This window comes from Haemophilus sp. SZY H68, assembly GCF_018829685.1.
GTDB lineage: Bacteria > Pseudomonadota > Gammaproteobacteria > Enterobacterales > Pasteurellaceae > Haemophilus > Haemophilus haemolyticus_K.
Window position 1 is genome coordinate 1 of the sequence record NZ_JAHKKB010000005.1, and the last position, 57,671, is coordinate 57,671.

52 protein-coding genes and 1 rRNA gene (1 of these 53 running past the window's edge) are annotated in these 57,671 nt (G+C 38.8%); 40 read left to right on the forward strand and 13 right to left on the reverse strand.

Features of this window, described 5'->3' with window-relative positions:
• Positions 1 to 10 precede the first annotated feature (10 nt).
• From rrf to rseB, 11 genes are all read left to right on the forward strand, one after another.
• Positions 11 to 126 (forward strand): 5S ribosomal RNA (gene rrf, locus KP712_RS07955).
• A gap of 221 nt (positions 127 to 347) precedes the next feature.
• Positions 348 to 857 carry a peptide deformylase gene (gene def / locus KP712_RS07960; RefSeq protein ID WP_111407923.1) on the forward strand — a complete coding sequence of 170 codons (510 nt, stop codon included), beginning with the start codon at positions 348 to 350 and terminating at the stop codon, positions 855 to 857.
• Positions 858 to 932: 75 nt separating this feature from the next.
• Positions 933 to 1,889, forward strand: coding sequence for a methionyl-tRNA formyltransferase (gene fmt, locus KP712_RS07965; protein ID WP_111407922.1), 957 nt, complete (start codon positions 933 to 935; stop codon positions 1,887 to 1,889).
• Positions 1,889 to 3,241 carry a 16S rRNA (cytosine(967)-C(5))-methyltransferase RsmB gene (rsmB, locus tag KP712_RS07970; RefSeq protein ID WP_048952875.1) on the forward strand — a complete coding sequence of 451 codons (1,353 nt, stop codon included), beginning with the start codon at positions 1,889 to 1,891 and terminating at the stop codon, positions 3,239 to 3,241. Before fmt ends, rsmB begins: the two co-directional genes overlap by 1 nt.
• An 8-nt stretch (positions 3,242 to 3,249) precedes the next feature.
• Entirely contained in the window at positions 3,250 to 4,053 is an 804-nt protein-coding gene (locus tag KP712_RS07975) for a glycosyltransferase family A protein (RefSeq protein WP_048952909.1), read from the forward strand.
• A 3-nt stretch (positions 4,054 to 4,056) separates the two neighbouring features.
• Positions 4,057 to 5,433 carry a Trk system potassium transporter TrkA gene (gene trkA / locus KP712_RS07980; RefSeq protein ID WP_140450255.1) on the forward strand — a complete coding sequence of 459 codons (1,377 nt, stop codon included), beginning with the start codon at positions 4,057 to 4,059 and terminating at the stop codon, positions 5,431 to 5,433.
• Positions 5,434 to 5,506: 73 nt separating this feature from the next.
• Complete coding sequence (gene mscL / locus KP712_RS07985) at positions 5,507 to 5,893, forward strand: large-conductance mechanosensitive channel protein MscL (RefSeq protein ID WP_005630888.1); 387 nt, start codon at positions 5,507 to 5,509, stop codon at positions 5,891 to 5,893.
• Between the two features lie 94 nt (positions 5,894 to 5,987).
• Complete coding sequence (locus KP712_RS07990; protein WP_005643996.1) at positions 5,988 to 6,245, forward strand: succinate dehydrogenase assembly factor 2; 258 nt, start codon at positions 5,988 to 5,990, stop codon at positions 6,243 to 6,245.
• Positions 6,246 to 6,353: 108 nt separating this feature from the next.
• Positions 6,354 to 6,932: an RNA polymerase sigma factor RpoE gene (gene rpoE / locus KP712_RS07995; protein WP_005627595.1), complete on the forward strand. Its 579-nt coding sequence runs from the start codon at positions 6,354 to 6,356 to the stop codon at positions 6,930 to 6,932.
• Between the two features lie 17 nt (positions 6,933 to 6,949).
• The gene (locus KP712_RS08000) at positions 6,950 to 7,537 is read left to right on the forward strand and encodes a sigma-E factor negative regulatory protein (protein WP_009500401.1); all 588 of its coding nucleotides are present in this window, start codon (positions 6,950 to 6,952) and stop codon (positions 7,535 to 7,537) included.
• An 87-nt stretch (positions 7,538 to 7,624) separates the two neighbouring features.
• A complete protein-coding gene (rseB, locus tag KP712_RS08005) occupies positions 7,625 to 8,572 on the forward strand; it encodes a sigma-E factor regulatory protein RseB (protein WP_032803392.1) in 948 nt (315 codons plus the stop codon).
• A gap of 40 nt (positions 8,573 to 8,612) precedes the next feature.
• On the opposite strand, the gene KP712_RS08010 is transcribed toward rseB, so the two are convergent.
• The 4 genes from KP712_RS08010 to rsmA all read right to left on the reverse strand — a co-directional run bounded on the left by KP712_RS08010 (position 8,613) and on the right by rsmA (position 12,386).
• Positions 8,613 to 9,947, reverse strand: coding sequence for an NAD(P)/FAD-dependent oxidoreductase (locus tag KP712_RS08010; RefSeq protein ID WP_111407920.1), 1,335 nt, complete (start codon positions 9,945 to 9,947; stop codon positions 8,613 to 8,615).
• A gap of 100 nt (positions 9,948 to 10,047) precedes the next feature.
• Positions 10,048 to 10,671 (reverse strand): glucose-6-phosphate 1-dehydrogenase family protein, encoded by a 624-nt coding sequence (locus tag KP712_RS08015; RefSeq protein ID WP_111407919.1) that lies wholly within the window; start codon positions 10,669 to 10,671, stop codon positions 10,048 to 10,050.
• Positions 10,672 to 10,680: 9 nt separating this feature from the next.
• Positions 10,681 to 11,508, reverse strand: coding sequence for a bis(5'-nucleosyl)-tetraphosphatase (symmetrical) ApaH (gene apaH, locus KP712_RS08020; protein ID WP_111407918.1), 828 nt, complete (start codon positions 11,506 to 11,508; stop codon positions 10,681 to 10,683).
• 14 nt (positions 11,509 to 11,522) lie between these two features.
• Positions 11,523 to 12,386 (reverse strand): 16S rRNA (adenine(1518)-N(6)/adenine(1519)-N(6))-dimethyltransferase RsmA, encoded by an 864-nt coding sequence (gene rsmA, locus KP712_RS08025; RefSeq protein WP_111407917.1) that lies wholly within the window; start codon positions 12,384 to 12,386, stop codon positions 11,523 to 11,525.
• A gap of 205 nt (positions 12,387 to 12,591) precedes the next feature.
• Here rsmA and infA point away from each other — a divergent pair, with 205 nt between their 5' ends.
• The 5 genes from infA to rplI all read left to right on the forward strand — a co-directional run bounded on the left by infA (position 12,592) and on the right by rplI (position 14,405).
• On the forward strand, positions 12,592 to 12,810 hold the full coding sequence (gene infA, locus KP712_RS08030; RefSeq protein ID WP_005627617.1) for a translation initiation factor IF-1: 219 nt from the start codon (positions 12,592 to 12,594) through the stop codon (positions 12,808 to 12,810).
• A gap of 198 nt (positions 12,811 to 13,008) precedes the next feature.
• Complete coding sequence (rpsF, locus tag KP712_RS08035; protein ID WP_005627620.1) at positions 13,009 to 13,386, forward strand: 30S ribosomal protein S6; 378 nt, start codon at positions 13,009 to 13,011, stop codon at positions 13,384 to 13,386.
• Positions 13,373 to 13,699: a primosomal replication protein N gene (gene priB / locus KP712_RS08040; protein ID WP_065264930.1), complete on the forward strand. Its 327-nt coding sequence runs from the start codon at positions 13,373 to 13,375 to the stop codon at positions 13,697 to 13,699. The genes rpsF and priB overlap by 14 nt, the downstream gene beginning before the upstream one ends.
• A 12-nt stretch (positions 13,700 to 13,711) precedes the next feature.
• Entirely contained in the window at positions 13,712 to 13,939 is a 228-nt protein-coding gene (gene rpsR / locus KP712_RS08045; RefSeq protein WP_005598105.1) for a 30S ribosomal protein S18, read from the forward strand.
• Positions 13,940 to 13,955: 16 nt separating this feature from the next.
• Positions 13,956 to 14,405, forward strand: coding sequence for a 50S ribosomal protein L9 (gene rplI, locus KP712_RS08050; protein ID WP_005627626.1), 450 nt, complete (start codon positions 13,956 to 13,958; stop codon positions 14,403 to 14,405).
• Positions 14,406 to 14,506: 101 nt separating this feature from the next.
• On the opposite strand, the gene rpoD is transcribed toward rplI, so the two are convergent.
• From rpoD to rpsU, 3 genes are all read right to left on the reverse strand, one after another.
• A complete protein-coding gene (gene rpoD / locus KP712_RS08055) occupies positions 14,507 to 16,390 on the reverse strand; it encodes an RNA polymerase sigma factor RpoD (protein WP_048952884.1) in 1,884 nt (627 codons plus the stop codon).
• Between the two features lie 71 nt (positions 16,391 to 16,461).
• On the reverse strand, positions 16,462 to 18,243 hold the full coding sequence (dnaG, locus tag KP712_RS08060; RefSeq protein ID WP_065264929.1) for a DNA primase: 1,782 nt from the start codon (positions 18,241 to 18,243) through the stop codon (positions 16,462 to 16,464).
• A gap of 133 nt (positions 18,244 to 18,376) precedes the next feature.
• Positions 18,377 to 18,592 carry a 30S ribosomal protein S21 gene (gene rpsU, locus KP712_RS08065; RefSeq protein ID WP_005627632.1) on the reverse strand — a complete coding sequence of 72 codons (216 nt, stop codon included), beginning with the start codon at positions 18,590 to 18,592 and terminating at the stop codon, positions 18,377 to 18,379.
• A gap of 231 nt (positions 18,593 to 18,823) precedes the next feature.
• Between rpsU and tsaD the strand changes: the two genes are divergently transcribed.
• The 3 genes from tsaD to KP712_RS08080 are packed head-to-tail and all read left to right on the forward strand — an operon-like array spanning position 18,824 to position 21,699.
• On the forward strand, positions 18,824 to 19,852 hold the full coding sequence (gene tsaD, locus KP712_RS08070; protein ID WP_048952886.1) for a tRNA (adenosine(37)-N6)-threonylcarbamoyltransferase complex transferase subunit TsaD: 1,029 nt from the start codon (positions 18,824 to 18,826) through the stop codon (positions 19,850 to 19,852).
• Between the two features lie 8 nt (positions 19,853 to 19,860).
• Entirely contained in the window at positions 19,861 to 20,442 is a 582-nt protein-coding gene (locus tag KP712_RS08075) for a thymidine kinase (RefSeq protein ID WP_046942645.1), read from the forward strand.
• 36 nt (positions 20,443 to 20,478) lie between these two features.
• Entirely contained in the window at positions 20,479 to 21,699 is a 1,221-nt protein-coding gene (locus KP712_RS08080) for an aromatic amino acid transport family protein (protein WP_065264928.1), read from the forward strand.
• Positions 21,700 to 21,841: 142 nt separating this feature from the next.
• Here KP712_RS08080 and KP712_RS08085 read toward each other — a convergent pair whose 3' ends face one another.
• Positions 21,842 to 22,102 (reverse strand): YfhL family 4Fe-4S dicluster ferredoxin, encoded by a 261-nt coding sequence (locus KP712_RS08085; protein WP_005627640.1) that lies wholly within the window; start codon positions 22,100 to 22,102, stop codon positions 21,842 to 21,844.
• Positions 22,103 to 22,179: 77 nt separating this feature from the next.
• On the opposite strand from KP712_RS08085, the gene KP712_RS08090 reads away from it, so the two are divergent.
• The 4 genes from KP712_RS08090 (at position 22,180) to KP712_RS08105 (ending at position 26,526) form a co-directional block, all read left to right on the forward strand.
• Positions 22,180 to 22,962 (forward strand): ribonuclease HI, encoded by a 783-nt coding sequence (locus KP712_RS08090; protein WP_111407916.1) that lies wholly within the window; start codon positions 22,180 to 22,182, stop codon positions 22,960 to 22,962.
• A gap of 95 nt (positions 22,963 to 23,057) precedes the next feature.
• Positions 23,058 to 24,218, forward strand: coding sequence for a phosphoglycerate kinase (gene pgk, locus KP712_RS08095; RefSeq protein ID WP_065264926.1), 1,161 nt, complete (start codon positions 23,058 to 23,060; stop codon positions 24,216 to 24,218).
• Positions 24,219 to 24,338: 120 nt separating this feature from the next.
• Positions 24,339 to 25,418 (forward strand): class II fructose-bisphosphate aldolase, encoded by a 1,080-nt coding sequence (gene fbaA / locus KP712_RS08100; RefSeq protein ID WP_005639380.1) that lies wholly within the window; start codon positions 24,339 to 24,341, stop codon positions 25,416 to 25,418.
• A gap of 67 nt (positions 25,419 to 25,485) precedes the next feature.
• A complete protein-coding gene (locus tag KP712_RS08105; RefSeq protein ID WP_048952890.1) occupies positions 25,486 to 26,526 on the forward strand; it encodes a glycosyltransferase family 9 protein in 1,041 nt (346 codons plus the stop codon).
• Here KP712_RS08105 and KP712_RS08110 read toward each other — a convergent pair.
• Positions 26,470 to 27,138, reverse strand: coding sequence for a YitT family protein (locus KP712_RS08110; RefSeq protein WP_048952891.1), 669 nt, complete (start codon positions 27,136 to 27,138; stop codon positions 26,470 to 26,472). The genes KP712_RS08105 and KP712_RS08110 overlap by 57 nt on opposite strands.
• Before the next feature lie 209 nt (positions 27,139 to 27,347).
• On the opposite strand from KP712_RS08110, the gene KP712_RS08115 reads away from it, so the two are divergent.
• From KP712_RS08115 to rpoC, 8 genes are all read left to right on the forward strand, one after another.
• A complete protein-coding gene (locus KP712_RS08115) occupies positions 27,348 to 28,892 on the forward strand; it encodes a YjjI family glycine radical enzyme (protein ID WP_048952892.1) in 1,545 nt (514 codons plus the stop codon).
• 8 nt (positions 28,893 to 28,900) lie between these two features.
• A complete protein-coding gene (locus tag KP712_RS08120; RefSeq protein ID WP_111407914.1) occupies positions 28,901 to 29,689 on the forward strand; it encodes a 4Fe-4S cluster-binding domain-containing protein in 789 nt (262 codons plus the stop codon).
• 101 nt (positions 29,690 to 29,790) lie between these two features.
• Positions 29,791 to 31,044: a NupC/NupG family nucleoside CNT transporter gene (locus KP712_RS08125; protein WP_005633049.1), complete on the forward strand. Its 1,254-nt coding sequence runs from the start codon at positions 29,791 to 29,793 to the stop codon at positions 31,042 to 31,044.
• Positions 31,045 to 31,113: 69 nt separating this feature from the next.
• A complete protein-coding gene (gene deoD, locus KP712_RS08130) occupies positions 31,114 to 31,830 on the forward strand; it encodes a purine-nucleoside phosphorylase (protein WP_111407913.1) in 717 nt (238 codons plus the stop codon).
• Between the two features lie 172 nt (positions 31,831 to 32,002).
• Entirely contained in the window at positions 32,003 to 32,431 is a 429-nt protein-coding gene (rplK, locus tag KP712_RS08135; protein WP_005630840.1) for a 50S ribosomal protein L11, read from the forward strand.
• Between the two features lie 4 nt (positions 32,432 to 32,435).
• Complete coding sequence (gene rplA / locus KP712_RS08140; RefSeq protein WP_009500432.1) at positions 32,436 to 33,125, forward strand: 50S ribosomal protein L1; 690 nt, start codon at positions 32,436 to 32,438, stop codon at positions 33,123 to 33,125.
• Between the two features lie 382 nt (positions 33,126 to 33,507).
• On the forward strand, positions 33,508 to 37,536 hold the full coding sequence (gene rpoB, locus KP712_RS08145) for a DNA-directed RNA polymerase subunit beta (protein ID WP_215770809.1): 4,029 nt from the start codon (positions 33,508 to 33,510) through the stop codon (positions 37,534 to 37,536).
• Positions 37,537 to 37,661: 125 nt separating this feature from the next.
• Positions 37,662 to 41,930 (forward strand): DNA-directed RNA polymerase subunit beta', encoded by a 4,269-nt coding sequence (gene rpoC / locus KP712_RS08150; RefSeq protein ID WP_111407910.1) that lies wholly within the window; start codon positions 37,662 to 37,664, stop codon positions 41,928 to 41,930.
• 198 nt (positions 41,931 to 42,128) lie between these two features.
• Here the strand turns inward: rpoC and KP712_RS08155 are convergent, their stop codons facing one another.
• Positions 42,129 to 43,451, reverse strand: coding sequence for an anaerobic C4-dicarboxylate transporter (locus KP712_RS08155; RefSeq protein WP_111407909.1), 1,323 nt, complete (start codon positions 43,449 to 43,451; stop codon positions 42,129 to 42,131).
• A gap of 158 nt (positions 43,452 to 43,609) precedes the next feature.
• Positions 43,610 to 44,659 carry an L-asparaginase 2 gene (gene ansB / locus KP712_RS08160; RefSeq protein ID WP_111407908.1) on the reverse strand — a complete coding sequence of 350 codons (1,050 nt, stop codon included), beginning with the start codon at positions 44,657 to 44,659 and terminating at the stop codon, positions 43,610 to 43,612.
• Positions 44,660 to 44,879: 220 nt separating this feature from the next.
• Between ansB and KP712_RS08165 the strand changes: the two genes are divergently transcribed.
• Together KP712_RS08165 and secB are read left to right on the forward strand one after the other, a co-directional pair.
• A complete protein-coding gene (locus KP712_RS08165; protein WP_111407907.1) occupies positions 44,880 to 45,326 on the forward strand; it encodes a rhodanese-like domain-containing protein in 447 nt (148 codons plus the stop codon).
• A 13-nt stretch (positions 45,327 to 45,339) separates the two neighbouring features.
• Entirely contained in the window at positions 45,340 to 45,849 is a 510-nt protein-coding gene (gene secB, locus KP712_RS08170) for a protein-export chaperone SecB (RefSeq protein ID WP_111407906.1), read from the forward strand.
• Positions 45,850 to 45,917: 68 nt separating this feature from the next.
• Here the strand turns inward: secB and aphA are convergent, their stop codons facing one another.
• Positions 45,918 to 46,625, reverse strand: a complete 708-nt coding sequence (aphA, locus tag KP712_RS08175; RefSeq protein WP_048952901.1) for an acid phosphatase AphA — start codon at positions 46,623 to 46,625, stop codon at positions 45,918 to 45,920.
• A gap of 215 nt (positions 46,626 to 46,840) precedes the next feature.
• On the opposite strand from aphA, the gene hslV reads away from it, so the two are divergent.
• Both hslV and hslU read left to right on the forward strand, forming a co-directional pair.
• Positions 46,841 to 47,362 (forward strand): ATP-dependent protease subunit HslV, encoded by a 522-nt coding sequence (hslV, locus tag KP712_RS08180; protein WP_111407905.1) that lies wholly within the window; start codon positions 46,841 to 46,843, stop codon positions 47,360 to 47,362.
• A 107-nt stretch (positions 47,363 to 47,469) separates the two neighbouring features.
• The gene (hslU, locus tag KP712_RS08185; RefSeq protein WP_106013867.1) at positions 47,470 to 48,798 is read left to right on the forward strand and encodes an HslU--HslV peptidase ATPase subunit; all 1,329 of its coding nucleotides are present in this window, start codon (positions 47,470 to 47,472) and stop codon (positions 48,796 to 48,798) included.
• Between the two features lie 70 nt (positions 48,799 to 48,868).
• Here the strand turns inward: hslU and KP712_RS08190 are convergent, their stop codons facing one another.
• On the reverse strand, positions 48,869 to 49,921 hold the full coding sequence (locus KP712_RS08190; protein ID WP_046942905.1) for an extracellular solute-binding protein: 1,053 nt from the start codon (positions 49,919 to 49,921) through the stop codon (positions 48,869 to 48,871).
• Positions 49,922 to 50,062: 141 nt separating this feature from the next.
• Here KP712_RS08190 and KP712_RS08195 point away from each other — a divergent pair, with 141 nt between their 5' ends.
• The 5 genes from KP712_RS08195 to KP712_RS08215 all read left to right on the forward strand — a co-directional run.
• Positions 50,063 to 51,358, forward strand: a complete 1,296-nt coding sequence (locus tag KP712_RS08195) for an FAD-binding oxidoreductase (protein ID WP_048952904.1) — start codon at positions 50,063 to 50,065, stop codon at positions 51,356 to 51,358.
• Positions 51,359 to 51,420: 62 nt separating this feature from the next.
• Complete coding sequence (gene lptD / locus KP712_RS08200; RefSeq protein WP_111407904.1) at positions 51,421 to 53,772, forward strand: LPS assembly protein LptD; 2,352 nt, start codon at positions 51,421 to 51,423, stop codon at positions 53,770 to 53,772.
• A gap of 166 nt (positions 53,773 to 53,938) precedes the next feature.
• On the forward strand, positions 53,939 to 55,456 hold the full coding sequence (locus KP712_RS08205) for a sodium-dependent transporter (RefSeq protein ID WP_048952906.1): 1,518 nt from the start codon (positions 53,939 to 53,941) through the stop codon (positions 55,454 to 55,456).
• A 1-nt stretch (position 55,457) separates the two neighbouring features.
• Positions 55,458 to 55,553: a methionine/alanine import family NSS transporter small subunit gene (locus KP712_RS08210; RefSeq protein WP_080351522.1), complete on the forward strand. Its 96-nt coding sequence runs from the start codon at positions 55,458 to 55,460 to the stop codon at positions 55,551 to 55,553.
• 635 nt (positions 55,554 to 56,188) lie between these two features.
• Positions 56,189 to 57,671: the 5' portion of an ESPR-type extended signal peptide-containing protein gene (locus tag KP712_RS08215; RefSeq protein ID WP_215770810.1), read on the forward strand. Its footprint extends 6,500 nt past the window's final position; only the first 1,483 of its 7,983 coding nucleotides appear in the window; the start codon lies at positions 56,189 to 56,191; its stop codon lies off the right edge, out of view.

Here is a 57,671-nt window from a genome sequence, read left to right on the forward strand (position 1 = left end):
AAAGAATTATCCTGGCGGCGATAGTGCGGTGGAACCACCTGACACCATACCGAACTCAGAAGTGAAACGCTGTAATGCCGATGGTAGTGTGGGGCTTCCCCATGTGAGAGTAGGGCACCGCCAGGTTACTAAATACAAAGCTAAATTAAATAAAAACAGAAGAACCCCAGTTGAACTACTGGGGTTTTTGTTTTTTGGAATTTACTCATTATTTAATCAAATAAGAGTCTGATTTTAATTTTCAATAAATAAGTGATTTTTCAACTCATATGAAGTCACGTCCTATAAATGTTTTATTAGCTGTGCTACAATCCCGCTAAAATTCTATCCTTAAAACAAGAGAAATTATGACCGCACTTAATGTTTTAATTTATCCTGATGATCACTTAAAGGTTGTTTGTGAGCCTGTTACTGAAGTTAATGATGCAATTCGTAAAATTGTTGATGATATGTTTGATACGATGTATCAAGAGGAAGGTATTGGTTTAGCTGCACCTCAAGTAGATATTTTGCAACGTATTATTACTATTGATGTTGAAGGTGATAAAAAAAATCAGCTTGTCTTGATTAATCCTGAAATTTTGGCTTCTGAAGGCGAAACTGGAATTGAAGAGGGGTGTTTATCCATTCCAGGGTTCCGTGCGTTGGTTACTCGTAAAGAAAAAGTGAAAGTGAGAGCGTTAGATCGTGATGGTAAAGAATTTACTTTAGATGCTGATGGTTTGCTTGCGATATGTATTCAACACGAAATTGATCATTTAAATGGAATTTTATTTGTTGATTATCTTTCTCCACTTAAACGCCAACGTATTAAAGAAAAATTGGTGAAATATAAAAAACAAATTGCGAAACAATAAGCTTCTTATTCTTAATTAAAGTGCGGTTGATTTTAACCGCACTTTTTCCTATCAATCACCATAACGTAGAACATTATGAAATCACTTAATATTATTTTTGCTGGTACGCCAGATTTTGCTGCACAGCATTTACAAGCCATTCTAAATTCTCAACATAACGTGATCGCTGTTTATACTCAACCAGATAAACCAGCTGGTCGCGGTAAAAAATTGCAAGCAAGCCCAGTCAAGCAACTTGCAGAGCAAAATAACATTCCCGTTTATCAACCTAAATCCTTACGTAAAGAAGAGGCTCAGTTTGAACTAAAAGCGTTAAATGCAGATGTAATGGTTGTTGTCGCTTATGGATTAATTTTACCGAAAGCTGTATTAGACGCCCCTCGTTTAGGTTGTTTGAATGTGCATGGTTCTATTCTTCCCCGTTGGAGAGGAGCTGCACCCATTCAGCGCTCAATTTGGGCTGGTGATGCACAAACTGGCGTAACTATTATGCAAATGGATGAGGGTTTAGATACAGGTGATATGTTACACAAAGTTTATTGTGATATTTTACCGACTGAAACTTCAACAAGTCTTTATAACAAACTGGCAGAGCTTGCTCCATCGGCATTAATCGATGTTTTAGATAATCTTGAAAACGGTAAATTTATAGCCGAAAAACAAGATGACAGTCAAAGCAATTATGCAGAAAAGCTTTCTAAAGAAGAGGCGCAATTAGATTGGTCACTTTCTGCAATGCAACTTGAGCGTAATATTCGTGCTTTTAATCCTTGGCCGATTGCTTATTTTTCAACAGAAGATAAGGATGGCAATGCACAAACTTTAAAAGTATATCAAGCGGAAGTGTTTCCTCATCAAGATAAACCAGCGGGAACTATTTTAAGTGCGGACAAAAATGGCATTCAAATTGCGACTGTTGATGGCGTCTTAAATTTATTGCAATTGCAACCTGCAGGTAAAAAGCCTATGTCTGCACAAGATTTATTAAATGGCCGTGCAGAATGGTTTACTATTGGTAAGATGCTTGCATAATGAAAAAATTTTCTTCTAAAACTATCAACGTAAAAAATTCAGTAAAAATGACCGCACTTTCGACCAGAGCTATTGCAGCAAACTTAATTTTGCAAGTATTGGATGAGGGCAAATCCTTGTCGGCGTTAATTCCAGAAGTGCAATCTTCTGTTAAAGCCCAAGATTTGCCCTTGTTACAAGAAATTTGTTTTGGCGTGTGTCGCGTATTGCCTCGCTTAGAGCAAATTATCAAACGTCTTGTGGATAAACCGCTTAAAGGTAAAACTCGCATTGTTCATTGCCTGTTGCTTGTAGGGTTATACCAATTGCTTTACATGAGAGTGCCTGCTCATGCGGCAGTTGATGAAGTTGTGAACGCAACAAAATCATTAAAATCTGATAGTTTTAGAGGATTAGTGAATGCGGTTTTGCGTAGATTTTTACGTGAGCAAGATGAAATTTTGGCAATTATTGATAAAAATTGGCAAACGCTTCACCCTGAATGGTTCGTGAATAAATTAAAAAAAGCCTATCCGAATTGGCGTGAGATCATTGAGGCGAACAATCAGAAACCACCAATGTGGCTACGTGTGAATTCACAAAAAAACTCACTCGAAACTTACCGCACTTTACTTGAAGAACAAGGTGTTTCTTCGAAAACAAGCCATCATCCTAATGCGCTGTGTTTAGATATACCGATTGCTGTGCAAAAATTACCGCACTTTGAAGAAGGAGCTGTAACAGTACAAGATTTAAGTGCACAGTGGGCAGCAACGTTGCTTGAGCCAAAAAATGAGGAGTGGATCCTCGATGCTTGCGCGGCACCGGGCGGTAAGACGACCCATATTTTGGAACTGGCACCTCAAGCTAATGTGATTGCATTAGATGTAGAAGCGCATCGCTTAAAACGAGTGGAAGAAAATCTTGCACGTTTAAATCAGCAAGCGATAGTGGTGTGTGGTGATGCGAGTAAACCTAACGAATGGTTAGATGAAATCGGTAAAAGTGCGGTGAAATTTGACCGAATTTTACTTGATGCTCCTTGTTCTGCTACAGGGGTGATTCGTCGCCACCCCGATATAAAATGGTTACGCAAAGAAGCCGATATCGCTCAGCTCGTTGAATTACAGAAGAAAATTCTGAGTGCGCTTTGGGAAAAACTTAAGGAAAATGGTGTTTTGCTTTATGCGACTTGTTCTGTATTGCCAGAAGAAAATTGCGAACAAATCCAAGCATTTTTAAATGCTCACGCGGATGCAGAGTTATTGTCATTACCTTTTGGTGATGATACAAGTGCGGTGGGTTTTCAATTCATTCCGCAACCAAATGGTGGTGATGGGTTCTATTATGCGAAGTTACGTAAATGTGCTTAGAGGCTAAAATGTTTGCCAATATTGATGTAATTATTCCTTGCTATAATGCAGAACAAACGCTATCTCGTGCAGTGCAGTCCGTATTGTCTCAAACTTATTTGGGGAAAATTTGGTTGATTGATGATGGCTCTAAAGATAACACGTTAGCTTTAGCGCAAGAATGGGCAACACAATATCCGGAAAAGATAGTTGTCGAGTCTATGTCGAGAAATAGCGGGGTGGCGAAAACGCGCAATTGGGGTGCTTTGCAATCAAGTAATGAATTTATTGCTTTTTTAGACGCTGATGATGCTTATGAACAGGGCGCATTAGAAGTTGCTGCGGCGACTTTTCATTTTCAATCAGATACCTCAGTGGTACGTTTAGCATTAAAACCGATTGATTTGCCCGCGCGCTACGCTGAACATCCTAATTTTGAGTTTGCATGGCAACATATGCGAATGACCTGTGGTGGGAGCATGGTTTTTCGTCGAGCTTTTTTCTTGGCGTGTGGCGGTTTTCCACAAGATGAATTATTTCGTCAATTAGGCGGTGAAGATGGTGCACTTGGTATTGCGACAACTAAGATAGCTAAAGTTGCAACGCTATTTAATGATGTTGGGGTACTTCATTACTGCAGAGATGGAATGCATGCAGAACGGCTATTGGATGCGATTTTATTCCAAAAATCGCCACAGGAGATTACTGAAGAACAAATGGCGCAGGCTAATGGGGTGACAGATGAAATTTGTCGTCAAATTAACGCATTAAAGTGCGGTCTAAATTCATCAGAAATAGGCATTCGTCCTCTTGTATTAGAACGAACGGAGTAAGCGATGAAAATTATTATTTTGGGCGCAGGTCAGGTAGGAACAACGCTTGCCGAAAATTTGGTTAGTGAAGATAACGATATCACACTAGTTGATAATGAGTCCCCACAGTTACAAGCTTTACAAGAAAAGCATGATTTGCGTGTGGTGCAAGGCTCTCCATCATCACCAAAAGTGCTTCGCGATGCAGGTGCGGCCGATGCCGACTTAATGGTTGCCGTAACAGCTTCTGATGAAATCAATATGGTAGCCTGCCAAATGGGCTATACATTATTTAATACACCAATTCGTATTGCCCGTATTCGTAATTCAGAATATTTACGTGAAAAAGATAAGTTATTCAATGATGAGAATGTACCTATTGATCATTTGATTTCGCCTGAAAATCTTGTGACAGATGAAATTACACGCTTAATTGCTTATCCAGGGGCATTACAAGTTGCCTATTTTGCTAATAATCGTATTAGCATGGTTGTGGTAAGAGCTTATTATGGTGGTCCTTTGGTTGGATATGCGCTTTCCGCATTTCGTGAACATATGCCACATATTGATTGTCGTATTATGTCTATTTTGCGTAACGGCAAACCGATTCGTCCGCAGGGTTCTACTATTGTTGAAGCCGGTGATGAAATTACTTTTATTTGTGCAACTGAGCATATAAAAGCAGTAATGAGCGAACTTCAACGCTTAGAAAAACCTTATAAACGCGTAATGATTGTTGGGGGCGGAAATGTTGCTGCTGGCGTAGCGAAATGTTTGGAAAATGTTTGTACCGTAAAATTAATTGAGCGTGATGAAGAACGGGCTAATTTGCTAGCTGAAAAACTTTCAAAAACCTTGGTTTTTTATGGTGATGCGTCTGATCAAAATTTATTGTTTGAAGAGCATATTGAAAATGTCGATGTGTTCCTTTCATTGAGTAGTGATGATGAGGCGAATATTATGTCCGCTTTATTGGCAAAACGTTTGGGAGCCAAGAAAGCAATGGTGCTGATTCAACGAATTGCCTATATAAACCTGATTCAAGGTGGAAGTATTGATATTGTAGTTTCACCACAGCAAGCGACAATTTCTGCTTTACTTGGGCATGTTCGTAAAGGGGATGTGAAAAATGTGGCTACATTACGACATGGTATTGCTGAGGCTATTGAAATTGTCGCGCATGGTGATGAAAGCACCTCCAATGTGGTCGGGCGCAAAATAGGCGAGTTGCGTTTGCCTATGGGAACCATTATTGGTGCTTTATTGCGTGGTAATGATGTAATTGTTGCACGACGCCAAGTTGTGATTGAAGAAGGCGATCATGTGGTGATTTATTTGAGTGATAAGAAGAATGTGCCTGAAATTGAAAAATTGTTCCAGCCAAGTGCATTCTTCATTTAACGATTTATTTACTTTTAAGAGCGACTCATTATAATAGGCGCTCTTTTATTCAATCTCTAAAGGAAAAATTATTATGAGTTTTATTAAAGAATTTCGCGAATTTGCAATGCGCGGTAATGTTGTAGATATGGCTGTCGGTGTGATTATCGGCGGTGCGTTTGGTAAGATCGTAAGTTCACTTGTTAGTGATATTTTTATGCCTGTGCTTGGTATTTTAACAGGTGGCATTGATTTCAAAGATATGAAATTTGTATTAGCTCAAGCACAAGGTGATGTTCCAGCTGTTACTTTAAACTACGGTGTATTTATTCAGAATGTGATTGATTTCATTATTATTGCTTTTGCAATCTTTATGATGATTAAGGCACTTAATAAAGTGAGAAAACCTGAAGAGAAAAAAGCAGGTCCTACATCAGAAGATTTGCTCACAGAAATTCGCGATTTATTAAAAAATAAATAATGAAATTGAAAAATAAAGGTTGGTAAATATGCCAACCTTTTTTTATTGTTATTTTTTAGGCTATAATCGCCCCCTAAAATTTAAGGAATTAAAAATGGAAAAATATAATAAACTCCGTATTGAATGGGATTGCCGCCGAGGAATGTTGGAGTTGGATAAAATCATTATGCCTTTTTATTTGAAGCATTTTGATGAATTAACAGATGACAAAAAAGATATATTTATTCGTTTATTAGCAAGTACAGATCTGCAGCTGTTTTCTTGGTTTTTTAATCGTGGTCAATCATCAGATTCAGAAATTCAATCTATGGTGGAATATATCCAAAACGTACAAAAAATCACAACTAATTAAAATTATTAAGATACGTATGAACTTTTTTCACACACTTGTGTCTGAGATTGCAACAAGAGCTTGCTGTCTTGAATATTAAGGCGTGTTAGATATTGGCATAGGAGAAATATGGCTGAACAGCTAACAGATCAGGCTTTGGTAGAAAGAGTGCAGCAAGGGGATAAGAAAGCCTTCAATTTGTTGGTTTCTCGTTATCAGAATAAAGTGGCGGGGCTTTTGACTCGCTATGTATCACGTAACGATATTCCTGATGTGGTGCAAGAATCCTTTATAAAGGCTTATCGCTCAATTGAATCTTTTCGTGGCGAAAGTGCTTTCTATACATGGCTTTATCGAATTGCCGTCAATACGGCAAAAAATTATTTAACGGCTCAAGGGCGTCGTCCACCTAATGAAGATATTTTAGCTGAGGATGCTGAAAATTATGATGTGGGTACGCACTTGCGGGATGTAGATACCCCTGAAAATGAAATGTTATCTAGTGAACTTGAACGAATCGTGTTTAGTACGATTCACAGTTTGCCAGAAGATCTAAAAACAGCAATCACCTTGCGAGAGCTAGAAGGTTTGAGCTATGAAGAGATTGCAGAAATTATGGATTGCCCTGTTGGTACTGTTCGTTCTCGTATTTTCCGCGCAAGGGAAATTATTGAGAATAAAATTCAACCACTGATGCAACGCGAATAAAAAAGTCGGAGTTTACTATGCAAAAAGAGCAACTTTCAGCCTATATGGATGGCGAACAAGTCGAAGCTGGCTTGACAGATGCTTTATTGAAAGACGAAGAATTACAAGAATCTTGGCAGGCATTCCATGCTGTACGTGCAGTGATGCGTAAAGAAAGCGTTTTGTTTCTAGGGGCTGATTTTACCGCTAAAATGGCAGGTTTAATTGAATCTGAAGAAGTGAAGAAAGTCGATGTCATTGCCGTGTCTCAACCTGAACCAGAAGATGCACATAATTCTGCATTTATGCAAAAATTAAAAGCGTTCTTTGCGCCAATGACGCAAGTTGCGGTTGCTGCTGGTGTATGTTTAGTGGCGGTACTTGGTGTTCAATCTTTCAATAATAAAAACGAAGCGTCTAATTTACCTGAGACTCCAGTATTGCAAACCTTGCCATTTAATAATGCGGTTCAAGAGGTTAGCTACAATGCGCCGAGCAAAGATACATTGACATCAGAGCAGCTTGAACAAAAAAGTCGCCGTATTGGTGCGATGTTACAGAACTATGAATTACAACGTCGTATGAATGCAGATGCATTAAATGTAAGTAGTAATAGTCAAAAATAATATGGATTAGCCCTGTGCATTTATGTTAATTCACCACCTAATATACTATTTAGTGTGGTGAATTTTTATCCTTTAAATTTAATGTTTATGAAAAAAATCGCGTTAAAACTCACCGCACTTTCTCTTTCTTTTCTATTTAGTAACATTACTTCAGCTGAAGAGCTTTCTGCGAAGCAGTCTTTAGATAAAATGACACAAGCATTGGATAATCTCAATTATGAGCTTGCCTTTGTTCAAACAACCCCATCAAATATGGATTCCTTTCGCTATCGTCATATTAAGAAAGATAATAAAACTTATGCGCAATTAGTGACGCTTGATGGGCGTCAACAAGAAATTATTCAACGTGATAATTTAGTCAGTTATTTTCAGCCAAATACTCAAGCATTTACGCTTAATAGTGGCAATATTGTCGATGCAATGCCGGCTGTTGTTCGCGCTGATTTTGATAAACTTTCTTCAGTTTATGATTTTATAAAAATAGGAAAAGATCGAGTGGCTGGGCGTTTTGCTGACACGATTCGTATCGTCCCTAAAGATGATTTCCGATATCAATATTTAGTGTTTGTCGATGAAGAAAATGGTTTATTATTACGCGGTGATATGCTTGATAGTGAGGGTAAATTACTTGATCAGTTTAGAGTTGTAACGCTTTATATCGACGATAGACTAAGAGGGTTGACGGAGTATATTAATAAAGTCTCAATGCCCCCTTTGTTGAAAGAAAGTAAAAATGAACAAAGTTCAGATATAACTTGGTCTGCAGGTTGGTTGCCACAAGGTTTTTCTTTAATTCGATATACTCAAGAAACATTAGAAAATGAAGTGATAGATAGTGCGCTATATAGCGATGGTTTGTTTACTTTTACACTATTTGTTTCTAACGCAGGTTCTAATGTTTTGCCAGAAAATACTTGGAAGCAAGGGGCATATACGATTTATAGTGAAGTGAATGGTGGAAAAGAAATTACTTTTATCGGGCAATTGCCCATAGCTGCAGCTAAGCGTATTGTACAAGAAGTTAAATTTCGATAATAAGTGCGGTGATTTTTCACCGCACTTTTGTTTTTAAAGATTAGTGTAATTTTAATCTTGGTTTTAAATAACGATTAAGTTTATCAACCAGAATAATCAATCCAATTTTAATGCAACCATGTAAAGCATGTTGATGCATTCTATATAAGGATACATAGGCAAATTGTGCAAATTTACCTTGAACGGTAAGTGGATTTTTTCCAAATTTATTCGAAATACTGCCTAATGCAGTAAAGCTCGAGAGAGAAACCAAGGTGCCTTTATCATTATATTTAAATGCTTTTAATGGTTTTTGCTCAAAAAGTGCAAAGATATTTTTTGCACAAGCTTTTGCCATTTGATGTGCGGCTTGAGCTCTTGGCGGGACTAATTTACCGTTTGGTTGCATTAATGCTGCACAGTCGCCAATGGCGAAAATGCTGTCATCCACAGTGGTTTGGAGAGTATCTTTTACCACTAATTGATTGATACGGTTAAGCTCTAATCCATCGAATTGCTGTGTCACCGTTGAGGTGCGAACACCTGCTGCCCACACAATCAGATCAGCTTTGATTTCTTCGTCATCTTTGGTGATGAGCGTGTTTGGTTGGGCTTCCGTGATCATCGTGTTTAATTTCACGTTCGCGCCCATTTCTTGCAATTCCTCTAATACTGCAGCGGATAAATCTTCGGGTAATGCTGGCAGTAAGCGAGGTCCTGCTTCAACGAGTGTGACTTGTAAACATGAGTTATCAATCTTGCCATAGCCGTAAGAAGATAAATCTTCCGTAGCATGATAAAGCTCAGCTGTTAATTCCACACCAGTTGCTCCACCACCGACAATGGCAATATTCACTTTATTTTCATCCACTAATTTTTGTTTAAATTCTTCTTCACCAATATCATCTAAAGCACGGTTTTCAGAGAATTTAAGGAATAATTCCAACATTTTTTGCTGAAAGCGCAATGCTTGATCTGAGCTGTCTAAGAAAATACAGTTATCTGCCACACCTTTTGTGTTGAAATCATTTGATTTGCTACCGATTGCAACCACTAAGTAATCATAAGGAATTCGGCGAGCAATGACGAGCATATCGCCTTCTTGCCCATAAACAGGGGCGAGTTCAACATATTTTTGTTCACGATTAATACGAGTGATTGAACCCTGTTCAAAACTGAAATGGTGATTTTTACCATGTGCGCGATAGCTAAGAGAATCCATGCCATCATCCATCACACCCGTAGCTATTTCATGTAATAATGGTTTCCACAAATGGGTCGTATTGCGATCCACAAGCGTCACTTTAGCCTGTTCTTTTCGACCTAATTTGTCGCCTAAAAATGTCGCTAATTCAATGCCGCCAGCCCCCCCGCCAACGATCACGACGTTTTTCATAATGTACTCCTAAAAGCAAAATTGTTAAAAATGTTAAACTGCTGTAATGATAGCATAACAAATAAACAAGAAGAAAAAATTTAATGGAAATGACCGCATTTCATTGATGGCAGCGATCGTAAAGCGGTTGTAATTGTTGGATGGTTTGGGTGATAAATAAAATGGGATCGATTTGACTTAGTTGATCTTTTTCAATACTTTTCCCAATACACCAAAAATCTTCTTCTGAGCGTAAAATGAGATCGTTTTTAGTCATTTGTTTTACTTGGCGAAAATCATCATATTCACTTTCACCCTCTCGCCAAATATCAAAATCAGCAAATTGTTTGAAATCAAATTGATCAAGCCAATAATTATATTGTTGCACATTAATTTGTGAGCGATCGGCACGATAGCAGTGCCAATCCAAGCACACTCTTAATCGACGGCGATTTAAGAGCACGGAAAAAATGGCTGCAGAATTTTGGTTAAACTCGTATTTAAAATAAGCGAAGAAATGGGCGCGTACCTGCCAGCCATTGGTCCAGCTTTCAATATGCGGTTTTGCAAAAGGTGTGCCAAGCTGCTTTGCGACTTCTTGGATAATAGCTTTCCAGTTATCCCAATGTAATTTGTAATCAGCTTTAATTGCCGGAATATCTTCCGGGCAGAATTTCTTCATTTGGGCGAATTGATAGAAAGGAATATTGAACAGTTCGCAAGATTCAGCATTGAGCGAGAGCATGGCGTTTCCTTAAAAATCACTGTAATTTTTGACCGCACTTTGCGTGAAGATCTGTCTGTCTTCCCAACGCAACAGGCTCATCCGATTATTCCACACACATCCTGTATCCAAGGCATAAATACCTGGTGGAGTAGGCTCATCCACTAAACTTGCCCAATGCCCAAAGATAATGGGAATTTGTTTATAAAGTGGGTTATCTAAATTAAACCAAGGCGTGAGTTCAGCTGGTGCATCTTTTAAAGGGGATTTACAGGCAAAATCAAAACGATGATCTAAATAGCAAAAACGCATTCGAGTAAAAGCATTAATGATGTAACGATGACGCGCTAAGCCCTGTAAATCTGGCGACCAGCGATCAGGCTGTTCAGAATACATATTTTCAATGAGATAATGAAAATCACCGTGTTGCAAAATCTGTTCAACTTCAGCTGCACAAGATTTCGCAGTTTTCAAATCCCAATCAGGCGAAATACCAGCATGCGCCATCAGGAAGTTTAATTCTTCATTGTGTACAAGTAATGGCTGATGACGTAACCAATGAATCAGTTCATCAAAATCGGGCGCATTAAAAATGGCACCAACACGATCACGTGGTTTCACTTTTTTAATACCCAGTGCAGTCGCAATTAAGTGTAAATCGTGATTGCCTAGTACAGTTTGTGCTGCATTGCCAAGTGATTTTACGAAACGAAGGCATTCAAGTGATTTATCCCCACGGGCCACAAGATCTCCCACAAGATAAAGTTTATCTTGCGTAGGATTGAAATCTACACTCTCTAATAAAAGCTGTAATTCATCATAACAGCCTTGCAAGTCGCCGACGAAATAGGTTGCCATTTTTGACCGCTCTTTTACTCTTCTGAATCTAAGATTTCATCTTTATTAATATCAGCAGGAGGATTATCCGCCAACCAGTTTGCTAAGCGGGCATAATCTGCGATAGCCAAATTTTCTGCACGTGCATTTAAATCAATACCAAGTGCGGTCAGATTTTCAGGTGAAAATAATGTTGAGAGCGCATTGCGCAGTGTTTTACGGCGTTGATTAAACGCTTGGGAGCACACGCGGTTCAGCCAATATAAATCTTTTACAGGGTGCGGCAATTCTTTATGAGGAATTAAACGCACAACAGCTGAATCCACTTTCGGTGCAGGTTTGAAGGCAGAAGGTGGCACTTCAAGTACAGGCATCACTTGGCAGAAGTATTGCGCCATAATGGTTAAACGGCCATAGGCTTTACTATTTGGTCCTGCACATAAGCGTTTCACCACTTCTTTTTGCAGCATGAAGTGCATATCTTGAATCACATCATGATACTTAAACAAGTGGAACATCAATGGGGTAGAAATGTTGTAAGGTAAGTTACCAAACACACGTAATTTTTGCCCTTTTTCTGCTAAATTTTCTTTTGTATAAAGTTCACCAAAATCAAATTGCATCGCATCCGTTTCAATAACGGTTAGCTTTTGATGTAAAAATGGATGGTGACGTAAACGTTCTGCTAAGTCTCGGTCAAGCTCTACTACAGTCAGATGATCGACAAGTTCACCAACAGGCTCTGTTAATGCCCCCAGCCCAGGACCAATTTCCACTAAGAATTGATTGGGGTGAGGGTAAATTGCCGCCACGATACCTTGAATTACAGAGGTATCATGTAAAAAGTTTTGACCAAAGCGTTTACGCGCCGTATGGCCTAAGTGTTTTTTTGAATTCATATATTATCTTCTTTTATAAGAGTGCGGTTATTATAGGGCTTGTTTTGGCTTTGTAAATCATTGTTAACTTATGCTAAATTGAGTTTTTTATGAACAATATTATTTTTTCTTTCGTAGAAAGCCAAAAACGGCTATAATCCGCCCGTTTTTCTTAACTTTTCCGCCTAAAGTGCGGATAAAAAATCGATTATTTTTAGAGGATACAATGGCGAAAGAAGATTGCATTGAAATGCAAGGCACAATTTTAGAGACTTTACCGAATACTATGTTCCGCGTGGAGTTAGAAAACGGTCACGTGGTTACTGCACATATTTCTGGAAAAATGCGTAAAAATTATATCCGTATTTTGACTGGGGATAAAGTGACTGTAGAAATGACTCCTTATGATTTAAGTAAAGGTCGTATTATTTTCCGCAGTCGTTAATCGCAGAAGACTTGAGATAGGCCGATATTGTTATAATATCGGCCTTCTTTTTTGTTCAAAAAGAACTCAAACTGGTTGCGGAACGTAAAAAAATCGGTATAATCCGCAACCCTTAGCCACATTGAATTTTTCGTTCCTTGCCTTTGCAGATTGGTGGCTGATCTACGTCAAAGGCTGATTAACCCGTAAGGAGCAGTAATGCGTCACTACGAAATCGTGTTTATGGTTCATCCGGACCAAAGCGAGCAAGTACCAGGTATGATCGAACGCTACACCGGTTCTGTAAAAGAAGCTGGTGGTCAAGTTCATCGCCTAGAAGATTGGGGACGTCGCCAATTAGCGTACCCAATTAATAAATTACACAAAGCACACTATGTGCTTATGAATGTAGAAGCGCCTCAACAAGTCATCGACGAGCTAGAAACGACTTTCCGTTATAACGATGCTGTATTACGCAGTCTTGTTATCCATACTAAGCACGCCGTAACAGAAGCGTCCCCAATGAAAGCGGCTAAAGAAGAACGTAAACCTTTAGCTGAAGTTGAAAACAACGATTTTGAGGATGCTGAAGAGTAATTTGAAAATTGATAATCGTTTTTCGGTTATGGGAATCGTTTCTCAGTTGCCAAAGCGATTAAAGAGCCCTAGTGGAATTGAGCATTGCAAGTTTTTGTTAGAACATCGTTCTGATCAGATTGAAGGTGGTTTCACACGTCAAGCTTGGTTAAAGATGCCAGTTCAAATTAGTGGTAATCAATTGATAGAAAAAACTCAAAGCATTACGGTCGGTAGTAAAATTTTGGTGGTGGGATTTATTACATCACATAAAACCCAAAGTGGGTTATGCCAATTAGTTTTACATGCCGAGCAAATCGAATTTATAGATTAGGAGACTAGCCAAATGGCACGTTATTTCCGTCGTCGTAAGTTCTGCCGTTTCACAGCGGAAAATGTTGTTGAAATCGATTACAAAGATATCGCTACATTAAAGAACTATATTTCAGAAAGCGGCAAAATTGTACCTAGCCGTATTACCGGTACTCGTGCGAAGTACCAACGTCAATTAGCACGTGCAATCAAACGCGCTCGCTATTTAGCGTTACTTCCATACACTGACAATCATCAGTAATTAAGGAGATACGGTAATGCAAGTAATTCTTTTAGATAAAATTGTTCACTTAGGTCAAGTGGGCGATCAAGTAAATGTTAAATCAGGTTTTGCGCGTAACTTCTTAATCCCACAAGGTAAAGCAGTTATGGCAACTAAAGCTAACATTGAACACTTTGAAGCACGTCGTGCAGAATTAGAAGCGGCAGCAGCAGCAAATCTTGCAGCAGCTCAAGCTCGTGCAGCAGAAGTTACTGCATTAGGTTCTGTGACTATCGCATCTAAAGCAGGTGATGAAGGTCGTTTATTCGGCGCAATCACTACTCGTGATGTGGCAGAAGCAGTAACTGCAGCAGGCGTTAAAATTGCGAAAAGTGAAGTTCGTTTACCAAACGGTCCAATCCGTACTCTTGGTGACCACGATGTTCGTTTCCAACTTCACGGTGAAGTATTTGCAACATTAGATGTAATCGTTGTTGCAGAATAATTTGTCAGATAGGCAAAATAAAACCCGGTCTTAGATCGGGTTTTTTTATTATTAGTTTAATGTAATAAAAAAGGAGCATAGCTCCTTTTTATTTGTAACTTTTAGTCGTCAAGGAAACTTCTTAATGTTTCTGAGCGGCTCGGATGGCGTAATTTACGTAACGCTTTTGCTTCAATTTGACGAATACGTTCGCGTGTAACGTCGAATTGTTTACCCACTTCTTCAAGCGTATGATCGGTATTCATATCGATACCAAAACGCATACGTAATACTTTTGCTTCTCGTGGTGTTAGGCCTTCAAGAACTTCGTGAGTCGCAACTCTTAAGCTTTGTGCTGTTGCAGAATCTAAAGGAAGTTCTAAGGTTGAATCTTCAATAAAATCACCTAAATGTGAGTCATCGTCATCACCGATAGGCGTTTCCATAGAAATTGGCTCTTTTGCAATTTTCAATACCTTACGGATTTTATCTTCCGGCATACCCATGCGTTCAGCTAATTCTTCTGGCGTTGCTTCACGTCCCATTTCTTGTAGTAACTGGCGAGAAATGCGGTTAAGTTTATTGATTGTTTCAATCATATGTACCGGAATACGGATTGTACGAGCTTGGTCTGCAATAGATCGTGTAATTGCTTGGCGAATCCACCAAGTCGCATATGTAGAGAATTTATAACCACGGCGATACTCAAATTTATCTACCGCTTTCATTAAGCCAATATTCCCTTCTTGAATTAAGTCTAGGAATTGTAAACCGCGATTCGTGTATTTTTTCGCGATGGAAATTACTAAACGCAAGTTAGCTTCTACCATTTCTTTTTTGGCACGACGAGCTTTTTGTTCACCTCGGGAGACTGCATCACAAATATCGCGCATTTGGGTAATGGTAAGTTTCGTATTTTCTTCAATGTTAGCTAAGTTGTTTAATGCCTCAAGAATACGTTCTTCATATTTTGGTAAGCGTTTTGCCCATGATTTGCTTGATTTTAAGGCTTTTTGTACCCATTCAGTATTGCTGCCATTAGTTGTAATGAGTTTTTCAAAATCATCTTTTGGCATTCCAGCAATATCAACTAATATTTTTTGTAATTGGCGTTCTTCATAGCGCACACGTTTCATCATTTCTTTCATTGATAAAACGAGTAAATCGAATTGTTTTGGTACTAAGCGGAATTGTTTAAAAATTTCACCAAGCAGTACGATTTGATCCTGGGCTCGTTTTCCTGAGCGACCATGTTTTTCAATAACAGCAAGCGTTTTGGTATGCTGGTCTTTTAACTGTTGGAATTTTTCTCTCGCGACCTCTGGATCGATGCTATTATCAGATTCGCTTGAATCTGATGTAGATTCTGATTCGCTTTCGTCTTCATCTTCATTATCTTCAACGTCCGCACTTTCTGATTCTTCTCCGTCTTCAGAAAAGTTTTCATCAATGACATTATGTTCTTCTATTTCGGCATTTGGATCGACAAAACCTGTAATTAAGTCAGCTAAACGGAAGTTTCCTTTTTCCACATCATCATAATTTTTTAGCAACCCATTTAAAGCTTCAGGATAGGCTGCAATGGATGTTTGAACTTCATCAATTCCTTCTTCAATACGTTTTGCAATGCTGATTTCATCTTCACGAGTAAGAAGATCAACGGTTCCCATTTCACGCATATACATACGGACAGGATCGGTTGTTCGACCGATTTCAGATTCTACATTTGAAAGAATTTGGGTTGCCTCTTCCACCGCATCTTCATCCGGAATGGTGTCATTCAACATCATCTCATCGCTTTCAGGGGCTTCGTCCAAAACCGGAATCCCTGCATCATTTTGCAGCGTTTGTAGCAACTTATCGTAATATTCAGGGTCGATGACATCTTCTGGTAATAAATCATTAATTTCTGCATAGGTTAAATAACCTTGAGTGCGACCTAATTCCATCAGTTGTTCAATTTGTTCTGAATATTGTTCAGCTGTAGATTGTTGATTTTTTTCCATTTTTATATCCGTTTTGCTTGATGTGATAGTAGCAATATAATTCTTGTTACAAACTTAGAATTTTATCATTGTTATTGCGGATTAACTAACTGTTTTTTCTGCTGTTCTTTACCCGCTAAAAGGTGAACGAGCACTGTTTTTTCCTCGTTAGTAAGTCCTTCAGCTCGTTCTTTAGCAATAAGCATTTCAATATCCCGCTCAATGGCTTGAATATTTAAGCGGCGATAGTTTTGTGAAAATGCATTGATTATTTCTGCTTCGTCTAATAAATGATCCCAAGTTGCCAGTATTTCAAGAGGATTGTTGTAAGGCGTATCACGGAAGTGCTCTAAAATCTGCCCTGTCGTAATCCCTTCTCGTTGGCGACAAAGTGCGGTCAATTTTTCCAGAATTTCAAAACCAGCTTCTGCACGTAATGCTTGCACACCGCTTTCAGACATTCTTTTCACTAATTCAGGATTTTGAAGAAGCAATGAAATGACCATTCGCATTGGTGTCTTCTTGATTTTATTATTAGCAACTTTTTGTTGTGTGTCAGTTTGTTCTAATTGTTTTGGAATAAGATTTTCTAGCTGAGTTTGATCAAAAATCCCAAGTTTCTGAGCAAGCATATTGCGTAGTGATAAGCGCAGCATTTCCCCTGGAATTTGGCGAATTAACGGTGCAGCCAGAGCAACTAATTTTCCGCGCCCTTCTTTGCTAGAAAAATCAACTTGTGGGCTTAAGTGAGCAAACATAAACTCGCTTAAAGATTGTGCACTTTCGATATATTCTTCAAATTTTTCTTTGCCATATTGGCGAATGTAAGTATCAGGATCTTCTCCCTCTGGTAAGAAAATAAATTTGAGTTGTCTGCCATCTTCTAAATAAGGCAACGCATTTTCTAATGCTCGCCAAGCCGCATCACGCCCTGCACGGTCACCATCGTAACAACAAACAACTTGCTCAGTCGAACGAAAAATAAGTTGAATTTGTTCTGATGTTGTGGACGTACCTAAAGAAGCGACCGCATAATCCACGCCAAATTGTGCTAATGCCACCACATCCATATAACCTTCAACAACAAGTAATTGTTTTGGTTCATCGTTGGCTTGTAAGGCTTCATACAAACCATAAAGCTCGTTACCTTTATGATAAGTAATGGTTTCTGGCGAATTCAGATATTTCGGTTTTTCATCTGTTAATACCCGCCCTCCAAAAGCCACTGTGCGCCCACGTTTATCGCGAATTGGAAACATAATGCGATTTCGGAATTTATCGTAAATATTGCCACGATCATTTCGAGAAAGCATGCCTAATTCAATGAGTTTTTGTTGTTCTTCGCGATTGACACCAAATTTACGTAATACCGTATCCATTGCATTCGGTACAAACCCAATTTGGAAACGCTCAATAATTTCAGCCGAAAGCCCACGTTGTTGTAAATATTCTTGCGCTTGCGTATTTAATGGCAATTGGCTTTGATAAAACTTGGCAATCTCTTGCATTAATTCATAGAGATTTCGTTTGGTTTGATAATTAGCTTGAGGTTTCCCGCTGTTATTAGCGCGTTTTTCGTAAGGAACTTCAAGCCCTGCCATCGCTGCAAGTTCTTCAATAGCCTCTACAAATTCAAGTTTGTCATAATCCATTAAAAAGGAAATGGCATTACCATGTGCGCCACAGCCGAAGCAATGATAAAACTGTTTCTTTTGACTAACCGTGAAGGATGGTGTTTTTTCGTGATGGAAAGGGCAGCAGGCTTGATAATCGCGGCCAGCTTTTTTTAGTTTTACGCGCGTGTTAATCACATCGACAATATCGGATTTTGTTAGCAAATCATCAATAAAGGGGCGTGGAATAGAACCTTTCATTGTCGAGCCTCCGTGATCGTGGTGTGAAAGTGCGGTCGTTTTTGGCGTAGATTTTTGTTTTGCTTAAAGTAACAAAACCGTGAGTCCAAAGGATTCACGGTTTGTCTTAACTCGAGTCAGAAAATACTATAAATTAGTATAAACGGGTATTGCGCGCGTTTTCGCGAGCGTTGCGTTTTGCGTGACGTTTTGCAAGTGTTGCATTTTCACGTTTACGAATTGTAGTTGGTTTTTCGTAAAATTCGCGAGCGCGTACTTCAGCTAAGATTCCCGCTTTTTCGCAAGAGCGTTTGAAACGACGTAAAGCTACGTCAAATGATTCGTTTTCACGTACTTTAATTACAGGCATAAGCCAATCACCTCAATGAGTTTAATTTAATTGCAATTTAAAATTTTATTTTCACCAAAGCACCACTGTGCAAATGGTAAATTTAATAAAGGACGCAATTCTAATCTACTTTTAGGGAAAAAGTAAAGGAAAGAATGCCAATTCACCTTAATATTTGTGGTTTCAACTGGTTAAAACCGCTTAAACAGGGTAAAATCGCGCAACATTTTAGGTAATAAATTAAGAAAATCAATGAAAATCTTAGGCATTGAAACCTCGTGTGATGAAACGGGCGTAGCAATTTATGATGAAGAAAAAGGATTAATTGCTAATCAACTTTATACTCAAATTGCCCTACATGCAGATTATGGTGGTGTGGTTCCTGAATTAGCATCGCGCGATCATATTCGTAAAACAGCTCCTCTCATTAAAGCTGCGCTAGAAGAAGCTAGGTTAACGGCAAGCGATATTGATGGCGTGGCTTATACGAGTGGTCCAGGGCTTGTCGGCGCATTGCTTGTCGGCGCTACGATTGCGCGTTCTTTAGCTTATGCGTGGAATGTTCCTGCGATTGGTGTTCATCATATGGAAGGGCATTTACTTGCGCCAATGCTTGATGAAAATTCACCGCACTTTCCTTTTGTCGCTTTGTTAGTATCGGGTGGTCATACTCAATTGGTACGTGTAGATGGTGTAGGAAAATATGAAGTGATTGGTGAATCCATTGATGACGCTGCAGGTGAAGCCTTTGATAAAACAGCAAAATTACTTGGACTAGATTATCCTGGTGGCGCGGCACTTTCTCGTTTAGCAGAAAAAGGCACGCCAAATCGTTTCACATTTCCACGTCCAATGACAGATCGTGCAGGCCTTGATTTTAGTTTTTCTGGTTTAAAAACGTTTGCTGCGAATACGATTAATCAAGCAATTAAAAACGAGGGTGAACTAAAAGAGCAAACTAAATCAGATATTGCTTATGCTTTCCAAGATGCGGTGGTGGATACCCTTGCTATTAAATGTAAGCGCGCATTAAAAGAAACTGGCTATAAACGTTTAGTGATTGCGGGGGGAGTGAGTGCAAATAAAAAACTCCGAGAAACGCTTGCGCACTTAATGCAAAATTTAGGTGGTGAAGTGTTTTATCCTCAACCTCAATTTTGTACAGATAATGGTGCCATGATTGCTTACACAGGTTTTTTACGTTTAAAACAAGGTCAGCATAGCGATCTGGCTATTGATGTTAAGCCTCGTTGGGCTATGACGGAATTACCAGCAATTTAGGAGAAAAAATGGCGAAACTCTACTTCTATTACTCCACAATGAACGCTGGAAAATCAACGACGTTGCTACAATCTTCCTATAACTATCGTGAGCGCGATATGAACACAGTAGTTTATACGGCTGCGATTGATGACCGTTTTGGCGTGGGGAAAGTCACATCGCGTATTGGCATTTCGCAAGATGCTTTTTTATTTCGCTCGGAAACCAATTTGTTTGATGAAATCAATGAGCACTTAAAAAAAGAAAAAGTGCATTGTGTGCTGGTGGATGAAGCTCAATTTCTTAGCAAGCAACAAGTTTACCAGTTGAGCGATGTCGTCGATAAACTCAAAATCCCTGTGCTTTGTTATGGCTTGCGTACAGATTTCCAAGCGGAACTTTTTGAAGGAAGTAAATATTTACTGGCTTGGGCAGATCAACTCGAAGAATTAAAAACAATTTGTTATTGTGGCCGTAAGGCTAATTTTGTTTTGCGCTTAAATGATCAAGGCGAGGTTATTAAAGAAGGCGCGCAAATTCAAATTGGCGGCAATGACTCTTACCTTTCTGTTTGCCGTTTACATTATAAAGAAAAGTGCGGTCAACTTTAAATTAGTTTTCAAACACAACACTATAAGGATAATTTTATGTTACAGAATAAAACATTTGGGAGTGCACTAATTATTGCAGGCACAACCATTGGAGCAGGTATGCTTGCTATGCCGCTTACATCAGCGGGCATGGGCTTTGGTTATACCGTGTTATTGCTCGTTGGCTTGTGGGCTTTGTTGGTTTACAGTGGATTGTTGTTTGTAGAAGTGTATCAAACAGCGGATCAGTTGGATGATGGTGTTGCCACGCTAGCTGAAAAATATTTTGGCGTTCCGGGACGAATTTTAGCAACGTTGAGTTTGTTAATTTTACTTTATGCGCTTTCAGCCGCTTATATTACGGGTGGTGGATCTTTACTTTCAGGTTTGCCAACTGCTTTTGGAATGGAGGCGATGTCGCTTAAAACCGCGATTATTATCTTTACTGTGGTATTAGGTTCTTTTGTCGTTATAGGAACGAAAGGCGTGGATGGTTTAACTCGCGTGTTATTTATTGGTAAGTTAGTCGCCTTTGCTTTTGTGCTATTTATGATGCTTCCCAAAGTATCAACAGATAATTTAATGGCATTGCCTTTGGATTATGCTTTTGTGGTTTCTGCTGCACCGATATTTTTCACCTCTTTCGGTTTCCACGTCATTATGGCGAGTGTAAATAGCTACTTAGGTGGAAGTGTAGAAAAATTTCGTCGTGCTATTTTGATTGGTACCGCGATTCCATTAGCCGCTTATCTTGTATGGCAGTTAGCAACTCATGGTGTATTAAGTCAAAGTGAATTTGTGCGTATTTTACAAGCTGACCCAACGCTAAATGGTTTAGTGAATGCAACACGTGAAATCACAGGTTCTCATTTTATGGGGGAAGTAGTGCGCGTGTTCTCATCACTCGCTTTAATTACTTCATTCTTAGGCGTAATGCTTGGTGTGTTTGAAGGCTTAGGTGATTTATTCAAACGCTATCATTTGCCAAATAATCGCGTTGTATTAACCATTGCCGCATTTTTACCGCCACTTGTATTTGCATTGTTTTATCCTGAAGGATTTATTACTGCATTAAGTTACGCTGGTTTGTTGTGTGCGTTCTATTGCTTAATTTTACCAATTGGCTTGGCATGGCGTACACGTATTGAAAATCCAACATTGCCATATCGTGTTGCTGGCGGTAATTTTGCTTTGGTGTTTGCGTTATTGATTGGCGTGGTGATTATGGTCATTCCATTTTTAATTCAATGGGGATATTTACCGGCCGTAGCGGGGTAATGTGAAGAAAAGTAACTCAATGTGGTTCTTTTTATAGATAAAAGTGCGGTGAAAAATTTCAGTTTTTTGATAATAAAAATAAGCTCAAAATTAACCGCACTATTTTAGAAGATAATAAGTCATATTTCAGTTGCTTTAAAAATTACAATTTATCTGAATGATGAATCATCACAAAGCGTTCCCAAAGCTGTTCTTCGGTTTCTTGATGTTCAGGATCGGGCTTAATACAGTTAGTGATTGGGCAAACTTTTTGACAGGTTGGGGTATCGTAATGGCCGACACATTCTGTGCAAAGTACAGGATCGATCACATAAATCTCATCGCCAATGGAAATGGCTTCGTTCGGGCATTCTGGTAAGCACATATCGCAGTTGGTACATTTGCTAGTGATGAGTAATGCCATTGTGATCCTTAATAGAAAGTTGAAAGCCGCGAATTATAGCTGACAAAAACTTGATTGACAAAAACTAAACAAAATTTATGAAAAAACTCACTTCCTCCCTTTCTCTTATTGTCCTCGTTGTATTAGCAATTTGGCAGTATTTTAACGATTCAACCAAAACTAAAAATCAATCATCTCCTCCCGTAATCGAACAGACTAAGCAAACAAAAGTATCTGAGTCTAAATTTGAGCCTCAATTTGAGACAAAGCGGATGGACATTGAAAAAAGTGCGGTGAAAAATCCGAATGTTTTTGCCAATTATGATGTGATTATGAGCGATGATCCTATCGGGCAAAATGCAAAGGCGCCTGTCGATTATTATATGTTGGCATTATCTTGGTCGCCTGGATTTTGTGATATTCAGCGTGAAAAATATGGTAATCAGTTGCCTTTCTCCTCTCAATACCAATGTGGAAGTAACCGCACTTTAGGTTGGGTCGTTCATGGATTATGGCCTCAAAATGCAAATGCACTTTCGGTGACGGATCATCCACGTTTTTGCAAGGGCGATTTACCAGCCTTGCCAAAAGATTTATTAGCACGATATTTGTCTATCTCACCAGGTGAACAATTATTGCAAGGTGAATGGGAAAAACATGGTAGCTGTGCATTTGATTCTGCCCAGCAATATTTTGCTAAGGAGCAGGAATTATTTAGCTCGTTAAAATTACCTAATCAAAATTTAAGCCGTAATGAACTTTTTCGTTGGATGAAACAACATAATCCACAATTAAAAAATGCTTATTTAGGTGCAAGCCGAAACGAATTATTCATTTGTTATGATAAAAAATGGCAGGTAATGAATTGCCAAAGCAAATAAGAATTTCTTTGATCTAAATCGTTACAACCTAGCGCGAAGTAGGTATAATACGAAAAGTTTTCAATTTTAATTTTAACTTAACAAGAGGATAGATTATGTCAGTAATCAAAATGACCGATTTAGATTTAGCCGGTAAACGTGTATTTATCCGAGCGGATCTTAATGTGCCAGTAAAAGATGGCAAAGTGACCTCAGATGCGCGTATTCGTGCGACCATTCCTACTTTAAAATTAGCCTTAGAAAAAGGCGCGAAAGTGATGGTAACTTCTCACTTAGGTCGTCCAACTGAAGGTGAATTCAAACCAGAAGATTCTTTACAACCAGTTGTTGATTACTTAAAAGACGCAGGCTTTAATGTTCGTTTAGAACAAGACTATTTAAACGGCGTAGATGTTAAAGAAGGTGAAATTGTTGTTTTAGAAAACGTACGTGTGAACAAAGGTGAAAAGAAAAACGATCCAGAATTAGGTAAAAAGTATGCTGCACTTTGCGATGTATTTGTAATGGATGCGTTTGGTACCGCTCACCGTGCTCAAGCATCAACTTACGGTGTTGCAGAATTTGCACCAATCGCTTGTGCGGGTCCATTATTAGCCGCTGAGTTAGATGCATTAGGTAAAGCCTTAAAAGAACCCGCTCGCCCAATGGTGGCTATTGTTGGTGGTTCTAAAGTTTCCACTAAATTAGAAGTATTAAATTCTCTTTCAAAAATCGCTGACCAAATTATTGTGGGCGGTGGTATTGCAAATACTTTCATTGCGGCAGCAGGCCATAATGTAGGTAAATCTTTATATGAAGCTGATTTAATTCCAGTTGCGAAAGAATTAGCAGCAAGCACAGATATTCCTGTGCCAGTTGATGTGCGTGTAGGTTTAGAATTCTCTGAAACGGCATCCGCAACAGAAAAAGCAGTAAACGAAGTGAAAGATGAGGAATCTATTTTTGATATTGGTGATAAATCTGCAGAACAATTAGCAGAAATCATCAAAAATGCAAAAACCGTTTTATGGAATGGCCCAGTTGGTGTGTTTGAATTCCCTAACTTCCGTAAAGGGACTGAAATCATTTCTCACGCAATTGCAAACAGCGATGCATTCTCTATCGCAGGTGGTGGTGATACATTAGCGGCTATTGATTTATTCGGTATTGCAGACAAGATCTCTTACATTTCAACGGGTGGTGGTGCATTCTTAGAATTCGTAGAAGGAAAAGTATTACCAGCAGTAGAAATTCTTGAAAAACGTGCGAAAAATTAACCGCATTTTTCCTATGTGACATATCGATGGCGAGTATTAAAAATGTCGCCATCGATAAAAAGTCAAAAAAATTCTCCAATTGTGGGTTTGTCCCGCTAAACATAAAAAGGAAACACAAGTATGGCTAAATTATTAGATATCGTGAAACCTGGTGTCGTAACAGGTGAAGATGTGCAAAAAATCTTTGCTTATGCAAAAGAGCATAACTTTGCTATTCCAGCAGTAAACTGCGTGGGTTCTGACTCAGTTAATGCCGTGTTAGAAACTGCTGCACGCGTAAAAGCGCCAGTTATTATTCAATTTTCTAACGGTGGTGCAGCGTTCTATGCGGGTAAAGGTATTAAACCTGCAAGCGGTGCTCGTCCTGATGTACTTGGTGCGATTGCTGGAGCGAAACACGTTCATACTTTAGCTAAAGAATACGGTGTTCCTGTTATTCTTCACACTGACCACGCAGCGAAAAAATTACTTCCATGGATTGATGGTTTACTTGACGCAGGTGAAAAACACTTCGCAGAAACTGGCCGTCCATTATTCTCTTCTCACATGCTTGACCTTTCTGAAGAGCCAATGGAAGAAAATATGGCAATCTGCCGTGAATACCTTGCTCGTATGGATAAAATGGGGATGACCCTTGAAATCGAAATCGGTATTACTGGTGGTGAAGAAGATGGCGTAGATAATTCTGGTGTTGATGAGTCTCGTTTATACACTCAACCATCTGACGTGCTTTATGTTTACGACCAATTAAATCCAGTAAGCCCTAACTTTACCGTTGCTGCTGCATTCGGTAACGTACACGGTGTTTACAAACCAGGTAACGTAAAATTAAAACCATCTATTTTAGGTGCATCACAAGAGTTCGTTGCGAAAGAACGTAATCTTCCTGCAAAACCAATTAATTTCGTCTTCCACGGTGGTTCTGGTTCTAGCCGCGAAGAAATCCGCGAAGCAATTAGCTATGGTGCAATCAAAATGAACATTGATACCGATACTCAATGGGCATCTTGGAATGGTATTTTGAATTTCTATAAAGCAAATGAAGCTTATCTTCAAGGTCAATTAGGTAACCCAGAAGGTCCAGATGCACCAAACAAAAAATACTACGATCCACGTGTTTGGTTACGTAAAATGGAAGAATCTATGTCTAAACGCTTAGAACAATCTTTCGAAGACTTAAATTGTGTTGATGTTTTATAATCCACAAAAATAACATAAAATACGACCGCACTTTCAAGTGCGGTTTTTTTATTTTAGCGGAGAAATTATGGAAAAGATCTTAGTTATTCGTAACGATAAATTAGGCGATTTTATGCAAGCATGGCCCGCTTTTGCTATGCTGAAGTTATCGAATCCTTCTTTAAAATTAACCGCTCTTGTTCCGAGTTACACTGCGCCTTTAGCGGAAGTTTGTCCGTTTATTGATCATGTCATTATTGATAGCAAAAAAAATGATAAAACGGATTTCAAACGTCTTGTGCAGGAAATCAAAGCGCAGCAGTTTGATGGAATGATTAGTTTTTTTTCCAATACCCATAATGGAAAACTCGCTTGGAAAAGTGGGATTAAATATCGTCTCGCGCCAGCAACGAAATGGGTTCAAATTCTCTATAATCACCGCCTAATACAACGTCGTTCTCGTTCTGAAAAATCGGAAGCTGAATACAATCAAGATTTAGTCCGCGCTTTTTTGCACAAGCATAATATGCCAGTTGTTGAACCTAAACCGCCTTATTTAACCTTTGAGAAAAGTGCGGTGGAAAATCAACGTGTTTTCTTGCAAGAGAGTTTAGGACTTTCCGCAAATAAAAAATGGATCTTTGTACATAGCGGTTCTGGTGGTTCAGCTACGAATCTTTCTTTAGCGCAATATGCGGATTTAATTAAAGGCTTATTGGCTGAGTTTGATTGTAATGTTGTGCTGACTGCAGGACCTGGCGAAAGTGAAAAGGCCCATGAGTTAGCTAATCTAGTTAATGATTCACGCGTAGTTATTTACGATAAGAATAAAGGTTTAGTGGATTTTGCGCATTCTTTGGCTTGTGCGGATTTATTTATTGCGGGATCTACTGGTCCATTGCATTTGAGTAGTGCGTTTAATATTCCAACTATCGGATTTTATCCAAATAGTCGTTCTTCTCAGCCGAGACGCTGGAAACCGATTAATGATGTCGATAAGCATCTTGCATTTTGTCCACCCGCGGGAAAAGAGACTCAAATGAATCTAGGTTTAATTTCAATAAATAATGCTTTAGTAACCATTTTCCCCTTTGTGAGAAAAATGTGGGCATTGAGCAATGATGTTTAAGCAAATCTGAACTATCCATCCTATACTGGCGGCAAAAATAATTGTTCCTAAACCGACGGTGCCACCAAGGATAAACCCTAGAATACAAACAAAGATTTCAATGCTTGTTCTGACGATGCTCACTTTTAAATAAAATCTTTGACAGAAACCAACCATTAATCCATCCCTTGGACCCGCGCCTAAATGGCAGGTAAGATATAGGGCTGTGCCTAAGCCATAAAGTAATAAGCCTACCGTACCATATAATAGTTGTTCTGCTAATGAGCTTGGTGTGGCCAGTATTTTTGTTGTGAGACCAAGGAAAAAAGCAATAATAACGATATTAAGTAGAGTGCCCAATCCTAATCGAAGTTTTAGTGGAAACCAAGCTATCATTACGATACAACTGATAAAAAATGATGCCCAACCGATGCTCATATTAGTTTGTATTGCAATGCCTTGTGAAAGCACCGTCCAAGGTGTTGAACCTAAATTCGAAAGCACGATTAATCCATCGCCGATACCAAGGATTGATAAGGCAAAGATCAAAACTGACAATGTTTTGATGTCCAACGACCAAAGAGATGTCGCCGCCCAAGATGTATGGGGAATAACACGTACTTTTTTCTTCATAAAATATCCTTTTAATTCTTGCCATAATAAAAGGAAATGTAGAAAAAATGAAACAATTTAATGTTCTATTTTAGAACTGTATCTTATAGAAATACATGACTATTTGTATCAATATTAATTTCTAAAACTGTGATCTTACTCACATTTTGAAAATTGTTTAATATCTCTCCATTTCGTACAATATGCCCAATTCTTAATGGGAGAAAATTATGTTAGCAACACTTCAAGATATTCTCGATACGGTTAAAGCCAATAATCTGACTTATCATCAAAAATTAATGACATTAGGCAATATTGCTGAGCGTTTATTTGATCCTCGCGATTTGCTTGGCTATACCGATGAAGAATGGGGCTTTTTACAGAATCAGATGATTTGTGATTTATGTGAAGGTTACGCTATTTATCGTCCTCGCTATATCCTGCCTGATTACAATGTGTATATCCAAAAAGGCTGCGAATTTTTAGAGTTGCCGCCACCAAAAGATCTGGATGAAGCACTTGATGGATTATTGATTCTTTATTCCCACGTGCCATCCATTACAACTTATCCTGTTTATGTTGGTCGTCTTGATGTATTGCTCGAACCTTTCATTACTGATGAAGAAAAAGACTATATAAAAATTAAACGTTTCTTAAATCATATCGACAAAACTGTGCCTGATTCATTTTGTCATGCCAATATTGGGCCTTATGATACGAAAGCGGGTCGCTTGATTTTACGTGCAGTGATTGAGCTTGAAGCGCCAACACCGAATATGACCATTCGTTATGATAAATCCAAAACGAGCCGTGAGTTTGCTGAACTTGCAGCAAAAGCCTGTTTATTAGTTTCCAAACCATCTTTTGCGAACGATGCTTACTATATTTCTGATCTAGGTGAAGAATATGGAGTAGCAAGTTGCTATAACGCACTGCCTGAATGTGGCGGTGCCTACACATTAACACGTTTACGTCTAGGGACGATTGCTCGCGCGTGTAAAAGTGCGGATGAAATGCTGAATGAATTATTACCACGTGTGGCGAAATGTGCTCTTTCAACCATGGATAAACGCCATAAGTTTGTAGTGGAAGAAAGTAATTTCTTTAACAGTTCATTCCTCGAAAAAGAAGGCTTTATCAAACGCACTAATTTTACGGGGATGTTCGCAATTGTGGGCTTGGCAGATGCAGCAAACCACTTATTGCAATGTGAAGGCTTAAATGAAACCTTTGGTAAGAGTGCTCGCGGTGATGAAATTGCGACAGCAATTATGGATAAACTTAAAGAAATCACTGATGCTCATGAAGGGGTTTATGCTGAACGCACTGGCAATCGTTATTTATTACATGCGCAAGTTGGCGCAAGTAACCACGAAGAAGACAAACGTAACGCACCGGCTCACCGTATTCGTGTAGGCGAAGAACCAACGTTACTTGCACATTTAAAACAGTCTGCGCCGTTCCATAAATATTTCCCATCTGGTACAGGGGATTTATTCGCCTTTGATCAAACCTATGTGGATCACTGCGATGCAGTGGTGGATATTATTGATGGTGCATTCTCTTTAGGCTATCGCTACATTACCACCTATTTGAAAAATACGGATTTAATTCGCGTTACAGGTTATTTGGTGAAGAAAAGCGAAGTTGAAAAATACCGTAAAGGCGAAGTCGCATTACGCGACACAACCTGGTATGGCTCGGGTACGGATGAATGTGCCAACGTGTTTGATCGCCAATTGCGCGATGAAAAAGATGTCACCGCTGAAAAATAATTGGAAAAATGACCGCACTATCTGAGATTTTTGTGCCGTTGCATCGGATTATTCCTTTTTCAAATGTAGAAGGGCAAGGCAATCGTTCGAGTATTTTTCTGCAAGGTTGCAAGTTAAATTGCTTGTATTGCCATAATCCGGAAACTATTCCTCGTTATACGGAAAATGCGAAATTGGTTAGTTTGCAGTATTTGTATGAACAGGTTATGGAGGCAGTTCCATTTATTCGCGGCGTAACAATTTCAGGTGGTGAACCGACTATCCATCATAAAAAACTCGTTCCGCTATTTGAGGCTTTACGTTCACAAGGATTAACCTGTTATTTGGATAGTAGCGGCTTTTTTGAGTTTGATCGTATTCGTTCGTTAATCGATGTCACTGATAAATTTTTATTTGATCTGAAAGGAGAGGGCGCTGGTTTACAAACGCTCTGTTTTGACCGACAAAATAAAGAAGGCATTGTACCACAGCAAGTGATACCACAACGTTTACACATAAAAAACGATAAACTGGAGCGAAATTTACAAAATTTGGCTGCCTTGTTACCGTTAAATAAAGTGGAAGAAGTGCGGTTAGTTTTTTTAAAGCATTTTTTTGATGCTGAACATTTAGTGGGAAAAGTTGCGCTACTTTTACGAAATTATCCTGATGTGGCATTAAAAATTATCCGTGTGCATAGTAAAGGTGCGCGCGATGAAACTGGGTTATCAACGCACATTCCAAGTGCGGAAGAAACTAATGCATTGGCTGCTTATGCGCGTCAATGTGGAATTAACAAGGTTTTGACTATTTTGTAGTCGCTTACAAGAAAGTGCGGTGAAAATTCGCCGACTTTTTGTGAGAAAACAAGTAGAATAAGCCGATTTTTTTATTAACTTAACCAATCTAGGGGAATCAAATGAGTGTGTTAAGCAGCATTTTGGGAATGGTCGTATTAATCGCTATTGCCGTGTTACTTTCCAATAATCGTAAAGCGATTAGTATCAGAACCGTGCTCGGGGCGTTAGCAATCCAAGTTGGATTTGCCGCCCTTATTTTATATGTGCCAGCAGGTAAACAAGCACTTGGTGCAACTGCTGATGCCGTATCAAATGTTATTGCTTACGGTAACGAAGGTATTAACTTTGTATTTGGTGGTTTAGCTGATCCAAGCAAACCTTCAGGTTTCATTTTTGCAGTGAAAGTATTACCAATTATTGTGTTCTTCTCTGGCTTAATCTCAGTGCTTTATTATCTTGGCATTATGCAAGTGGTAATTAAAGTATTAGGTGGTGCATTACAAAAAGCATTGGGTACGTCAAAAGCAGAATCCATGTCAGCTGCTGCGAACATCTTCGTAGGTCAAACTGAAGCACCATTGGTGGTTCGCCCTTACATTAAAAATATGACCCAATCTGAATTATTTGCCATCATGGTGGGTGGTACGGCGTCTATCGCGGGTTCAGTAATGGCGGGGTATGCTGGAATGGGCGTGCCATTGACATACTTAATCGCTGCGTCATTTATGGCGGCTCCAGCAGGTTTGTTATTTGCGAAATTAATGTTCCCACAAACAGAACAATTCTCTGATAAACAACCAGAAGACAATGATTCAGAAAAACCAACTAACGTACTTGAAGCAATGGCGGGCGGTGCGAGTGCAGGTATGCAACTTGCGTTAAACGTAGGTGCAATGTTAATCGCATTCGTTGGTTTAATTGCATTAATTAACGGTATTTTAAGTGGCGTTGGTGGCTGGTTTGGCTATGGCGACGTAACTTTACAATCTATCTTTGGTTTAGTTTTCAAACCATTAGCATATTTAATCGGTGTAACTGACGGCACTGAGGCCGGTATCGCAGGACAAATGATCGGGATGAAATTAGCCGTTAACGAATTCGTAGGTTATCTTGAATTTGCAAAATACTTACAACCAGATTCTGCGATTGTATTAACTGAAAAAACTAAAGCAATTATTACTTTCGCACTTTGTGGTTTTGCTAACTTCAGCTCAATTGCAATCTTAATCGGTGGTTTAGGTGGAATGGCGCCAAACCGTCGTAGTGATGTGGCACGTTTAGGCTTGAAAGCGGTAATCGCAGGTACTTTAGCAAACTTAATGAGTGCAACGATTGCTGGCTTGTTCATCGGACTTGGTGCTGCAGCGCTTTAATTCTCGGATAAGTGCGGTGAAAAATGACCGCACTTTTTATTTTTACATTTGAAAAAAGGAAGGAAAATTATGACTCCACATATTAACGCGCCTGAAGGTGCATTTGCTGATGTTGTTTTAATGCCAGGCGATCCACTTCGTGCAAAATACATTGCAGAAACGTTTTTGCAAGATGCAGTAGAAGTAACAAATGTTCGTAATATGCTTGGTTTTACTGGGACTTATAAAGGTCGTAAGATTTCTATTATGGGCCACGGTATGGGGATTCCATCTTGCTCTATTTACGCGAAAGAATTAATCACTGAATACGGTGTGAAAAAAATTATCCGTGTAGGTTCTTGTGGCGCTGTTCGTATGGACGTAAAAGTACGTGATGTGATTATCGGTTTAGGTGCATGTACTGATTCAAAAGTAAACCGTATTCGTTTCAAAGATAGCGACTTTGCAGCTATTGCTGACTTCGATATGGCACAAGCCGCTGTTCAAGCTGCAAAAGCAAAAGGCAAGGCTGTTCGTGTCGGTAACTTATTCTCGGCAGATTTATTCTATACGCCTGATGTTGAAATGTTCGATGTAATGGAAAAATACGGCATCTTAGGCGTGGAAATGGAAGCTGCCGGAATTTATGGTGTGGCTGCAGAATATGGTGCGAAAGCCTTAACGATTTGTACTGTGTCTGACCATATTCGTACACATGAACAAACCACAGCAGAAGAACGTCAATTAACATTCAATGATATGATTGAAATTGCGTTGGATTCAGTATTAATTGGTGATGCACAATAATTTCTTATAGTGGATTTAAGAAGTGCTTGAAAAACAACCGCACTTTTTATATAATCCGCACCCATTATGAGCCGTTCGCGGCTCATATTTTTGTGTGGTGCAATGAATGTTGTACTGAAAATTATCGGGGAGCTATTTAATAGCGTTATTACCCAATTAGAGGAAAACTAAAATGGCAAAAAAAGTCCAAGCCTACGTTAAGTTGCAAGTTGCAGCTGGTATGGCAAACCCATCACCACCAGTTGGTCCTGCATTAGGTCAACAAGGTGTGAACATCATGGAATTCTGTAAAGCATTTAACGCTCGTACTGAGAGCTTAGAAAAAGGTTTACCAATTCCGGTTGTTATCACTGTATATGCAGACCGTTCATTTACTTTCGTAACTAAAACTCCACCAGCAGCAGTATTATTGAAAAAAGCTGCAGGTATCAAATCTGGTTCTGGTAAACCGAACAAAGATAAAGTGGGTAAAGTAACTTTAGATCAAGTTCGTCAAATCGCTGAAACTAAAGCAGCAGATATGACTGGCGCGACTATCGAAACCAAAATGAAATCAATTGCTGGTACTGCTCGCTCTATGGGCTTAGTGGTGGAGGAATAATACGATGGCTAAATTGACTAAAAAAATGAAAGCAATCAAAGCTGGCGTAGATTCTACTAAAGCATACGAAATCAACGAAGCGATCGCAGTATTAAAACAATTCGCAACCGCTAAATTCGTTGAAAGTGTTGACGTTGCAGTAAACTTAGGTATCGATCCTCGTAAATCTGACCAAAACGTTCGTGGTGCAACTGTATTACCACACGGTACTGGTCGTGAAGTACGCGTAGCTGTGTTCACTCAAGGTGCTAACGCAGATGCAGCTAAAGCAGCTGGTGCTGATTTAGTAGGTATGGAAGATTTAGCAGAGCAAATCAAAAAAGGCGAAATGAACTTTGATGTTGTTATCGCTTCTCCTGATGCAATGCGTGTTGTTGGTCAATTAGGTCAAGTATTGGGCCCACGTGGTTTAATGCCAAACCCTAAAGTTGGTACCGTAACACCAAACGTTGCTGAAGCAGTTAAAAATGCTAAATCTGGTCAGATCCGTTATCGTAATGATAAAAACGGTATCATCCACACCACTATCGGTAAAGCAAACTTCTCTGAAGTTCAATTAAAAGAAAACCTTCAAGCATTATTGGCTGCTTTAAACAAAGCAAAACCAACTACTGCTAAAGGTATCTTCATCAAGAAAGTAAGCATCTCTACCACTATGGGTGCAGGTGTTGCTGTTGATCAAGCTTCTTTATAATTTAAAGAATTGATAGATTTTAAACCGCACTTTTTGAAAGTGCGGTTTTTTATTTTATAAAATTTCTCCATAAGTTTTAAACTTGACGAGAAAGCTGCATTCATTTAAAATTTACCGCCTTAAAATTAGCAAAGATTTAGATTGATTTTTAATCAATTTTGACCTTTTATTGTTTAATTTAACCGTGTTTTTGATAGAAAGCACATCCATGCAATGGCAGATTCACCGTTATTTGTCGTTGTTTTGCTCAAGTTGTCGTCCTATGTAATTTGAGTTGTCACCCCACTACAGAAGTAAGGTTCAGAGTGCGGTCATTTTAACGGTCATTCACGTCACAGTTAGTTTGTGGCTAGGTCACTGAACAGTTAGCAGAGGAAAACCAATGGGTTACTCCTATTCTGAAAAAAAACGAATTCGTAAAGATTTCGGTAAACGTCCGCAAGTTTTAAATGTTCCTTATTTATTAACCATTCAGTTGGATTCTTTTGATAAATTTATTCAAAAAGATCCTGAAGGTCAGCAAGGTTTAGAAGCGGCATTCCGTTCTGTATTCCCTATTGTAAGCAATAATGGCTATACAGAATTACAATATGTAGATTATCGTTTAGAAGAACCTGAATTTGATGTACGTGAGTGCCAAATTCGTGGATCAACTTATGCAGCAGGCTTACGTGTAAAATTACGTTTAGTGAGCTACGATAAAGAATCTTCTTCACGCGCAGTTAAAGATATTAAAGAAAATGAAGTTTATATGGGTGAAATCCCATTAATGACTGATAATGGTACTTTCGTAATTAATGGTACCGAGCGTGTTATCGTTTCACAATTACACCGTAGTCCAGGCGTATTCTTCGATTCTGACAAAGGTAAGACCCATTCTTCAGGTAAAGTACTTTATAACGCACGTATTATCCCTTACCGTGGTTCTTGGTTAGATTTTGAATTCGATCCAAAAGATAACTTATTTGCACGTATTGACCGTCGTCGTAAATTACCGGCAACAATCATTCTTCGTGCATTAGGCTACACCACTGAAGAAATCTTAAACTTATTCTTTGATAAAATTACCTTTGAAATCGCTGGCGATAAATTGTTAATGACTTTAGTGCCAGAACGTTTACGTGGTGAAACGGCTTCTTTTGATATTGAAGCAAATGGCAAAGTTTATGTTGAACGTGGTCGTCGTATTACCGCACGCCATATCAAAGCATTAGAAAAAGATAAAATTTCGCAAGTTGTTGTACCTTCTGAATATATTTTAGGTAAAGTTGCATCGAAAGATTATGTTGATTTAGAGTCTGGCGAAATTATTTGCCCTGCAAATGGTGAGATTTCTTTAGAGACTCTTGCAAAATTAGCACAAGCAGGTTACACCACGATCGAAACTTTATTTACTAATGATTTAGATTACGGTCCATATATTTCTGAAACGCTACGTGTAGATCCAACTTATGACAAAACAAGTGCGCTTTACGAAATTTATCGTATGATGCGTCCAGGTGAACCACCAACACCAGAATCTTCAGAAGCGTTATTCAATAATTTATTCTTCTCAGCAGAACGTTATGATTTATCTGCCGTGGGCCGTATGAAATTCAACCGCTCTTTAGCTATCGCAGAAGGTGAAGGTTCAGGCATTTTAAGCAATGAAGATATTATTGCGGTAATGCGTAAATTGATCGACATCCGTAATGGTCGCGGCGAAGTGGATGATATTGACCACTTGGGTAACCGTCGTATCCGTAGCGTAGGTGAGATGGCGGAAAACCAATTCCGTATTGGTTTAGTTCGTGTAGAAAGAGCGGTGAAAGAACGCTTATCTTTAGGTGATTTAGATGCAATCACACCGCAAGACTTAATTAATCCAAAACCAATTTCTGCAGCGGTGAAAGAATTCTTTGGTTCTTCACAACTTTCGCAATTTATGGACCAAAATAACCCATTATCAGAAGTCACGCACAAACGTCGTATTTCTGCATTAGGTCCAGGCGGTTTAACTCGTGAGCGCGCAGGCTTTGAAGTTCGTGACGTACATAATACTCACTATGGTCGTTTATGTCCGATTGAAACCCCAGAAGGTCCAAACATCGGTTTGATCAACTCACTTTCTGCTTTTGCACGTACTAATGATTATGGTTTCTTAGAAACCCCATATCGTAAAGTAGTGGATGGTCAAGTTACCGAAGAAATTGAATACTTATCTGCAATTGATGAAGCAAACTATATCATTGCACAGGCAAACTCAAATTTAGACGAAAATAACCGTTTTACTGATGCCTTTGTTACTGCGCGTGGTGAACGTGGTGAATCAGGTTTATATAAACCTGAAGATATTCACTATATGGACGTTTCGACACAACAGGTGGTATCTGTTGCGGCAGCATTAATTCCATTCCTTGAGCACGACGATGCGAACCGCGCGTTAATGGGGGCGAACATGCAACGTCAAGCAGTTCCAACATTACGTGCTGATAAACCATTAGTTGGTACAGGTATGGAAAAACCAATCGCACTTGACTCAGGTGTTGCGGTTGTTGCAAAACGCGGTGGTACAGTTCAGTACGTCGATGCTTCTCGTATCGTTATTAAAGTAAATGAAGATGAAACCATTGCAGGTGAAGCGGGTATTGATATTTATAACTTAATCAAATATACCCGTTCTAACCAAAATACTTGTATTAACCAAATTCCTTGTGTGAATTTAGGCGATCCAATCAATCGTGGTGAAGTATTAGCTGATGGTCCTTCTACTGATTTAGGTGAGCTTGCATTAGGTCAAAATATTCGCGTGGCGTTCATGCCTTGGAACGGCTATAACTTTGAAGATTCAATGTTAGTTTCCGAACGTGTTGTTCAACAAGACCGTTTCACTACCATCCATATTCAAGAATTATCTTGTGTTGCCCGTGATACTAAGTTAGGTGCAGAGGAAATTACAGCGGATATTCCAAACGTGGGTGAGTCAGCGTTAAGCAAACTTGATGAATCTGGTATTGTTTATGTTGGTGCAGAGGTTAAAGGTGGCGACATTTTAGTGGGTAAAGTCACCCCTAAAGGTGAAACCCAATTAACCCCGGAAGAAAAACTTTTACGTGCAATCTTTGGTGAAAAAGCTTCTGATGTGAAAGATTCTTCATTGCGTGTACCAAATAGCGTAACGGGTACGGTAATTGATGTTCAAGTCTTCACTCGTGATGGCGTGGAAAAAGACAAACGCGCACTAGAAATTGAAGAAATGCAATTAAAACAAGCGAAAAAAGACCTTTCTGATGAATTAGAAATCTTGGAAGCCGGCTTATTCGCACGTGTTCGTAATCTTCTTATCTCTGGTGGTATTGATGTTGCTCAATTAGATAAATTAGAGCGTTCAAAATGGTTAGAACAAACCATTGCAGATGAAGAAAAACAAAATCAATTAGAACAGCTTGCAGAGCAATACGAAGAACTTCGTAAAGAGTTTGAACATAAACTTGAAGTGAAACGTAAGAAAATCATCAAAGGTGATGATCTTGCACCGGGCGTGTTAAAAGTGGTTAAAGTTTACCTTGCTGTGAAACGTCAAATCCAACCAGGTGATAAAATGGCGGGTCGTCATGGTAACAAAGGTGTTATCTCGAAAATTAACCCAGTTGAAGATATGCCATACGATGAGAATGGCCAACCAGTTGAGATCGTATTAAACCCATTGGGCGTACCATCTCGTATGAACATTGGTCAGATCCTTGAAACCCACTTAGGTTTAGCAGCGAAAGGTATTGGTGATCAAATCAATGCAATGCTTAAACAAAAACAAGAAGTGGAAAAATTACGTGGTTATATCCAAAAAGCGTATGACTTAGGTAATGGCTCACAAAAAGTGGATTTAAGTACCTTCACAGATGAAGAAGTATTGCGTTTAGCTGAAAATCTACGTAAAGGTTTACCAGTTGCGACACCAGTATTTGATGGTGCAGCAGAAGCTGAAATTAAAGAGTTATTAAAACTTGGTGGATTACCAACTTCAGGTCAAATCACTTTATATGATGGCCGTACCGGTGAGAAATTCGAGCGTCCAGTAACAGTAGGTTATATGTACATGCTCAAATTGAACCACTTAGTTGATGACAAAATGCATGCTCGCTCAACGGGTTCTTATAGCCTTGTTACACAACAACCATTGGGTGGTAAAGCTCAATTCGGTGGTCAACGTTTCGGTGAGATGGAGGTATGGGCACTTGAAGCATATGGCGCAGCTTACACCTTACAAGAAATGTTAACGGTAAAATCTGATGATGTGAATGGTCGTACGAAGATGTATAAAAACATCGTAAGTGGTAACCAACACATGGACCCAGGCACACCGGAATCTTTCAATGTAATTATGAAAGAAATCCGCTCACTTGGTTTAAATATCGAGTTAGACGAAGAGTAATCAGTAGGGGAGTGAAGAATTTATGGTTCACTCGCCCTACGAAAGAAAAATCGCCGAAGTGCGGTGGAAAAACATCGAAATTTTTAACCGCACTTTAAACCTTTAACTCCGACAGGAGAACATTTGTGAAAGACTTAGTTAAGTTTTTAAAAGCACAATCAAAAACCAGTGAAGATTTTGATGTGATTAAAATTGGGTTAGCTTCCCCAGATATGATCCGTTCTTGGTCATTTGGTGAAGTGAAGAAACCTGAAACCATTAACTACCGTACGTTCAAACCTGAACGTGATGGTCTTTTCTGTGCACGTATCTTCGGGCCTGTAAAAGATTACGAATGTTTATGTGGTAAATATAAACGTTTAAAACACCGTGGTGTGATTTGTGAAAAATGTGGTGTTGAAGTTACTCAAACTAAAGTTCGTCGTGAACGTATGGGGCACATTGAACTTGCATCGCCAGTTGCACATATTTGGTTCTTAAAATCATTACCGTCTCGTATCGGTTTACTTTTAGATATGCCATTGCGCGATATCGAACGTGTACTTTATTTTGAAATGTACATCGTGACCGAGCCAGGTATGACTGATTTAGAGCGCGGTCAATTATTAACTGAAGAACAATACCTTGATGCTGAAGATCGTTGGCAAGATGAATTCGAAGCGAAAATGGGTGCTGAAGCGATTCAAGATCTTTTAAAAGGTATGGATCTTGAAGTTGAATGTGAAAAATTACGTGAAGAATTACAAGAAACTAACTCTGAAACTAAACGTAAAAAAATCACTAAACGCTTAAAATTATTAGAAGCATTTGTTCAATCTGGTAATAAACCAGAGTGGATGGTGATGACTGTATTACCAGTTCTTCCACCAGATTTACGTCCATTAGTGCCATTAGACGGTGGTCGTTTTGCGACTTCAGATCTGAACGATTTATATCGTCGTGTGATCAACCGTAACAACCGTTTAAAACGTTTATTAGATTTAATTGCGCCAGATATTATTGTGCGCAACGAAAAACGTATGTTACAAGAATCTGTTGATGCATTATTAGATAATGGTCGCCGTGGTCGTGCAATTACTGGTTCTAACCGTCGTCCATTAAAATCATTAGCGGACATGATCAAAGGTAAACAAGGTCGTTTCCGTCAAAACTTATTAGGTAAACGTGTTGACTATTCAGGTCGTTCTGTAATCACTGTAGGTCCATACTTGCACTTACACCAATGTGGTTTGCCGAAGAAAATGGCCTTGGAATTATTCCGTCCGTTTATCTACGCCAAATTAGAAAGTCGTGGTTATGCAACGACAATCAAAGCGGCTAAGAAAATGGTTGAGCGTGAAGATGCGATCGTTTGGGATATTCTTGCAGAAGTTATTCGTGAACACCCGATTCTATTGAACCGTGCGCCAACACTTCACCGTTTGGGTATCCAAGCGTTTGAACCGATCTTAATCGAAGGTAAAGCGATTCAATTACACCCACTCGTTTGTGCAGCGTTCAACGCGGACTTCGATGGTGACCAAATGGCGGTACACGTTCCATTAACGCTTGAAGCTCAATTAGAAGCTCGTGCATTGATGATGTCAACCAACAACGTGCTTTCACCAGCAAACGGTGATCCTATTATCGTTCCATCACAAGACGTGGTATTAGGTCTTTACTATATGACCCGCGAAAAAGTGAACGGTAAAGGCGAAGGCATGTTATTGCAAGATCCTCGCGAAGCTGAAAAAGCATATCGTACTGGTGAAGCAGAATTACATTCTCGCGTGAAAGTACGTATTACTGAATATGTGAAGAATGAAGTTGGTGAATTTGATGCGAAAACCACGTTAACTGATACAACTATCGGTCGTGCGATTTTATGGATGATTGCACCACAAGGTATGCCTTATTCATTGTTCAACCAAACATTAGGTAAAAAAGCAATTTCTAAACTGATTAACGAAGCATATCGTCGTTTAGGTTTAAAAGAAGCGGTAATGTTTGCTGACCAAATTATGTATACCGGTTTTGCTTATGCGGCACGTTCTGGTTCATCAGTTGGTATTGATGATATGGAAATTCCAGCGAAGAAATATGAAATTATTTCTGCAGCGGAAGAAGAAGTGGCAGAGATCCAAGAACAATTCCAATCAGGTCTTGTGACTGCAGGCGAACGCTATAATAAAGTAATCGATATTTGGGCTGCTGCGAATGAGCGCGTAGCGAAAGCGATGATGGAAAACTTATCTCAAGAAGAAGTCATCAATCGCGAAGGTAATCCTGAAAAACAAGCATCCTTTAATAGTATCTTTATGATGGCTGATTCTGGTGCTCGTGGTTCTGCAGCGCAGATTCGTCAGTTAGCAGGTATGCGTGGTTTGATGGCTCGTCCAGATGGTTCGATCATTGAAACCCCAATTACAGCAAACTTCCGTGAAGGTTTGAACGTATTACAGTACTTTATTTCAACCCACGGTGCGCGTAAAGGTTTGGCGGATACCGCATTAAAAACAGCGAACTCAGGTTACTTAACTCGTCGTTTAGTTGACGTAGCACAAGACTTAGTGATCGTAGAAGATGACTGTGGTACGCACGAAGGTTTAGTCATGACCCCATTAATCGAAGGTGGTGATGAAAAAGTTCCACTTCGTGAATTAGTGTTAGGTCGTGTAGCTGCGGAAGATATTTTAAAACCTGGTACAGAAGAAGTATTAATTCCTCGTAACACGTTATTAGATGAAAAACTCTGTGATGTGTTGGATGCAAACTCTGTAGACAGCGTAAAAGTACGTTCTGTTGTAACTTGTGATACTGATTTTGGTGTATGTGCGAAATGTTATGGTCGTGATCTTGCTCGTGGTCATTTAATTAACCAAGGTGAAGCAGTGGGTGTTATTGCTGCTCAATCTATCGGTGAGCCAGGTACACAGTTAACCATGCGTACGTTCCATATCGGTGGTGCGGCATCTGCGGCAGCGAAAGAATCGAGTGTACAAGTTAAAAACACTGGTACATTACACTTAATGAATGCGAAATTCGTTACTAATGATGAAGGTAAATTAGTATTAACGTCTCGTAATACTGAATTAACTATTACCGATGCATTTGGTCGTACTAAAGAACACTATAAAGTGCCTTACGGTGCGGTGTTAAGCAAAGGTGACGGTCAAGATGTAACGGCGGGCGAAACTATCGCAAATTGGGATCCACATACAATGCCAGTTGTCTCTGAAGTATCTGGTTTTGTGAAGTTCGTTGATATTATTGATGGCTTAACTGTAACGCGTCAAACTGATGAATTAACAGGTTTATCATCAATCGTGGTTCAAGATGTGGGTGAACGTGCTACTGCGGGTAAAGATTTACGTCCAACCATTAAATTAGTTGATGCAAATGGTAACGATATTTTCTTACCTGAAACTGATGTTCTTGCACAGTACTTCTTACCGGGTAAAGCAATCGTAAGTTTAGACGATGGCGCAGCAGTAAAAGTGGGTGAACCATTAGCACGTATTCCGCAAGAATCTGTGGGTACGAAAGATATTACCGGTGGTCTACCGCGCGTTGCGGATTTATTTGAAGCACGCAAACCAAAAGAACCAGCTATCTTGGCTGAAATTTCTGGTATCGTGTCTTTCGGTAAAGAAACCAAAGGTAAACGCCGTTTATTAATTACTCCTTCAGAAGGCGAAACTTACGAAGAAATGATTCCAAAATGGCGTCAGCTCAACGTATTTGAAGGTGAAATGGTGCAACGTGGTGACGTAATTTCTGATGGTGCTGAAACACCACATGATATTTTACGTTTACGTGGCGTGCGTGCAGTAACTGAATACATCGTGAACGAAGTACAAGATGTTTACCGCTTACAAGGGGTAAAAATCAACGATAAACATATAGAAGTTATCGTTCGTCAAATGTTACGTAAAGCAGTAATTACCAAAGCTTACGACTCAGAATTCCTAGAAGGGGAACAAGTCGAAGTTGCTCGCGTGAAAATCATCAACCGTCAACGTGAAGCAGAAGGTAAACCACCGGTTGAGTTTGAACGCGAATTATTGGGTATCACTAAAGCGTCTCTTGCGACTGAATCCTTCATCTCTGCAGCGTCGTTCCAAGAAACTACTCGTGTTCTTACCGAAGCAGCAGTGGCAGGTAAACGTGATGAATTACGTGGCTTGAAAGAGAACGTAATTGTAGGTCGTTTAATCCCAGCGGGTACAGGTTTTGCGTATCATCAAAGCCGAGTTAAAAATCGTCAAAAAGCGGCTGATTTAGCAACATTAGCAGCGGAAGATGTAGCTTCTGCTTTCGCAAGTGATGCTGATATCGCTGATGAATTTGAAATGATCGCAGATGATGCTACACAAAATCTTGCTGCATTATTAAATTCAGAAATGGAAGATTAATTTTCCAAATGAGATGAAAAAAGCCCCGAAAGGGGCTTTTTTATTATAGCTACTCAAAGTTTGGTTATAAAAGTTATATGCTATTTGTATGACGGGAAATAGTTTAAGTGAATGATAAATAGAAAAATCCTCACTATATAATGAATAAATCTGATAAGCAAAATTCAATATATAGGAGGATTGTTATTGAATCACATCTTAAAGAAGAATGTGAGAAAGACCTAAACCGATTAATAAGCAGAAAAGCATGCTTAATAAACCAGGAATCATAAAGCTATGGTTTAAAATATATTTACCAATTTTGGTTGTGCCCGTAGTATCGAAGTCAATGGATGCAATGATTGGACCGTAATTAGGAATAAAGAAGTAACCATTTACTGCCACAAATACACCGATTAATACTGGAGCTGGGATACCTAATGCGATACCAAGTGGGAACAATGTCGCTACTGTTGCACCTTGGCTGTTTACTAATACTGAAAGTACAAATAGCGCGAAAGCAAATGCCCATGGCGCAGTTTCAACTAAGTCTTTCACCATTTCTTTCACTTCAGTCATGTGCGCTTGCATCAATGTATCGCCTAACCATGCAATACCGAAGATTGCAATTACTGCACGCATACCTGCGTGGAATACAGAACCTTTAGTGATTTCAGTGCCATCTGGTTTACAAGTTAAGATAATTAACGCACCAATCGCTAACATAATGATTTCGATAGTGTGTGCCATCCCCATTGGTTTACCATCAAATACTGGACGTAAAGATGGAACCGCACCCATGATTACAACAAGTAATGAACCAAATAAGAATAAAGAAACAGAAATTTTAGCTGTTTTGCTCACTTCTACTTCTTTAACTGAAGTGGTAGAAGCAAAAGTATCTGCATATTTTGGATCATTTAAACGACGTTGATATTCTGGATCATCTTTTAATTCTTTCCCCATTTTGTTTACAAATAAACAAGCAATAAAAATACCTAAGATGGTTGAAGGAACAGTTACCATTAATACGTCGCCAAGATGAATGCCTTGAGGTTCAAGGTAAGCAACAACCGCTACAACAGCTGCCGCAATAGGGCTTGCTACGATAGCAAATTGTGATGCGATTACCGCCATTGACATTGGGCGTTCTGGACGGATACCGTTTTGACGGCTCACTTCAGCGATAACTGGTAATACAGAATATGCTACGTGGCCAGTACCTGCTAAGAAAGTGAATAACCAAGTTACTGCTGGTGCGATAAACGTAATGTGTTTAGGATTACGACGTAAGATTTTGGTTGCGATTTTGATCATATAGTCCAAACCGCCAGCTGCTTGCATTGCCGCTGCCGCTGCCACTACAGCCATAATCATAAACATAACATCAATAGGTAAACCTGCTGGTTTTAGACCAAATCCAAAAGAAAGAATAGCAAGGCCTAAACCACCAAATACACCTAAACCGATACCACCTACACGTGCACCCACAAAGATACACAATAATACGATGGCAAATTGTAGTAAGAACATTGCAGACATACTGCCCCCTAAGTTAATTAAAAAAACATCTTTGTTTTATTTGTTAAAACAGCGACTAATATAGCAACAAATAGGTATCGATTCCATAACATGGATCAATAAATTGTAGTCAAAAGTACAGTTATTTCTAACTGCACTTTTGTTTCTTACAATTGCTCTTAGAAGTCTTCGAAATATTGTTGAATTACTTTTGGATCTTTAGTTTGAGTTAAAGCTAATTGCAAGAGTACGCGGGCTTTTTGTGGATTTAAAGTACCTGATGCTACAAAGCCATATTTACTATCATCAACTTCAGCGTCACGAGTTGTATAGCCAGTTGGTACACGAGAAGAACGAACTACAACGACCCCATCTTTTGCGGCTTTTTCTAAGCGCTCTAAGTGTGCAGCATTAACATTTCCATTGCCAACTCCAGCAGATACAATCCCTTGATAGCCAGCATTGAGTAGTGAGTTTAATGGTTCAACTGGTGCATTTGAATAAGCATAAATAATCCCCACTTTTGGTAGGCTATCTAATTTTTCTACGTTAAACGGAGTGTTGATGGTGTGTTTGCTTTCTGGGGAACGTTCATAGTCCACTTTGCTGTTATGAATATAGCCTAGAGAACCATAATTTGGTGAATGGAAAGTTTGCACTGCGGTAGTACTGGTTTTTGTGACATCACGAGCACCTAGTACTTCATTGTTCATTGCGACTAAAACGCCACGACCACTCGATTTTTTGTCTGCTGCAACGACAACTGCATTGTAAAGATTTAATGGGCCATCAGCACTTTTTTCTGTTGCTGGACGCATTGCTCCTACGAGAACAACCGGTTTTTCACATTTTACGGTTAAATCTAAGAAATAAGCTGTCTCTTCCATGGTATCTGTACCATGGGTAATGACAAATCCATCAGTACTTTTACATTGAGTATTGATGGCTTTTGCAAGTTTTAGCCAGACTTCGTCATTCATGTCTTGTGAACCTATTTTTACAATTTGCTCACCTTTAATGTTGGCAATATTTTTCATTTCTGGTACTGCTTCAATTAAAGTATCAATACTTAATTGTCCAGCTTTATATGCAGAATTTACCGAACTTTGTCCGCTTCCTGCAATGGTACCACCCGTTGCTAAGATTGTAATATTTGGCAAGTTTGCTGCATTTGCTATTGAAATACCTAGACCAAATAAAGTACATAAGGCTAATTTAGTTAATTTCATAGATTTCTCCTAATGAATAAAAATTACTTTCTAATCATCTAACTAAATTGAGCTATTCTGAATAATGAAAATGTAAATTTATGATCCCGATCACATAATTTTTTGTTGATTGTATAACCTTTATACAAGTACGGAATTTAAGCATAATTTTTTTGAAAGATAACCCAAGTGCGGTTATACTTGAGCCCTATTTTGACGTACTTAATTAGTAGAGAAAACAATGCAAGAATTTATCCAAATGGCAACAGAGTTTGCTCAAAAACATTCTCTTTTAGCGGTTTCTTGGTTTGCGATTTTCGTGATGGTAATTTATACCTTCTATAAAGGTGCAACGAGTAAATTTAAAGTAATTACTCACAATGAGGTAATTCGTTTAATAAATGCGGATGAAGCTATTGTGGTGGATTTACGTAGTATTGAAGAATTTCAACGTGGTCATATCATTGATAGCATTAATTTACTTCCAAGCGAAATTAAAAATCAAAACATCGGTAAAATTGAACAACACAAAGAAAAAGCAATTGTGTTAGTAGATATTAACGGTGTTTCCGCATCAGCTTCAGCTACACTTTTAGCAAAACAAGGTTTCAACCGTGTGTTTGTGTTAAAAGAAGGCATTTCTGCATGGGCTGCGGCAAATTTACCTTTAGTTAAAAAACATAAATAATAAGGAATAGAAAATGTCAGAACAAAAACAAGACGTCGCAACAACAGAAGAACAACAACCCGTTCTTCAAATTCAACGTATTTATGTGAAAGACGTGTCTTTTGAAGCACCAAATCTTCCACATATTTTCCAACAAGAATGGAAACCAAAACTTGGTTTTGATTTAAGCACCGAAACAACCCAAGTTGGTGATGACTTATATGAAGTGGTATTAAACATTTCTGTTGAAACTACACTTGAAGATAGTGGTGATGTCGCATTTATTTGTGAAGTAAAACAAGCGGGCGTATTCACTATTAGCGGTTTAGAAGATGTTCAAATGGCGCATTGTTTAACTTCTCAATGCCCGAATATGCTTTTCCCTTATGCGCGTGAATTAGTGTCTAACCTAGTAAATCGTGGTACGTTCCCTGCGTTGAATTTATCTCCAGTAAACTTTGATGCATTGTTTGTTGAATATATGAATCGTCAACAAGCAGAAAATGTAGAAGAAAAATCTGAAGAAGGTCAAACTAAACACTAATTAAGTGGTAAAACAAAAGGCAAGCTAGGAATCCTAACTTGCCTTTTTTGTTGTTAAAGTGCAGTCAATTAATAGCTTGAATTGATTAACACTTCTTCACCATAGCCACCTAAAGTCGGCATTGGTTGATAAGTTGAGTTTGCTGCACGCATTAAACGAATACCACGAATACCCGCTTCTTTAGCTGCTAATACATCATCATCGCTGTCGCCATAGTGAATGCTAACTTTATGTGCAATAATGCCCGGGGTTTTGTTGTATTTAGTTGTGCGTTCACGTCCGCCCATAAATTCAACAGGGTGCATATTTTTAATATCAAACGCTTTTTGTAATACAGGTGTTACGCCATCCACGTTCCCTGCAGTACGACCTGTAATAAAATAAATTTGGTCTCCGCGTTCTTGGTGCATTTTGATCAAATCAGCAGCGATTTGTTTTGGAATGGAATATTTATCACAACCTGCGTTAACTTCATTCCAGAAATCTTGGTTTTTCAAATAGTCTTGTTTACCTGGAGAATATTTTTGTTGACCATAATAGAAACAAGAGCTGGTGAAAAGTACGGTATCATCAATATCAAAGCTGACATTAATTGGGCCTTTGCCTTCTAATTCTTTTTTAATTTGATCTACTGAAATCCAGTGAATTGGTTGTTCTTGCAACATTTCACGCGCATTTGTACCAGATTGTGTATAAGGTTCAGTTTTGCCAGCCATGGCGGGAATCGCAGCGGCAGTTAACAATGCCACTAAAGATAATTTCATTAAATTTTTCATAGAGAATCCTTCTAGGTTGGGTTTAAAATCTGCGTCATAATACGCTTTTTATTGCGTCAATCAATTAGAAGCAATCGTTTTCGATGTTAAAATATGATCATGATCACATTTTTTAATTTCTTTTGATGAATAAATATACAATATATATTTTAACTTGAATTCTGATAATTCATCACCATATAACGAAAAACTTTTATTTAATAAAGGATAGAACAATGACAACGATTGTATGTGTTCGTAAAAATGGCAAAGTGGCAATTGGTGGAGATGGACAAGCAACACTTGGTAACTGTGTGGAAAAAGGAAGTGTACGTAAAGTACGCCGTTTATATAAAGATAAAGTAGTGACCGGTTTTGCTGGTTCTACTGCTGATGCTTTTATTTTACGAGACTTATTTGAGAAAAAATTAGAATTGCATCAAGGACACTTAGTTAAATCTGCGGTGGAGTTGGCAAAAGAATGGCGTACAGAGCGCTCATTGCGCAAACTAGAGGCTATGATGATTGTAGCAAATGACAGCGATTTTTTACTCGTATCAGGTTCTGGTGATGTAATTGAACCCGAGTTTGATGTGTTGGCTATCGGTTCTGGTGGCAACTACGCAAAATCTGCTGCACTTGCCTTGCTTAGAACTAAAAATGATTTAACCGCAAAAGAAATCGTCGCGGAAGCGCTAAAAATAGCGGGTGATATCGATATTTACAGTAACCATAACCACGTTATTGAAGAAGTATAAACTTACTCATGTAGGTGTGAAAAGCGAATTTCATATACAAATATGAAATGGTGATCCATGTTAATAAAAGCATTTCTCCTACATTTTCATTATATAAAGGATAATTTATGTCAATGACCCCTCGTGAAATCGTTTCTGAATTAGATGCACATATTATTGGACAAAATGAGGCTAAACGTGCAGTGGCGATAGCATTGCGTAACCGCTGGCGCCGCATGCAGTTAACTGAAGAACTTCGTCAAGAAGTAACGCCGAAAAATATTTTAATGATTGGTCCAACAGGCGTAGGTAAAACAGAAATTGCACGTCGCCTAGCGAAACTTGCTAATGCACCATTTATCAAAGTAGAAGCGACCAAATTTACTGAAGTGGGGTATGTCGGTAAAGAAGTAGATTCTATTATCCGAGATCTTACGGATGTTTCCCTGAAGTTGGTTCGCCAACAAGCGGTAGAAAAAAATCGTATGCGTGCACAAGATGCTGCAGAAAATCGTATTTTAGATGTGTTACTTCCTCCAGCAAAAGATCAGTGGGGTAATGTGCAGGATTCTGACAATGCTAGTACGCGTCAAATCTTCCGTAAAAAACTACGTGAAGGGCAGTTAGATGATAAAGAAATTGAAATTGATGTATCTGCAGGCGTGTCTATGGGGGTTGAAATTATGGCACCTCCAGGTATGGAAGAGATGACAAGTCAATTGCAGTCGCTTTTTCAAAATTTAGGTACCGAGAAGACTAAAAAACGCAAAATGAAGATTAAAGAGGCGTTGAAAGTTTTAATTGATGATGAAGCGGCAAAGCTCATCAATCCAGAAGAGCTTAAGCAGCAAGCCATTGATGCGGTAGAACAAAACGGTATCGTCTTTATTGATGAAATTGATAAGATTTGTAAAAAAGGTGAGCACTCAGGTGGTGATGTTTCGCGTGAGGGCGTACAACGTGATTTATTACCGATTATCGAAGGTTCAAGCGTGAATACTAAACATGGTATGGTAAAAACGGATCATATTTTATTTATTTGTTCTGGTGCATTTCAAATAGCACGTCCATCTGATTTATTGCCAGAATTACAAGGTCGTTTGCCAATCCGAGTGGAATTAAAATCTCTGACGAAAGACGATTTTGAGCGTATTTTAACTGAACCAAATGCATCACTTACATTGCAATATCGTGAGTTAATAAAAACAGAAGGTGTGGAAGTTGAGTTTACTCAAGATGGCATTAGTAAAATTGCAGAATCAGCGTTTAGAGTGAATGAAAAAACGGAGAATATTGGTGCTCGTCGTTTACATACTGTATTAGAGCGTTTAATGGACGGAATTTCTTTTGACGCAAGTGAACGCGCGGGGGAGAAAATTGTGATAGATGAAAAATATGTTTCTGAAGCGTTAAATGACGTTGTTGAAAATGAAGATTTGAGTCGTTTTATTCTTTAAGTATTTTCTTTTCTGATACAAGAAGTGCGGTGAATTTTCACCGCACTTTTTTGTTTTCTAAATTGAGAAATTAATTGGTTTTTAATTTGCTCCAATATTTTTCATAAATATCGACAGCTTCACCAACATCACCTTGCATAATTCCTTTTTCTACTTCTGATGCTGGTGGAAATAGTTTAGGATCGTTGGCAACTTCTGGGCTGAGTAATGCTTTGACTCCTTCATTTGGCATAGAAAAGCCCATGCGTTCTACCACAACTTTGGCATTTTCTGGACGAAGTAAGAAGTCAATGAACTTATGCGCGCCTTCAACATTTTTTGCTGTAGTTGGAATCGCATAGTTATCCATCCAGAAAATAGCCCCTTCTTTTGGATACACAAATTGGAGAGATGGATTTTCTTTATGTGCTAAATAAGCAGAACCATTCCAAATCATACCAATTGCAGCTTCACCTTGTACGTAAGGGACTTCTGGCGAGTCAGAGTTAAAGGTTGCTACATTTGGTAAAAGTTTTTCTAAACGCTCATAAGCTGTTTTGATGTCTTCTTCATTGGTGGTATTTGGCGATTTACCATCAAGCAATAATGCTACGTGGAACACTTCACGTGCATCACTGGTCATAAGAACTTTACCTTTAAATTCAGGTTTCCATAAATCCGCCCAGCTGGTGATGGTTTTAGGATCAATCTCATCCGCATTAACTTCAATACCAGTAAGTCCGTAAACGTAAGGTAATGAATATTTATTTTCTGGGTCGAATTCTTTATTTAATAAATGTTTAGGGATTTGATGAATATTGGTCAATTTACTTTGATCAATCGGTTGAAGCATCTTTTCCTTAATCATTTTATTTACGTAGTAACTTGATGGAAACACCAAATCATAGCCAGAGCCAGTATTCTGAGTAAGTTTGAGTTTCGCGTACATTTCTTCGTTGCTTTCAAAGGTAGAATAAATCACCTCGATGCCGGTTTCTTTAGAGAACTGTGCGACTAAATCAGAAGGTACATAGTCTGTCCAGTTATAGACGTAAAGTTTGTTATTGGCAAAAGCGGATGCCGCGAAAAGTGCGGTGGTGGAAAGGAAAAGATTTTTGAGTGAGTGAGCAAAGAATTTTTTCAATTTATTGACCTCCGAGGGTTATCGTTCATCATAAAACGCACAAATTTTGCGCGCGCGCAGTATAGCATTTTTTTCGTAAAAGGTTTGACATATTTCCCTTTCGGGGTAAGATTTTGCCAGTTTTTTCCTAAGAGATTTTTTATGCTTAATTTTGCCTATCAAGAACACGTTCGCTCTTATTATTTCGACTCTCGTAACCAAGATTTTCAATTCCCGCCGCTCACTCAAATTGAACATGCTGATGTATGCGTGATCGGAGCTGGCTTTTTTGGTTTATCTGCGGCATTAGAACTGGCGGAAAAAGGAAAAAAAGTTATTGTATTAGAGGGTGCTCGAGTAGGATTTGGTGCTTCTGGTCGTAGTGGTGGGCAGGCAATTAATGGCTTTGAAGAAGGCATTGATGAATACGTTAAACAAGTTGGCGAAGATAAAGCGCATAAACTTTGGAATATGTCATTAGAGGCCATTGATATTATTGATGAGCGTATTGAAAAATATGGCATTCAATGCGACTGGAAAAAAGGCTATGCCACATTGGCATTAAATGAACGTCGAATGGATGACTTAATTGAAATTGAAAAAGAAAGTCATGAGAATTTTGGCTATCAGAATATGCAGCTTTGGGATAAAGCCAAATTAAAACAACATTTAGGCAGTGATATTTATGTGGGGGGCTTATTTGATAGTAACTCAGGGCATTTGCATCCACTTAATTATTGTTTAGGTTTAGCGAAAGCTTGTGTCGATCTGGGTGTTCAGATTTTTGAACAATCTCCCGTAGTGGATATGGTTGAGAAAAATGGTTGCGTTGAGGTTAAAACAGATAAAAGTGCGGTGATTTCTCAAGACGTTATTTTAGCCACCAATGCTTATATTGATGCTCTCCCGAAATCTATTCATCACGGAATTAATCGTAAAATATTACCTGTAGAAAGTTTTATTATCGCCACAGAGCCGTTAAGCCAAGCAGTTGCTGATTCTGTCATTAATAATGGCATGTCTGTGTGCGATAACAATTTATTATTAGACTATTATCGTTTGAGTGCTGACAACCGTCTGCTTTTTGGTAGTGATTCTAGCTCAGAAAAAGATATGGTCGCGATTATGCGGAAAAATATGTTGCGCGTATTCCCGCAGCTTGAAAATGTAAAGATCGATTATGGATGGGCAGGTCCGATTGATATGACCTTAAATTCAACGCCACATTTTGGTCGTATTTCTCCGCACATTTATTTTGCTCATGGTTATTCTGGTCACGGTGTTGCTTTGACGGGGCTTGCAGGACGAATTGTAGCCGAGGCAATTTTAGGTGATGATGAACGCTTATCTATTTTTGAAAGTCTGAAAGTCCCTTCTGTTTATGGTGGTCGAATTATCAAAGATCTTGCGACAAAGATTGGTGTGCAGTATTACAAATTTTTAGATCGTTATCGTTAATAATATTCGGAAACACATTTTTCCCGTATAATCGTAGATATTTTTTACAGCAGAACGGCATTATGAATAAAAATCAAACCTTAGTTTCTCTTGCTATTTTCACCGCACTTTACAGTCAGCAAAGTATGGCGGATTTACGTGATCAATGTTTAATGGGGGTACCACACTTTACTGGCGAAGTGGTACAGGGGGACTTAAATACCTTACCCGTCTATATTGAAGCTGATGATGCAGAGATTAATCAGCCTACACAGGCCGTATATCAAGGTAACGTAGATGTAAGACAGGGAAACCGCCATTTAATGGCTGATTCTGTTGAAGTGAAACAATTGGGGAATCATCAAGCTCCACAGCGTTTTGCCTATATACGAGGTGGATTTGATTATAAAGATAATCAACTTAATATGCTGGGGAAAAATGCTGATTTTAATTTAGATAGCCATGACGGCCATGCTACAAATGCGGATTATGAATTGGTTGGGCGACAAGGAAGAGGCAAGGCAGAACATATCAATTTACAAAATGATTACCGTGTAATGAAAAATGCCACATTTACCTCTTGTTTACGAGGTGATAATGCCTGGGCGGTAGATGCATCAGAAATCCGTCAATATGTAAAAGAAGAATATGCTGAAATGTGGCATGCACGTTTTAAAGTGCATGGCGTGCCTGTTTTTTATACCCCTTATTTACAATTACCAATTGGTGAACGCCGTCGTTCGGGATTATTGATTCCAAGTGGTGGCTCATCTAGCCGTGATGGTTTCTGGTATATGCAACCGATTTATTGGAATATTGCACCGAATTACGACATGACGGTTACGCCTAAATACATGTCGCATCGTGGTTGGCAATTAAATGGTGAATTTCGCTATTTAACCTCTATAGGGGAAGGAAAAGTTGCAGGAGAATATCTAGGCCGAGATCGTTATGACGAATATATTAGTGATAAACGTAAACGCCATTTATTCTATTGGAATCACAGTTCAAGCTTCTTAGAAAACTGGCGTTTTAATGTAAATTATACACGAGTGAGTGATAAACGTTACTTTAACGACTTTGATTCACAATACGGTAGCAGCACAGATGGCTATGCAGATCAGTATGCGCGAATCGCTTACTATAAACCTAATTATAATTTCTCGCTTTCAGCGCGCCAGTTCCAAGTTTTTGATGAAAATCTATCTATTGGTCCTTATCGTGCGATGCCACAAATAGACTTTAATTATTACAAACATGATTTAGCCAATGGATGGTTAGATTTTAAATGGTATTCTCAAGCTGTACGTTTTGATAATGACAGTGATCTCATGCCAACGGCATGGCGTTTTCACATTGAACCAAGTTTAGCTTCATTAATGTCAAATGAATATGGTGGATTGAAAGTAGAAACTAAACTTTATGGCACACGTTATGAACAGAAAAAGGGTTCTGGAGTGAATGCGGAAGAGGTTCAGAAAAACATAAATCGTGTCATTCCGCAATTTAAGCTTGATTTACAAACCGTATTAGCTAGGGACACCACTTTCTTAAAAGATTACACTCAAACTTTTGAACCACACATTCAATATTTATATCGCCCTTATCGTGATCAAAGCAATATTGGTTCAAAACAACGTACGAGTGATTATTTAGGATTTGGTTATGATTCCGCACTGGTACAGCAAGATTATTATTCGCTTTTCCGTGATCGCCGTTACAGTGGATTAGATAGAATCTCCTCTGCGAATCAAATGACATTAGGTGGAACAACTCGCTTTTATGATAAAGCCGGTGATGAACGCTTTAATTTATCAGCCGGTCAAATTTATTATTTAAATGATTCACGTATTGATGATAACCCCGCAAATAAAACGCCAACATCGTCATCATCTTGGGCTTTAGAGTCTAACTGGAAAATGAGTGATCATTGGCGTTGGCGTGGCAGTTATCAATATGATACGAATACGCACGCAACATCGTTAGCGAATACATCATTGGAATATAATCCTAAAAAGGATAATTTAATCCAATTAAATTATCGTTACGCTAGTCAAAATTATATTGATCAAAATTTAGGGCGATCAGCAAATGCTTATCGTCAAGATATTCAGCAGATAGGGCTTGTTACTGCATGGGAAGTTTCAGATAATTGGTCGGTTGTGGGCAAATATTATCATGATCTCGCACTTAAAAAACCTGTTGAACAATATCTTGGTATTCAATATAACACTTGTTGTTGGGCTGCCGGAATTAGTGCAAGACGCTATGTGACAAGCCGTCAACATCAAGATGAGGATTCTGTGCTCTATGATCATGGTATTGGTTTTACCTTAGAATTACGCGGTCTAGGTACAAATAATTACCAAAATGGCATTGATGATATGCTCGAAAAAGGTAAGTTACCTTACATCCGTGCATTTAGCCTTGAATAATCCATTCTAAAACCGATAGCGATTGCTGTCGGTTTTTCATTTTTTTAAACGAAAGCACTTTCACTAAAAATTAGTATAAATTTCACCGCACTTTCATCTCTTTTATTGACTGATGTCAAGATTTCATTATATTGACAGCTTTCATTCTAACTTATAGGAACAATTTATGGCGCAATCTGCACCAAAGCGTGAAACCTTCTCTGGTCGTAACGCGTTTATTATGGCTGCCATTGGCTCAGCGGTGGGCCTTGGTAATATTTGGCGTTTCCCTTATACCACTTATGAAAATGGTGGGGGCGCTTTTATTATCCCTTATCTTATTGCATTATTAACTGCAGGGATTCCTCTTTTATTTTTAGATTATGCGATTGGGCACCGTCACCGTGGTGGGGCACCATTGTCTTATCGTCGTTTTAGTCCACATTTTGAAGTGTTTGGCTGGTGGCAAATGATGGTGAATGTCATCATTGGCTTATATTATGCCGTTGTGCTTGGCTGGGCTGCAAGTTACACCTATTTTTCAATTAATGGTGCTTGGGGAGATAAACCGATCGATTTTTTCATTGGTGAATTTCTGAAAATGGGCGACATCAAAAATGGGGTGAGTTTTGAGTTTGTGGGAATGGTCACAGGCCCATTAATTGCGATGTGGATTATTGCCCTTGGTGTACTTTCACTTGGTGTACAAAAAGGCATTGCAAAAGTTTCATCGGTATTAATGCCGGTGTTAGTCATTATGTTTATGGCTTTGGTTATTTATTCCTTATTTTTACCTGGTGCGGAAAAAGGCTTAGATGCTTTATTTACACCAGATTGGTCAAAACTATCGAATCCAAGTGTATGGATTGCCGCATATGGACAAATATTCTTTTCTCTCTCAATTTGTTTTGGGATTATGGTGACATATGCTTCTTATCTTAAAAAAGAATCAGATTTAACCGGAAGTGGATTAGTAGTAGGTTTTGCAAATAGTAGTTTTGAAGTGTTAGCAGGCGTAGGTGTTTTTGCGGCATTAGGCTTTATTGCAACGGCACAAGGCCAAGAAGTAAGTGAGGTAGCAAAAGGCGGAATTGGTTTAGCATTTTTCGCATTTCCAACCATTATTAACAAAGCACCATTTGGTGAAGTATTAGGTGTCTTGTTTTTTGGTTCATTGACGTTTGCAGCATTGACTTCTTTCATTTCTGTTATTGAAGTGATCATCTCTGCTATTCAAGATAAGCTGCGTGTTCGCCGTGTGAAAGTAACCTTTATCGTGGGTGTGCCAATGATGCTGGTTTCAGTGCTCTTATTTGGTACGACAACAGGATTGCCAATGTTGGATGTCTTTGACAAATTCGTGAACTATTTTGGTATTGTTGCTGTTGCATTTGTATCATTAATTGCAATTGTGGCAAATGAAAAATTAGGGTTATTGGGCGATCATTTAAATGAAACCTCTTCTTTCAAAGTTGGCTTTTTCTGGCGTTTATGTATTGTGCTGACCACAGGTATTTTAGCATTTATGTTATTTAGTGAGGGGGCCAAAGTCTTCTCTGAAGGATATGAAGGATACCCAAGCTGGTTTGTCAATATTTTTGGCTGGGGAATGGCAATCAGTTTATTAATTGTGGCGTTTATGCTTTCTCGCTTAAAATGGAAAAATGATACCCAATTAATCCTTGATGAAAAAAAAGGAGAGTAAAATGAGTTTGAGTGCAATTATTATGATGATTGTGGCTTTTGGTGTTATTTGGGGCGGCTTTATCTACGCCTTGATACGCTTACCTAAAGAAAAATAAAGATAGTATTAACCGCACTTTAATCGTGCGGTTATTTTTTTAGCTCGCTTGATAATTTAATAACATCAGTTTAACTCATATCCTATTATTGGAAGGAGCATAAAATCCATTCATGCCGTAGGGGTTTATCTAAAAAAGCGAATCTTTACATTAATTTATAAATTTCTTATTCTCATTTCCATTAATATTATGTAGAATATCTATCCGATCCAATCTTTAACTTGTCTCTACCTAGTTTGGATTATTAATGGGCAAGTTAACTTATTGGAGTGAAGTCATTAATTTTTTAGTTGTATTTATCTTTGACAGATAAGTTCCTTTCTTTTTAAGAATAATAAAAATGTCTCATCCTAATAATGTAACATGGAATGTTGCCTATCATTTATTAACCACATACATTGCATTTAGCATATCAAAGAAAATACATTCATTTCACTTATTAACAATCTTAACGAGTTCTAGGTTTAGGTTTTAATCTTTTTAAGATGGAATTTCAGAGTGGAAATTTAAACATTCTGTTATTTCTTATTTTCCTTAACAATATAAAGGTATTTATACGCTTTTCCCGAGCCTTTATTTTTTTCACTTATCTCACGCCTGAGAGCGTACATTTAAATTAATATAGGATTATCAATATGAATCATATCTATAAAGTTATTTGGAATACGATCACACAAACATGGGTTGCTGTTTCCGAACTTAGCCGCGCAAAAGGCAAAACAAAATCAAGTAAAACATTAAGTGCGGTAGTTTTAGCTGCAACTTCTGGAATCCTTATTTCTGGTCAGGCTCAATCTGCTAATGAAGTAGGGAGCGCTAAAGATAATAGTTCTGTTGTATTTGGTATCCAAAGCCATGCTTCTCACGATGCAGTCGCCGTTGGCGGAGAATCAAATGCAAGAGCTTATGAAGATGTAGCAATTGGTTATAAGGCAACTTCAGGAGCTGAGTTAAAAATTGAAAACGGCAAAGAGGTCACTCATTCGTCAAATCAATCTAGCGTCGCAGTAGGTACACACGCCCAAGCCACTCATGTTGCAACAACTGCAATTGGTGCACATGCACAAGCAATCCACAATTTTGCAACTGCCGTAGGTGCTGGAGCAATTGCTAATCACGAAAACGCATCTGCATTTGGTGAAGGAGCTAAAGCACAGGGAACGTATTCAACAGCGTTAGGAAAAGGAGCGTTAGCAACAGAGGATTATGCCGTAGCATTAGGTAAAGAAGCATCCTCAACAAATACTTATTCAACATCTATAGGTACAAAAGCGAACGCTACAGGTCAATCTTCATTAGCTATAGGTGGAGCTGCAATAGACTCTCTACCAATCAAAACCAATAAGGAAGGTAAGCAGTATTCTGACTTAGAAGATGGTGTTGGCGCAAAAGCCACAGGGCAAGATTCTGCTGCAATTGGAGCCAGCGCCAACGCTACAGCAAAGGCAGCGCTTGCTGTAGGTAAAATGGCAAATGCGTCTGCTAACTCTACTATTGCTGTTGGCGATCAAGCCCAAGCTTCTGGGGAAAAAGCAACCTCTATTGGTGCTGGCGCTATTGCAAAAAATGAGGGTACTATTGCGATAGGTAATGGAGCTAAAGTGGGTGCAACAAATGGAAATGTTGCGGCAAATAATGGCATCGCTATTGGTACAGAATCCGAGTCAAAAAATGAACAAGCTATTGCCGTTGGTAAAAAAGCAATTGCAGCAGGTAATAACTCTATTGCTTTGGGGAATGCTACTACGACAACTGGAGGTGAGGGGGTTGCCATTGGTAATACAGCAAGTGCATCTCACCACTCTGTAGCCTTCGGCTCCCAAGCTAAAGCTACGGCAGAAGGCGGATACTCCTCTGCATTTGGTAATGAATCAGAAGCTAATAAAGCGGACTCGTCAGCCCTAGGTAATACGGCAAAAGCCTTAGCAAAAAATGCAACATCGGTGGGGGCACACAGTAAAGTAACAGAAACAGCTGAAAACGGTTCTGCATTAGGTCGAAGTGCAAATGTTAGTGCAACAAATGGTACCGCACTAGGAAGCTCATCAAAGGTGGAAGCTGAAAACGGCACTGCTGTAGGTACTAGCGCAACTGTAAGCACAGCAGGCGGCGTAGCAT

Coding starts and splice junctions, on each gene's coding strand:
- def (WP_111407923.1), top strand. CDS start 348: ATGACCGCACTTAATGTTTTAATTTATCCTGATGATCACTTAAAGGTT.
- fmt (WP_111407922.1), top strand. CDS start 933: ATGAAATCACTTAATATTATTTTTGCTGGTACGCCAGATTTTGCTGCA.
- rsmB (WP_048952875.1), top strand. CDS start 1,889: ATGAAAAAATTTTCTTCTAAAACTATCAACGTAAAAAATTCAGTAAAA.
- KP712_RS07975 (WP_048952909.1), top strand. CDS start 3,250: ATGTTTGCCAATATTGATGTAATTATTCCTTGCTATAATGCAGAACAA.
- trkA (WP_140450255.1), top strand. CDS start 4,057: ATGAAAATTATTATTTTGGGCGCAGGTCAGGTAGGAACAACGCTTGCC.
- mscL (WP_005630888.1), top strand. CDS start 5,507: ATGAGTTTTATTAAAGAATTTCGCGAATTTGCAATGCGCGGTAATGTT.
- KP712_RS07990 (WP_005643996.1), top strand. CDS start 5,988: ATGGAAAAATATAATAAACTCCGTATTGAATGGGATTGCCGCCGAGGA.
- rpoE (WP_005627595.1), top strand. CDS start 6,354: ATGGCTGAACAGCTAACAGATCAGGCTTTGGTAGAAAGAGTGCAGCAA.
- KP712_RS08000 (WP_009500401.1), top strand. CDS start 6,950: ATGCAAAAAGAGCAACTTTCAGCCTATATGGATGGCGAACAAGTCGAA.
- rseB (WP_032803392.1), top strand. CDS start 7,625: ATGAAAAAAATCGCGTTAAAACTCACCGCACTTTCTCTTTCTTTTCTA.
- KP712_RS08010 (WP_111407920.1), bottom strand. CDS start 9,947: ATGAAAAACGTCGTGATCGTTGGCGGGGGGGCTGGCGGCATTGAATTA.
- KP712_RS08015 (WP_111407919.1), bottom strand. CDS start 10,671: ATGCTCTCGCTCAATGCTGAATCTTGCGAACTGTTCAATATTCCTTTC.
- apaH (WP_111407918.1), bottom strand. CDS start 11,508: ATGGCAACCTATTTCGTCGGCGACTTGCAAGGCTGTTATGATGAATTA.
- rsmA (WP_111407917.1), bottom strand. CDS start 12,386: ATGAATTCAAAAAAACACTTAGGCCATACGGCGCGTAAACGCTTTGGT.
- infA (WP_005627617.1), top strand. CDS start 12,592: ATGGCGAAAGAAGATTGCATTGAAATGCAAGGCACAATTTTAGAGACT.
- rpsF (WP_005627620.1), top strand. CDS start 13,009: ATGCGTCACTACGAAATCGTGTTTATGGTTCATCCGGACCAAAGCGAG.
- priB (WP_065264930.1), top strand. CDS start 13,373: ATGCTGAAGAGTAATTTGAAAATTGATAATCGTTTTTCGGTTATGGGA.
- rpsR (WP_005598105.1), top strand. CDS start 13,712: ATGGCACGTTATTTCCGTCGTCGTAAGTTCTGCCGTTTCACAGCGGAA.
- rplI (WP_005627626.1), top strand. CDS start 13,956: ATGCAAGTAATTCTTTTAGATAAAATTGTTCACTTAGGTCAAGTGGGC.
- rpoD (WP_048952884.1), bottom strand. CDS start 16,390: ATGGAAAAAAATCAACAATCTACAGCTGAACAATATTCAGAACAAATT.
- dnaG (WP_065264929.1), bottom strand. CDS start 18,243: ATGAAAGGTTCTATTCCACGCCCCTTTATTGATGATTTGCTAACAAAA.
- rpsU (WP_005627632.1), bottom strand. CDS start 18,592: ATGCCTGTAATTAAAGTACGTGAAAACGAATCATTTGACGTAGCTTTA.
- tsaD (WP_048952886.1), top strand. CDS start 18,824: ATGAAAATCTTAGGCATTGAAACCTCGTGTGATGAAACGGGCGTAGCA.
- KP712_RS08075 (WP_046942645.1), top strand. CDS start 19,861: ATGGCGAAACTCTACTTCTATTACTCCACAATGAACGCTGGAAAATCA.
- KP712_RS08080 (WP_065264928.1), top strand. CDS start 20,479: ATGTTACAGAATAAAACATTTGGGAGTGCACTAATTATTGCAGGCACA.
- KP712_RS08085 (WP_005627640.1), bottom strand. CDS start 22,102: ATGGCATTACTCATCACTAGCAAATGTACCAACTGCGATATGTGCTTA.
- KP712_RS08090 (WP_111407916.1), top strand. CDS start 22,180: ATGAAAAAACTCACTTCCTCCCTTTCTCTTATTGTCCTCGTTGTATTA.
- pgk (WP_065264926.1), top strand. CDS start 23,058: ATGTCAGTAATCAAAATGACCGATTTAGATTTAGCCGGTAAACGTGTA.
- fbaA (WP_005639380.1), top strand. CDS start 24,339: ATGGCTAAATTATTAGATATCGTGAAACCTGGTGTCGTAACAGGTGAA.
- KP712_RS08105 (WP_048952890.1), top strand. CDS start 25,486: ATGGAAAAGATCTTAGTTATTCGTAACGATAAATTAGGCGATTTTATG.
- KP712_RS08110 (WP_048952891.1), bottom strand. CDS start 27,138: ATGAAGAAAAAAGTACGTGTTATTCCCCATACATCTTGGGCGGCGACA.
- KP712_RS08115 (WP_048952892.1), top strand. CDS start 27,348: ATGTTAGCAACACTTCAAGATATTCTCGATACGGTTAAAGCCAATAAT.
- KP712_RS08120 (WP_111407914.1), top strand. CDS start 28,901: ATGACCGCACTATCTGAGATTTTTGTGCCGTTGCATCGGATTATTCCT.
- KP712_RS08125 (WP_005633049.1), top strand. CDS start 29,791: ATGAGTGTGTTAAGCAGCATTTTGGGAATGGTCGTATTAATCGCTATT.
- deoD (WP_111407913.1), top strand. CDS start 31,114: ATGACTCCACATATTAACGCGCCTGAAGGTGCATTTGCTGATGTTGTT.
- rplK (WP_005630840.1), top strand. CDS start 32,003: ATGGCAAAAAAAGTCCAAGCCTACGTTAAGTTGCAAGTTGCAGCTGGT.
- rplA (WP_009500432.1), top strand. CDS start 32,436: ATGGCTAAATTGACTAAAAAAATGAAAGCAATCAAAGCTGGCGTAGAT.
- rpoB (WP_215770809.1), top strand. CDS start 33,508: ATGGGTTACTCCTATTCTGAAAAAAAACGAATTCGTAAAGATTTCGGT.
- KP712_RS08155 (WP_111407909.1), bottom strand. CDS start 43,451: ATGTCTGCAATGTTCTTACTACAATTTGCCATCGTATTATTGTGTATC.
- ansB (WP_111407908.1), bottom strand. CDS start 44,659: ATGAAATTAACTAAATTAGCCTTATGTACTTTATTTGGTCTAGGTATT.
- KP712_RS08165 (WP_111407907.1), top strand. CDS start 44,880: ATGCAAGAATTTATCCAAATGGCAACAGAGTTTGCTCAAAAACATTCT.
- secB (WP_111407906.1), top strand. CDS start 45,340: ATGTCAGAACAAAAACAAGACGTCGCAACAACAGAAGAACAACAACCC.
- aphA (WP_048952901.1), bottom strand. CDS start 46,625: ATGAAAAATTTAATGAAATTATCTTTAGTGGCATTGTTAACTGCCGCT.
- hslV (WP_111407905.1), top strand. CDS start 46,841: ATGACAACGATTGTATGTGTTCGTAAAAATGGCAAAGTGGCAATTGGT.
- hslU (WP_106013867.1), top strand. CDS start 47,470: ATGTCAATGACCCCTCGTGAAATCGTTTCTGAATTAGATGCACATATT.
- KP712_RS08195 (WP_048952904.1), top strand. CDS start 50,063: ATGCTTAATTTTGCCTATCAAGAACACGTTCGCTCTTATTATTTCGAC.
- lptD (WP_111407904.1), top strand. CDS start 51,421: ATGAATAAAAATCAAACCTTAGTTTCTCTTGCTATTTTCACCGCACTT.
- KP712_RS08205 (WP_048952906.1), top strand. CDS start 53,939: ATGGCGCAATCTGCACCAAAGCGTGAAACCTTCTCTGGTCGTAACGCG.
- KP712_RS08210 (WP_080351522.1), top strand. CDS start 55,458: ATGAGTTTGAGTGCAATTATTATGATGATTGTGGCTTTTGGTGTTATT.